50 protein-coding genes and 13 pseudogenes (1 of these 63 only partly in view) are annotated in these 56,214 nt (G+C 57.9%); 22 read left to right on the forward strand and 41 right to left on the reverse strand.

Annotated features, from left to right (window positions below):
• Together C3Y91_RS23520 and rpsU are read left to right on the forward strand one after the other, a co-directional pair.
• The coding region (locus C3Y91_RS23520) for a thiamine phosphate synthase (RefSeq protein WP_168575849.1) at nt 1–559 on the forward strand (559 nt) is incomplete at its 5' end.
• 284 nt (nt 560–843) lie between these two features.
• Nucleotides 844–1,083: a 30S ribosomal protein S21 gene (rpsU, locus tag C3Y91_RS23525; RefSeq protein ID WP_003554884.1), complete on the forward strand. Its 240-nt coding sequence runs from the start codon at nt 844–846 to the stop codon at nt 1,081–1,083.
• Between the two features lie 191 nt (nt 1,084–1,274).
• Here the strand turns inward: rpsU and C3Y91_RS23530 are convergent, their stop codons facing one another.
• From C3Y91_RS23530 to C3Y91_RS23550, 5 genes and pseudogenes are all read right to left on the reverse strand, one after another.
• Entirely contained in the window at nt 1,275–2,009 is a 735-nt protein-coding gene (locus C3Y91_RS23530) for an SDR family NAD(P)-dependent oxidoreductase (protein WP_018486496.1), read from the reverse strand.
• A 215-nt stretch (nt 2,010–2,224) separates the two neighbouring features.
• Nucleotides 2,225–3,178, reverse strand: coding sequence for a hypothetical protein (locus C3Y91_RS23535; RefSeq protein ID WP_018517623.1), 954 nt, complete (start codon nt 3,176–3,178; stop codon nt 2,225–2,227).
• Nucleotides 3,179–3,217: 39 nt separating this feature from the next.
• Nucleotides 3,218–4,078 (reverse strand): nucleotidyl transferase AbiEii/AbiGii toxin family protein, encoded by an 861-nt coding sequence (locus C3Y91_RS23540; protein ID WP_018486494.1) that lies wholly within the window; start codon nt 4,076–4,078, stop codon nt 3,218–3,220.
• Nucleotides 4,075–4,902 (reverse strand): type IV toxin-antitoxin system AbiEi family antitoxin domain-containing protein, encoded by an 828-nt coding sequence (locus C3Y91_RS23545; RefSeq protein ID WP_168575850.1) that lies wholly within the window; start codon nt 4,900–4,902, stop codon nt 4,075–4,077. The genes C3Y91_RS23540 and C3Y91_RS23545 overlap by 4 nt, the downstream gene beginning before the upstream one ends.
• Before the next feature lie 348 nt (nt 4,903–5,250).
• Nucleotides 5,251–5,618, reverse strand: a pseudogene (locus tag C3Y91_RS23550) (DDE-type integrase/transposase/recombinase); the annotation flags it as partial.
• 72 nt (nt 5,619–5,690) lie between these two features.
• Between C3Y91_RS23550 and C3Y91_RS38720 the strand changes: the two are divergent.
• A pseudogene (locus C3Y91_RS38720) lies at nt 5,691–5,805 on the forward strand (IS6 family transposase); the annotation flags it as partial.
• Nucleotides 5,806–5,942: 137 nt separating this feature from the next.
• Here C3Y91_RS38720 and C3Y91_RS23560 read toward each other — a convergent pair.
• Together C3Y91_RS23560 and C3Y91_RS23565 are read right to left on the reverse strand one after the other, a co-directional pair.
• Nucleotides 5,943–6,113 (reverse strand): annotated as a pseudogene (locus C3Y91_RS23560) (transposase); the annotation flags it as partial.
• A gap of 77 nt (nt 6,114–6,190) precedes the next feature.
• Nucleotides 6,191–6,391 (reverse strand): hypothetical protein, encoded by a 201-nt coding sequence (locus C3Y91_RS23565; RefSeq protein ID WP_028744322.1) that lies wholly within the window; start codon nt 6,389–6,391, stop codon nt 6,191–6,193.
• Nucleotides 6,392–7,092: 701 nt separating this feature from the next.
• On the opposite strand from C3Y91_RS23565, the pseudogene C3Y91_RS23570 reads away from it, so the two are divergent.
• A pseudogene (locus C3Y91_RS23570) lies at nt 7,093–7,496 on the forward strand (AraC family transcriptional regulator); the annotation flags it as partial.
• Between the two features lie 156 nt (nt 7,497–7,652).
• Here the strand turns inward: C3Y91_RS23570 and C3Y91_RS23575 are convergent.
• From C3Y91_RS23575 to C3Y91_RS23625, 11 genes are all read right to left on the reverse strand, one after another.
• Complete coding sequence (locus tag C3Y91_RS23575; RefSeq protein WP_062940376.1) at nt 7,653–8,729, reverse strand: GlxA family transcriptional regulator; 1,077 nt, start codon at nt 8,727–8,729, stop codon at nt 7,653–7,655.
• 5 nt (nt 8,730–8,734) lie between these two features.
• A complete protein-coding gene (locus C3Y91_RS23580) occupies nt 8,735–9,040 on the reverse strand; it encodes a hypothetical protein (RefSeq protein WP_131603357.1) in 306 nt (101 codons plus the stop codon).
• 13 nt (nt 9,041–9,053) lie between these two features.
• Nucleotides 9,054–9,779 (reverse strand): CbtA family protein, encoded by a 726-nt coding sequence (locus tag C3Y91_RS23585; RefSeq protein ID WP_064249224.1) that lies wholly within the window; start codon nt 9,777–9,779, stop codon nt 9,054–9,056.
• Nucleotides 9,780–9,790: 11 nt separating this feature from the next.
• Nucleotides 9,791–9,979 carry a CbtB domain-containing protein gene (locus C3Y91_RS23590; protein ID WP_018484460.1) on the reverse strand — a complete coding sequence of 63 codons (189 nt, stop codon included), beginning with the start codon at nt 9,977–9,979 and terminating at the stop codon, nt 9,791–9,793.
• Nucleotides 9,980–10,039: 60 nt separating this feature from the next.
• Nucleotides 10,040–10,366: a nitrile hydratase accessory protein gene (locus C3Y91_RS23595; protein WP_168575851.1), complete on the reverse strand. Its 327-nt coding sequence runs from the start codon at nt 10,364–10,366 to the stop codon at nt 10,040–10,042.
• 11 nt (nt 10,367–10,377) lie between these two features.
• Nucleotides 10,378–10,995, reverse strand: a complete 618-nt coding sequence (gene nthA, locus C3Y91_RS23600; RefSeq protein ID WP_018484462.1) for a nitrile hydratase subunit alpha — start codon at nt 10,993–10,995, stop codon at nt 10,378–10,380.
• Between the two features lie 28 nt (nt 10,996–11,023).
• Nucleotides 11,024–11,767: a nitrile hydratase subunit beta gene (nthB, locus tag C3Y91_RS23605; protein ID WP_018484463.1), complete on the reverse strand. Its 744-nt coding sequence runs from the start codon at nt 11,765–11,767 to the stop codon at nt 11,024–11,026.
• A gap of 26 nt (nt 11,768–11,793) precedes the next feature.
• The gene (locus tag C3Y91_RS23610) at nt 11,794–12,294 is read right to left on the reverse strand and encodes a DUF1097 domain-containing protein (RefSeq protein WP_131603355.1); all 501 of its coding nucleotides are present in this window, start codon (nt 12,292–12,294) and stop codon (nt 11,794–11,796) included.
• 45 nt (nt 12,295–12,339) lie between these two features.
• A complete protein-coding gene (locus tag C3Y91_RS23615) occupies nt 12,340–13,314 on the reverse strand; it encodes a CobW family GTP-binding protein (protein WP_131603353.1) in 975 nt (324 codons plus the stop codon).
• 646 nt (nt 13,315–13,960) lie between these two features.
• A complete protein-coding gene (locus C3Y91_RS23620) occupies nt 13,961–15,583 on the reverse strand; it encodes an MFS transporter (protein ID WP_168575852.1) in 1,623 nt (540 codons plus the stop codon).
• A 14-nt stretch (nt 15,584–15,597) separates the two neighbouring features.
• Nucleotides 15,598–16,425 (reverse strand): alpha/beta fold hydrolase, encoded by an 828-nt coding sequence (locus tag C3Y91_RS23625; protein ID WP_131603349.1) that lies wholly within the window; start codon nt 16,423–16,425, stop codon nt 15,598–15,600.
• 264 nt (nt 16,426–16,689) lie between these two features.
• Between C3Y91_RS23625 and C3Y91_RS23630 the strand changes: the two genes are divergently transcribed.
• Nucleotides 16,690–18,042, forward strand: a complete 1,353-nt coding sequence (locus C3Y91_RS23630; protein WP_131709743.1) for a sigma-54 interaction domain-containing protein — start codon at nt 16,690–16,692, stop codon at nt 18,040–18,042.
• Nucleotides 18,043–18,124: 82 nt separating this feature from the next.
• Here C3Y91_RS23630 and C3Y91_RS23635 read toward each other — a convergent pair whose 3' ends face one another.
• Complete coding sequence (locus C3Y91_RS23635; protein WP_246734995.1) at nt 18,125–18,958, reverse strand: trans-sulfuration enzyme family protein; 834 nt, start codon at nt 18,956–18,958, stop codon at nt 18,125–18,127.
• Nucleotides 18,959–19,549: 591 nt separating this feature from the next.
• Here C3Y91_RS23635 and C3Y91_RS23640 point away from each other — a divergent pair.
• From C3Y91_RS23640 to C3Y91_RS38605, 3 genes are read left to right on the forward strand one after another with little or no spacing between them, the layout of a single operon-like run.
• Complete coding sequence (locus C3Y91_RS23640) at nt 19,550–20,491, forward strand: Rossmann-fold NAD(P)-binding domain-containing protein (protein WP_131709742.1); 942 nt, start codon at nt 19,550–19,552, stop codon at nt 20,489–20,491.
• 16 nt (nt 20,492–20,507) lie between these two features.
• Nucleotides 20,508–21,542, forward strand: a complete 1,035-nt coding sequence (locus C3Y91_RS38600) for an ATP-grasp domain-containing protein (RefSeq protein ID WP_343227738.1) — start codon at nt 20,508–20,510, stop codon at nt 21,540–21,542.
• Nucleotides 21,466–21,879, forward strand: coding sequence for a hypothetical protein (locus C3Y91_RS38605; protein ID WP_343227739.1), 414 nt, complete (start codon nt 21,466–21,468; stop codon nt 21,877–21,879). The genes C3Y91_RS38600 and C3Y91_RS38605 overlap by 77 nt, the downstream gene beginning before the upstream one ends.
• Before the next feature lie 1,302 nt (nt 21,880–23,181).
• Here the strand turns inward: C3Y91_RS38605 and C3Y91_RS23650 are convergent.
• The 8 genes from C3Y91_RS23650 to C3Y91_RS23690 all read right to left on the reverse strand — a co-directional run bounded on the left by C3Y91_RS23650 (nt 23,182) and on the right by C3Y91_RS23690 (nt 33,083).
• Nucleotides 23,182–24,969 carry a hydantoinase B/oxoprolinase family protein gene (locus C3Y91_RS23650; protein WP_077987996.1) on the reverse strand — a complete coding sequence of 596 codons (1,788 nt, stop codon included), beginning with the start codon at nt 24,967–24,969 and terminating at the stop codon, nt 23,182–23,184.
• 12 nt (nt 24,970–24,981) lie between these two features.
• Nucleotides 24,982–27,060, reverse strand: coding sequence for a hydantoinase/oxoprolinase family protein (locus C3Y91_RS23655; protein WP_131603343.1), 2,079 nt, complete (start codon nt 27,058–27,060; stop codon nt 24,982–24,984).
• Between the two features lie 98 nt (nt 27,061–27,158).
• Entirely contained in the window at nt 27,159–28,241 is a 1,083-nt protein-coding gene (locus C3Y91_RS23660; protein ID WP_168262698.1) for a branched-chain amino acid ABC transporter permease, read from the reverse strand.
• A gap of 3 nt (nt 28,242–28,244) precedes the next feature.
• The gene (locus tag C3Y91_RS23665) at nt 28,245–29,159 is read right to left on the reverse strand and encodes a branched-chain amino acid ABC transporter permease (protein WP_077987999.1); all 915 of its coding nucleotides are present in this window, start codon (nt 29,157–29,159) and stop codon (nt 28,245–28,247) included.
• Nucleotides 29,156–29,905, reverse strand: coding sequence for an ABC transporter ATP-binding protein (locus tag C3Y91_RS23670; protein ID WP_168575853.1), 750 nt, complete (start codon nt 29,903–29,905; stop codon nt 29,156–29,158). The genes C3Y91_RS23665 and C3Y91_RS23670 overlap by 4 nt, the downstream gene beginning before the upstream one ends.
• 4 nt (nt 29,906–29,909) lie before the next feature.
• Nucleotides 29,910–30,680: an ABC transporter ATP-binding protein gene (locus C3Y91_RS23675; RefSeq protein WP_094231154.1), complete on the reverse strand. Its 771-nt coding sequence runs from the start codon at nt 30,678–30,680 to the stop codon at nt 29,910–29,912.
• A gap of 59 nt (nt 30,681–30,739) precedes the next feature.
• Nucleotides 30,740–31,939 carry an ABC transporter substrate-binding protein gene (locus tag C3Y91_RS23680; RefSeq protein ID WP_077988002.1) on the reverse strand — a complete coding sequence of 400 codons (1,200 nt, stop codon included), beginning with the start codon at nt 31,937–31,939 and terminating at the stop codon, nt 30,740–30,742.
• A 595-nt stretch (nt 31,940–32,534) separates the two neighbouring features.
• Nucleotides 32,535–33,083: a cupin domain-containing protein gene (locus tag C3Y91_RS23690; RefSeq protein ID WP_077988003.1), complete on the reverse strand. Its 549-nt coding sequence runs from the start codon at nt 33,081–33,083 to the stop codon at nt 32,535–32,537.
• 177 nt (nt 33,084–33,260) lie between these two features.
• Between C3Y91_RS23690 and hisD the strand changes: the two genes are divergently transcribed.
• A complete protein-coding gene (hisD, locus tag C3Y91_RS23695; protein ID WP_077988004.1) occupies nt 33,261–34,559 on the forward strand; it encodes a histidinol dehydrogenase in 1,299 nt (432 codons plus the stop codon).
• Nucleotides 34,560–34,869: 310 nt separating this feature from the next.
• On the opposite strand, the pseudogene C3Y91_RS23700 reads toward hisD, so the two are convergent.
• Nucleotides 34,870–35,133, reverse strand: a pseudogene (locus C3Y91_RS23700) (DDE-type integrase/transposase/recombinase); the annotation flags it as partial.
• Nucleotides 35,134–35,171: 38 nt separating this feature from the next.
• Between C3Y91_RS23700 and C3Y91_RS23705 the strand changes: the two are divergent.
• Nucleotides 35,172–35,621 carry a hypothetical protein gene (locus tag C3Y91_RS23705; RefSeq protein WP_168575864.1) on the forward strand — a complete coding sequence of 150 codons (450 nt, stop codon included), beginning with the start codon at nt 35,172–35,174 and terminating at the stop codon, nt 35,619–35,621.
• A 263-nt stretch (nt 35,622–35,884) separates the two neighbouring features.
• On the opposite strand, the gene C3Y91_RS23710 is transcribed toward C3Y91_RS23705, so the two are convergent.
• Entirely contained in the window at nt 35,885–36,112 is a 228-nt protein-coding gene (locus C3Y91_RS23710) for a hypothetical protein (RefSeq protein ID WP_018486537.1), read from the reverse strand.
• Between the two features lie 348 nt (nt 36,113–36,460).
• On the opposite strand from C3Y91_RS23710, the pseudogene C3Y91_RS23715 reads away from it, so the two are divergent.
• Nucleotides 36,461–37,068, forward strand: a pseudogene (locus C3Y91_RS23715) (J domain-containing protein).
• Nucleotides 37,069–37,799: 731 nt separating this feature from the next.
• Here C3Y91_RS23715 and C3Y91_RS23720 read toward each other — a convergent pair.
• From C3Y91_RS23720 to C3Y91_RS23730, 3 genes are read right to left on the reverse strand one after another with little or no spacing between them, the layout of a single operon-like run.
• On the reverse strand, nt 37,800–41,063 hold the full coding sequence (locus tag C3Y91_RS23720; RefSeq protein ID WP_168575854.1) for an error-prone DNA polymerase: 3,264 nt from the start codon (nt 41,061–41,063) through the stop codon (nt 37,800–37,802).
• Nucleotides 41,060–42,568: a Y-family DNA polymerase gene (locus tag C3Y91_RS23725; RefSeq protein ID WP_168575855.1), complete on the reverse strand. Its 1,509-nt coding sequence runs from the start codon at nt 42,566–42,568 to the stop codon at nt 41,060–41,062. Before C3Y91_RS23725 ends, C3Y91_RS23720 begins: the two co-directional genes overlap by 4 nt.
• Entirely contained in the window at nt 42,489–43,247 is a 759-nt protein-coding gene (locus C3Y91_RS23730) for an ImuA family protein (RefSeq protein ID WP_130666437.1), read from the reverse strand. The genes C3Y91_RS23725 and C3Y91_RS23730 overlap by 80 nt, the downstream gene beginning before the upstream one ends.
• Before the next feature lie 174 nt (nt 43,248–43,421).
• Between C3Y91_RS23730 and C3Y91_RS38040 the strand changes: the two genes are divergently transcribed.
• The 3 genes and pseudogenes from C3Y91_RS38040 to C3Y91_RS38725 form a co-directional block, all read left to right on the forward strand.
• Nucleotides 43,422–43,685: a hypothetical protein gene (locus tag C3Y91_RS38040; protein WP_024323918.1), complete on the forward strand. Its 264-nt coding sequence runs from the start codon at nt 43,422–43,424 to the stop codon at nt 43,683–43,685.
• A 3-nt stretch (nt 43,686–43,688) separates the two neighbouring features.
• Entirely contained in the window at nt 43,689–44,783 is a 1,095-nt protein-coding gene (gene dinB / locus C3Y91_RS23735; RefSeq protein WP_130657851.1) for a DNA polymerase IV, read from the forward strand.
• A 70-nt stretch (nt 44,784–44,853) separates the two neighbouring features.
• A pseudogene (locus C3Y91_RS38725) lies at nt 44,854–44,994 on the forward strand (BrnA antitoxin family protein); the annotation flags it as partial.
• Between the two features lie 21 nt (nt 44,995–45,015).
• On the opposite strand, the gene C3Y91_RS23740 reads toward C3Y91_RS38725, so the two are convergent.
• Nucleotides 45,016–45,501, reverse strand: a complete 486-nt coding sequence (locus C3Y91_RS23740; protein WP_168575856.1) for a hypothetical protein — start codon at nt 45,499–45,501, stop codon at nt 45,016–45,018.
• A 249-nt stretch (nt 45,502–45,750) separates the two neighbouring features.
• Here C3Y91_RS23740 and C3Y91_RS23745 point away from each other — a divergent pair, with 249 nt between their 5' ends.
• On the forward strand, nt 45,751–46,008 hold the full coding sequence (locus tag C3Y91_RS23745; RefSeq protein WP_164043100.1) for a CrpP-related protein: 258 nt from the start codon (nt 45,751–45,753) through the stop codon (nt 46,006–46,008).
• Nucleotides 46,009–46,405: 397 nt separating this feature from the next.
• Here the strand turns inward: C3Y91_RS23745 and C3Y91_RS23750 are convergent.
• A pseudogene (locus C3Y91_RS23750) lies at nt 46,406–46,842 on the reverse strand (GNAT family N-acetyltransferase).
• 189 nt (nt 46,843–47,031) lie between these two features.
• Between C3Y91_RS23750 and C3Y91_RS23755 the strand changes: the two are divergent.
• From C3Y91_RS23755 to C3Y91_RS38050, 4 genes and pseudogenes are all read left to right on the forward strand, one after another.
• Nucleotides 47,032–47,751: a DUF6088 family protein gene (locus C3Y91_RS23755; RefSeq protein WP_168575857.1), complete on the forward strand. Its 720-nt coding sequence runs from the start codon at nt 47,032–47,034 to the stop codon at nt 47,749–47,751.
• Nucleotides 47,732–48,001: pseudogene (locus C3Y91_RS23760) on the forward strand (nucleotidyl transferase AbiEii/AbiGii toxin family protein); the annotation flags it as partial. The gene C3Y91_RS23755 and the pseudogene C3Y91_RS23760, both read left to right, overlap by 20 nt.
• Before the next feature lie 291 nt (nt 48,002–48,292).
• A complete protein-coding gene (locus C3Y91_RS23765) occupies nt 48,293–48,493 on the forward strand; it encodes a type II toxin-antitoxin system VapB family antitoxin (RefSeq protein WP_027688372.1) in 201 nt (66 codons plus the stop codon).
• Complete coding sequence (locus C3Y91_RS38050) at nt 48,490–48,846, forward strand: type II toxin-antitoxin system VapC family toxin (protein ID WP_130657855.1); 357 nt, start codon at nt 48,490–48,492, stop codon at nt 48,844–48,846. The genes C3Y91_RS23765 and C3Y91_RS38050 overlap by 4 nt, the downstream gene beginning before the upstream one ends.
• A 302-nt stretch (nt 48,847–49,148) precedes the next feature.
• On the opposite strand, the pseudogene C3Y91_RS23775 reads toward C3Y91_RS38050, so the two are convergent.
• The 4 genes and pseudogenes from C3Y91_RS23775 to C3Y91_RS23790 form a co-directional block, all read right to left on the reverse strand.
• Nucleotides 49,149–49,940, reverse strand: a pseudogene (locus C3Y91_RS23775) (LysR family substrate-binding domain-containing protein); the annotation flags it as partial.
• A 485-nt stretch (nt 49,941–50,425) separates the two neighbouring features.
• Complete coding sequence (locus tag C3Y91_RS23780) at nt 50,426–50,992, reverse strand: hypothetical protein (protein WP_130657856.1); 567 nt, start codon at nt 50,990–50,992, stop codon at nt 50,426–50,428.
• A complete protein-coding gene (locus tag C3Y91_RS23785) occupies nt 50,989–52,167 on the reverse strand; it encodes an AAA family ATPase (protein WP_245483700.1) in 1,179 nt (392 codons plus the stop codon). The genes C3Y91_RS23780 and C3Y91_RS23785 overlap by 4 nt, the downstream gene beginning before the upstream one ends.
• A 336-nt stretch (nt 52,168–52,503) precedes the next feature.
• Nucleotides 52,504–52,944, reverse strand: coding sequence for a lipid-binding SYLF domain-containing protein (locus C3Y91_RS23790; protein ID WP_130657974.1), 441 nt, complete (start codon nt 52,942–52,944; stop codon nt 52,504–52,506).
• A gap of 270 nt (nt 52,945–53,214) precedes the next feature.
• On the opposite strand from C3Y91_RS23790, the pseudogene C3Y91_RS23795 reads away from it, so the two are divergent.
• Nucleotides 53,215–53,295: pseudogene (locus tag C3Y91_RS23795) on the forward strand (type II toxin-antitoxin system VapB family antitoxin); the annotation flags it as partial.
• A 305-nt stretch (nt 53,296–53,600) separates the two neighbouring features.
• On the opposite strand, the gene C3Y91_RS23800 reads toward C3Y91_RS23795, so the two are convergent.
• From C3Y91_RS23800 to C3Y91_RS23810, 3 genes and pseudogenes are all read right to left on the reverse strand, one after another.
• Nucleotides 53,601–54,005, reverse strand: a complete 405-nt coding sequence (locus C3Y91_RS23800) for a PIN domain-containing protein (RefSeq protein WP_168575858.1) — start codon at nt 54,003–54,005, stop codon at nt 53,601–53,603.
• Complete coding sequence (locus C3Y91_RS23805) at nt 54,002–54,235, reverse strand: AbrB/MazE/SpoVT family DNA-binding domain-containing protein (RefSeq protein ID WP_168575859.1); 234 nt, start codon at nt 54,233–54,235, stop codon at nt 54,002–54,004. Before C3Y91_RS23805 ends, C3Y91_RS23800 begins: the two co-directional genes overlap by 4 nt.
• A 47-nt stretch (nt 54,236–54,282) precedes the next feature.
• Nucleotides 54,283–54,438: pseudogene (locus C3Y91_RS23810) on the reverse strand (helix-turn-helix domain-containing protein); the annotation flags it as partial.
• 394 nt (nt 54,439–54,832) lie between these two features.
• Here C3Y91_RS23810 and C3Y91_RS23815 point away from each other — a divergent pair.
• A complete protein-coding gene (locus C3Y91_RS23815; protein ID WP_168575860.1) occupies nt 54,833–56,017 on the forward strand; it encodes an MFS transporter in 1,185 nt (394 codons plus the stop codon).
• Nucleotides 56,018–56,117: 100 nt separating this feature from the next.
• Nucleotides 56,118–56,214 (forward strand): annotated as a pseudogene (locus C3Y91_RS23820) (fumarylacetoacetate hydrolase family protein) (its annotated part continues 92 nt past the right edge of the window); the annotation flags it as partial.

Consider the following 56,214-nt stretch of genomic DNA (forward strand, 5'->3'; position numbering starts at 1 on the left):
GCTTGGCGTCAAGCTGGTGCAGTTGCGCATCAAGGATCGTCCGGAGACTGAACTACGCGCCGAGATCCGTCGCGCAGTAGCAGTCTGCGCTAAACATCAATCTCAGCTGGTCGTCAACGACCACTGGCGGCTTGCGATCGAGGAAGGTTGCGGCTTCGTACACCTCGGCCAGGAGGATCTTGCGACAGCGGACCTCGACGCGATCCGAGCGAGTGGCCTGAAACTCGGCCTCTCAACGCACGACGAACGCGAGCTGGAAACCGCACTGGCAGCGAGGCCTGATTATATCGCACTCGGTCCGGTCTACACGACGATCCTCAAGCAGATGAAATGGGCGCCGCAAGGGCTGACGCGGCTGAGCGAATGGAAATCGCGCATCGGCGACCTGCCTCTGGTCGCCATCGGCGGGTTGAATGTCGAACGGATCGAAGACGCCCTTGCTCACGGGGCGGATAGCGTCGCGGTCGTGACCGACATCATGCGGCATGAAAATCCGGAACTGAGAACAAAGCAATGGATCGTCGCGACAGCGCAGGCGAGAATCCACAATCTTCAATAGGTCCTCAGGAAGCCATTGGCAATGGATTGTAAATCAGCAGATCGCCACGGAAATGGCACCATCAAAAAATCGGAGTTTGAACAATATGGACACCGAAAGCTCACCGGTCTTCAAAGGATATGAACTTCTGACCCATCAACCGCTGGCAAAGCTTACCTCTAGCCCATTCGCGATCGTGCCATGAAACAGTGACGACAAAGAATTTAGGCAATCGGCCTTCCAAGCCTTGCTCGTAAAAGCACATGGATCTAATGAGGCGCGTCAGTGATCCTAGGGAGTTTAGAATGCAAGTTTTGGTACGTGATAATAACGTTGAGCAAGCGCTCCGTTTTTTGAAAAAGAAGTTGCAGCGCGAGGGCGTTTTCCGGGAGGCTCGACTTCGGGAGCGTTTTGAAAAGCCGTCCGAAAAACGTGCTCGTGAGAAGGCCGAGGGTATCAGGCGCGTCCGTAAACTCGCTCGCAAAAAGCTTGAGCGGGAAAGCGGTATTTCGGCCCCAAAGAAGGCGAGAGCTTCTGGTCGCTAGTGGGGATCGAGTGACGGATGTTTCGTCTGTCGAGGGTATGACGGCCGAGGGCGTACGTTATCGACCGTGATCCGGCCTCCACCCAATTCCCGCTCGCTTGGCGGCTCCGCGCCAATACGGCTATCTGCGCACAGCGTTAAGTTTACGGTGCCCGCCGATCGCATTCCACTACCGCCCCTCCCCTCGGCAGATCAGACATGCTGTCCGCCGTTGATGTGGATTTCGGCGCCATTGATGTACGAGGAGGCGTCACTGCATAAAAAGTATATTGTTTCTGCCACTTCGCGGGGCGTTCCAAGCCGAGCCATCGGGACTTCTTGCTCGACCAATGCGTTGGTGCCCGGCGACAGGATTGAGGTTTCGATTTCGCCTGGAGCGATCGCGTTTGCACGCACACCACGCGGGCCGAACTCATGGGCGAGTTCGCGGGTCAAGGAAGCGAGGCCCGCTTTTGACGCCGCATACGCAACGCCCGCAAAAGGATGAACGCGCGAGCCCGCGATCGAGGTCACATTGACAATGAGACCCTTGGCCGCCTCAAGCTCCGGCAGGAGTGCCCGCGCGAGCAGCGCCGTCGAGATCAGATTGACGTTCAGCACTTTCGTCCAGGTTTCAGCATCGGTTCCGCGAACGCCCAGCCTTGATCCGCCCGGGCCTTTGGGCGAAATGCCGGCATTGTTGACCAGTGCGTGAAGCTTCCCATCAGGAAGACGCTCCCTAACCGCTGCGACTAGCGGGCCGACCTGAGAGAGATCTGCAAGATCAGCCTGTATGTGACTCTCCTTTGCTGTCGGCCAGGCGCATTCCTCTGAAAATGGCTGTCGCGACACTGTGAGGATGCGCCAGCCTTTCTCCTGAAATAACTTTACAGTTGCGTGGCCAATCCCGCGGCTTGCGCCTGTCAACAGCATGTATCCGGTTGCCATAAGACCCTCATACATCTAGATGTATCATGCCTCATAAATGAGAAAGCGTTTGGCGCAAGATGTACGTTTGCCTACGCTCAAATATTATCGCATCGACGTCCACACAGACGTCATTCAGCAGCAGCTACACTCACATGCGCAAGGATGACTCGTCCACCCTGATCGATGTCGTCCATGATTGCCCGCGCCGCCCCCTCCCCCGATATCCAGTCTCATTACTTGCGTACGAGCGCTGGGTGATCAACCGGCACCCAGCGGCCATCTTGGTCGTGTGAGATGCTCGCGTAGCTTTGTTCTGGTGTCCATTCCGGCGTCTCGGCAAACTGGAAAAAAGAGCTCAGATCCGAGTGACCACCCAAGCCGATCGACGGGGTATATTGAGCTGCAAGCATAATCACACATGCGGCGACGGCGTTGAACGTGTGTTCGAGCCGCGCGTCACTGAATTGTGTTTCTCTATCGTGTTTGACCCGGTTATAAGCGTCGTACCAGGGGAGAGTCTTGGTGGGATCTTGAGAATTCCACCCGGCGAAGGGGCGAATAGGCGTTAGCCACGGATAGGGACGAAAGCCGACCGCATACTGATCGAGGCGCATGACCGGTAGCAACCGCACATAGTCGTTCGTGTTGAGTTTCTGGCCCGACCTACCGTTCGCGACCAGGACCCCCCGCCAATGCGCTTCGACCTCGGTCGCTGCAAGGATCAGCAGGTTGCGGATTTCGTGACCGTAAACACCCAGCGTTTCGGTATGGGGATGGACGGTTTGGCAGATGCGATCGAGATGATGCGTCAGAGCGCGCGCTTGACCAGCACCTACGGCAATCGTGTCGCGCTCTTCGCCGGCGCCGGGGTTTTTAGGATGGGCGAAGCTGCCATTTAGCGGCCTGGCGATGCGACGATAGTAGTGAGCTGGCGGGAGATCGAGGCGATGAAACGGCCCGGTCTCGGGTCCGCCAGGAGTAAACCAAGGAGTGTCTTCTCGAAATGCCGCCCAAATCGAGGCCCGTTTGCCCCTTTTAATATAGGTCCCCGCGCCCTGCTCGGGATTGGAAACACCCAGCCTCACTGCCTCAGAGTCTTGGATACGCCACACCTGCGTCCCGGACCCATCATTGTCCTGGCGAAGATAGTGCGTCGGCGGCTCCTCTTCTCTCGTTCCGTCGCTCATCCCAGGCCACCCTCGACGTCATCGTTCCAATTCATATCTCTACACCACGCCGAAGCGCTTGCGCATTTCAGCGGTGCGTAACCACGTGTCACCGGGCAAGCGTTCGATGAATGCCGCAAAAACGCTAGTAAATGACTGGAGGGTCGTTTGGTCGGTCAGCGCTTCGGCCTGCTGTGTCGGAAGCAATGGCTGCATGTCGGTCAGAAAGCGCGGCCGGGCAAGCTTCGCGAACATCCGTTGCTCAGCTTGTGCCCGCGTGATGACCTGGCCCGAAAGTGCGACGTAGCGGCCAAAAAAGTCAGCCACTTTCTCCACATTCAGGCCCTCAAACGTCTCTAGGCCATGCGCCAGGTCATAGAGATCGCGACCCTTCTCCCGCTGCAGCAGCGCGCGCAGCTTGGTGGCCAACATTTCCTCACGGGAGAATGTCGGGACGGACGCATTCCCGGTGAACCATGGATTGGTCACGCCGAACGGCAAGTCGATCGGCGGATCATACGCTTCGATCTCGCTGATGTTGGTTTCGACCTTGAGGCGGATGGGGACGCCGCCGCCGTCCTCGGCCTCAATCCGGAATTTCAACTTGGGTGCGACCGGACTTGACTCGTACTGACCGTGTCCAAGCCACGGCTCGAGGACGACACGCAAGGCGTCCAGGACCGGGCCGATCGGCCCGGCCTCTGTGCGCACGAGATCAATGTCTTCCGAGTAGCGCAGCGGAGCCGGGAAGTGCAGTTTGTTGAGGGCTGTGCCGCCGCGAAACCTCAAGGCTTCGCGCAAGAAGGGGTCGGTGAATATCGCGACCACCGCCCGGCTGATAATCAGATCCTGTTCGATCTGACGTTGATCGGCCCAAGGCGCGACATTGCCCCACGCGACAATATTCTGAGCTGGTATCATTCATCGGCCTCCGGATAGCGGCGGACGATGACCCGCCAACGCGGGTCGCGCTCGAGCACTTCAGTAGAAAAGTCGGGATCGCCGGCTTCTTTGCGGTCCAGCTCCGTCCAGGGCAGGTTGCCGCGGTCTTCCAAGGCGATACGCATCGACGCCAGGCGTGGGCCGTGACCCAGCCTGTCGAGAAGGTAGCCGAGGCGCTGCACGACCGGCCGTTCGGTGACGCGCGACAGGTTGGTCAGGCTTTCGAAATCAAGCTGCGGCGCGATATCCCTGAGGACAGTGAAGATGTTATCAAGACCGCCGGCGCCACGAGAATACCGCAGAATGTCGAGCGCTGTGAGAGCTGGTGACGACACTCTCATCGAACCTGTCTCGGTTTTCTTGTCGACAACGCCCGCGGCGACGGTCTCCATATCCTTTCGGTAGTAGAAGACGACGCGGTTGCGACCGGCCCTGATCTTGGGGAGCCGTTTGGCCGACACGACTTGAAACTCCATCACGGCCTGATGCGTGGCACCGTGCAGTTCGGCTGCCTTAAGCAGACCGACATAATAGGAATTCCCCTCATGGCGCATCAGCGCGTCAATGTACCAGGTTGGTGGCGGAGCGCCCAATGACATGAATTGTGGAGGGACCACGATATAGAAGTCGTGGCGCGGGTTGAGGAGTAGTTTTCGACGCTGCAAACGCTCGGCTGAGTCCAGGAACGCGCCACGATTGATGCCCAGCGCTTCGATCGCCTCTCGGCCATCAAAAACCACCCGCCCCTGGGAGAGCAAGTTTGATGTATAGGCGGAAAGCGCGGCCCGTTTATCGTGAATCATGTCCAATTATCCGCTCTATGTGCAGACATTGCAACACGTTTTGTTTGCATGGGTAATTCATGTTCAAATATCCGCGCTACATGCGGATTTTCCAACATGATTTCTCTCCATAGCTTGCAAATCCAGCCGTTGCGCGGACCTTCGCTTTGCGCGCCGGAAGGGACTCCTCGCCAAAGCGAAGGGCGACGCTGCGCATGCCGAATTTCAATTCCGTGACGCGGGCTATTTCCTGAGCCGTCAGACGCTCGTTCCCTCAAAAGGCCAGGCATGGCCCTATGGCGTGAAAAGCTCTTCGCCGGGCGTTGTCACGTTGTTTGAATGTGGCCACGTAGGCCGAGCCTGCGCTTTTCAGGCAGGCCGTGCACTCACGGCTTCCCACGCGGCCATTGCCTGGCGTCGATGGGTTCGAATTTGTGCTGCGGAGCGGTTGGTCTGGGATGGGATGGGACGAAGAGGTTTCGGACGGCGGAGAAGATCGACACGAAATGTTGCAATGAGCCAACCGACCGGAAACCCTGTCGCGTTCGCTCCCGTTTTCTCAACGGCAGGTGAGAATTCTCCGCCCGGTTGTTCAAGCCTTTATGCGAGCGGTGTTCCACGTTCGGCATGACCTGGCGTTTGGCCGCCCCGTAGGAGCGCAATTTGTCGGTGATCATACGCTTTGGCGGCATGCCCTGTTTCTTCAGAAGTCGCGTCAGCAGGCGCTTGGCCGCCTTGTCGGTGCACTCACGGTCATGGGTGCGCTGCTACCTCAATTTCCTTACCGCTCAATCAATGTGACAGTACCCTCTCATCAACCCGTCCGACGGCGGGAGAGGATCATGAAGCGCTTCAAGTCAGCGCGACACCTTCAGCGTTTCGTTTCCGTACACGACCCGATCGCCAACCTCTTTAACGTTCCCCGCCACGGTATTCCATCCACCCACCATCGAGAATTGCGAGCAACTGCCATGCAAGCATGGCGCCAAATCGCGCCACGCCGAATGAACCAAAGCCTCACTCCCAGATCTTGTCTTCGCAGCGTTAAGTTTACAGTGCCCGCCGAGCCGTTCGGGCAGGTCACGCCAACGACCGCCGGAACGGGCCACCCACAACAGCGCGTCCAGGAACAGCCGGTTGTTCGTGCGCGGGCCGCGTTTGCCCTTCGTGCCGCCCGGCACACAATCCTTGATCCGTTCCCACTGGTCATCCCGAAGCGCATCACAATCCACGGCCATATCCAAAAGTCAGCCTTGAATCTGATTTGCGCCTCCGGCGGAATCCCAAACCGTTAAATCGTCACCACGACCTAATTCGGTCGAAGCCTTTTGGTCGCAATCAGCATGACGAGATCTTCGGAGGCATCTGCGAGCGCCAGTGCCAATTCCGCAGCCGACCATCCACGTTTCTGCAAACTGACGAGCATTTCTACCATCGCGACTTCGACTTCTCGTCTGCAGCTCGAAATCGGCTTCAATTCGATATATTTCTCATCACATGCCGTGGTCATCTTAGCCTCCGCTCTGCCATATGAAAGGCAGCGTAAACAATTTCGACAATGGGTGGATATGGTAGGGGTTGCATGCAAGCCTCAAGCCATTACGCATCGACACAGATTGCCTCGGCTGCGCGCAACCCCTCGCGCGCCACTATTTGCCGATGTCCGGCATCAGGAGCGTCTCGCATGAATCTGCACAATAGGCGGTGGAATTCTTCCCGGCGCCTGAGCGGGTGCACGCAGAATGATTCCTGTTGCAAGCCAACGCTTGCGCAAAGCGCGCAAGAACAATTCTCCGATAGTTCACGACCTATCCTCCTATTTTTGCATGTTTTGTTTTGAACAAATATCGTTTTATGTTGCCGGCGCCCCGAAACTACATTGCACCGGCAGCTGCGTATTTTGGAATTTCCGAACTTCCTTCGGAATTAACCACTACTCATTTAGATATATGAACAGGACGTAATTGTCGTTATCGCCGCATCCTGAAAATTATCGGTCCGTCCATTTCTGCTCACCAGGGAATATGATAAGTAGCTTATGCACGTAAAGCTTTAGCCAATTCGGCTTTTGTACGATGGCTGCGCGGTTCAGCCGCGAAAACGATTGTTTGCTTCAGTTTCAGCAGCCCGGATCGGCTTATGCACTGGAGGAATTGGATGGTTACGGAGTCTGGAGATGACCCCGCTGCGGGACAGGAATGACCGGCGCACCTGGAGCGGCGGCGCTGGTGCCCTTGCGATTTTCGACGCATAACCTGCCACCGAAAGAACAGTTCCAGTCCTGGCGATCACATATGGCGCCGCTTGTGGATGTTCATCTGCCGGATGGAAAATCAGAGGGCGACGGTTTTCTTGCGGAACAGACCGGATGGCATCTCGGCGATATCCTCATCGTTCAGCAGCGCGCGCAGGCATGCAGCTATATTCGCGATCAGGCCATGCTGCGATCGAGCCCAATCGATCACTGGAACGTCGGCGTAATGCGCAGCGGCAGGGCGTGGACCGAGGCCAAACGGCATGTAACGGCGACCCCAGGTGAGGTATTTTTCAGGTCTCTTGGTTATCCTTACCGCGGGCGGATGACCGATTCAGTCGCTGTGCTCGTCTTCTTGCCGTAGCTGCTTGATTGTGACCCGATGCACTCGGACGTGAAGTGCGTCGGCTTAGACTTCGGCGACAGAATCGTCCCGCCGCCGAACACCCTCCAGCTTATAGAAGCCGCGGCCATCGCCAATTTCGTAGCAGAGAAATTCAATGCCACAGACGCAAACTCAAACCGCTCGCGCTCCTCGCCCGCTGACCGCGCCCGGATGGGAGGTAGCTAACGCTATCTCCATCGCGAGAGCCCTCCGCGGGTGCCCTTTAGCATCGCCAATAGGCATGGTTTGCGATGGCTTCGACGATGTCTGGAAACGGCTCCTGTAGTCATTCGGACTTACGCCGATGGTTTTGGCGAAGACCCGGCGCATAGCATTCACGTCCGCGAAGCCGCAAGTGGTAGCGATCCTCAAGAGCGGCTGCGTGGTGTCCTGCAGCAGTCGTCTCGCAGCGTCCGTGCGGGCGGCTGCAACGAATTCCGCTGGCGTGAAGCCGAGCTCCTTACGGAAGACCCGAGCGAAGTTCCGGGTGCTCATGCCGACCTCGTGGGCAAGACTCTCCACGTCGAGGTCGCGGTTCAAATTCGACAAGACGTACTCCTGGGCCTTCTGGATCAGGGTCGTTTCCGACATCTGGCCGACGAGATACGCACTGAACTGCGACTGTCCGCCAGGTCTCTTCATGAACATGACCATGTAGCGCGCAACGATCATTGCGGTGTCCTTGCCATGGTCTTCCTCGACGAGCGACAATGCGAGATCGATACCTGCCGTGACACCGGCAGCCGTTATCAGAGAACCGTCGCGCACGTAGATGGCGTCGGCATCCAGATCGATATCGGGATATTCGTCGCTGAACTTCGCGGCACATTCCCAATGCGTGGTGACCCTTTTTCCGTCGAGAAGACCGGCGGCGGCGAGCAGGAACACTCCAGTGCAGATCGATCCGAACCGTCTGGCCGTCGGTACTCGACGCTGGAGCCACGCGATGACGGCTGGGTCGATTTCGAAGAAGGCCGGGTCGCCTGCTACGAGTAGGGTGTCGATATCCTCGTCCTCATCGAAGATTGTCCGATCGGCCATGAACCGCAACTGGCCCGTTCCCGCCACGGAAGGGGCGCCAGTCGACATGATTTGGATATCGTAAGCGTCCATGTCGCCCAATCGTCTTGCCGCCTCCCAGAAGACCTCGGCGGGACCAACGATGTCGAGTGACTGCACGCCGGGTGGCGCGAGGATGACGATTCGCATGGACTTTAGTCTCCTGGTTTGTCATTCGCCAAATTGGTCATGCAAGATCGCTGCCAGTCCCCGCGCGTCAGGATGTTTCGGATCTGCCTGCTGTTGAGGTGGAAGTTACATCCCTCATGCACATCTCCATTGTCGATCTTCGCCTTGGCTGCCGCCTCAAACGCGACGCTGTTCTGTTCGTAGAACTCGATGCAGTCGTGCCGCTTTGGGGGTTTGAGCAACATTGCGCGGAATGCTCGGCGATGCACGATGCAATTGCCACCATTTCCGGCGGCAAACTGCAGCGCATCGAGGTCGTGCCTCCAGATCATATCGTTTCGTTGCTCACGTCGTGCGTTCGAAGCGGTTGAAGAGTGTCCCGCTCAACGAGCCCAGGAGCGCCCAGAACAAGAGGCTGGTCATGACCGCCGCGGCAACGAATTGATGCTCGAGAGCTTCCGGTGCCAGCGCGTGCATTCCTTGCGGGGCCGCAGGCGCGCCGATCAGATGAGGCGCGGCGATCAGCGCGATGGCAACCAGGGCCGCCCATGGCTTACGCTTGAATGAAATCAGTCCGATACCTGCAGCAGTTGCAAGGGCGGTTCCGATCCACCAGAGTTGCCGGTCACCAAGCGGAGCGGAGGGTGTCCCTGGCAGCTCCGGCGGCAGACCCAGCATGGGAGCGATCATGACACATGCGAACCCTGCCAATCCCCAAAGCAGGCCTTCGCGCCACGTCACCGGTTTTCCGCGCATCGCGATAAGGCCACAAAGCGCCAGCGCATATCCAATCGCGGTCAGCATGTTGGCGGCCACCGTGAACGCCATTCGTTCAAACCCGTCTGCGGGTTCCCAGGCGCCTTCTTCGTGATCGTGACCAGCGTCATGGACGTGGGCATCCACCATGGGGGACGTGGTGATCGCCTGGGGCTCCACTTCGCCCGCTTTTTCGTAGACCTCCGCCTTGGCGATCAACTGGCTTGTGCCGGCAAACTGAACCGCGCTTACCGACACACCAACGATGACGCCGGTAAGGGCAGCGGTAAAAACGATGGAGCGAAACAAAGACATTTTAGAGGCCCTCAGTGGCAAGGAAACGCATTGGCATGACGGGTGTCATGCGCTGCGTTGTGAACGATCTCGATATGGGAAAACCCTACAAAGCCGACGATGATCGCGCCAAAGCACAAGGCCATAGCCGCCTGAAGAATTCTGGCTGCGGAGTTCGCTATGATGGGCGTCGAGATGGTTGATGTTGCGGATACTGACATTTTTCGTACCTTTCGAGACGGGCGGCGTGCCCTTTGCGACGTATCTGTTGATGTTTTTGATCAGGCCGCGAGCACGGCCCCGATCTCTTCGGGGTCGATGATGCCAGCCTTGACGACTGCCTTCTCAAGCGCCGCCAGGAACTGGTCGTAGTAGTTCCATGTCGAGCGATCGACAGGATGGGCATCCTCCCAGGCCTTGATCGTCGAGATGAGTTCGTCGCGAAAATCATCCCATTCAAAAATGCCGTTCTTGGCGAGCGCCATGGCCATTCCGAACGAGGACCGCTCCCATTGCGAACCGAAGCAGAGAGACCCGTTGGCGCGAGGCGGATTGTCGGTCTTCCCCATCATCTCGGTGATTGCGAAGTGCTCGAACTGAGTCAGCATCGTCGACGGCCTCACGCGGCCTTGGCGATGGCGACGCCCATCATAGCCTCGGGAGTAACGAGCGCCTCAAGCTCCGCTTCCGTCATTCCTTCTGTGCCAACGGGACGTTCAGGAACGACGAACCAGCGGATCTGCGCACTGGAATCCCACACCTTGATTTCGATGGCCTCGGGGACCGGGAGTCCGAACTCGCCCAGAACAGCGCGTGGTTCGCGGGCGGCGCGGCTGCGAAAGGTGGGATCCTTGTACCAGTAGGGAGGCAGCCCCAGGACCGGCCAGGGATAGCAGGAGCAAAGTGTGCATATGATAAGGTTGTGCACATCCGGCGAGTTCGCGACGGCACGCATATGCTCACCCTCGGCGCCTGCCATGCCCTCGGGCAGATTGAGTTCGGCGATCGCCGCAGGTGTGTCTGTCACGAGCCGATCTTTGAAGGACGGGTCAACCCAGGCTCGGGCGACGATCTTTGCACCGTTGAAAGGTCCCATCTTCGTTTCGAAGAAGTCGAGGACCGTGTCGACGGTCTTGTCCGTTATAATACCCTTTTTGATCAGCAGGGCTTCGAGAGCCTTGACCCGCGCGGCGCTGTAGGCTTCGCGATCCTCGCGATATTGAAAGCGGTCGATCATGTGATGTGTGCTCCTATTGGATGGCGGGTCAAGCAGCCTGTTTGGCAGATGCTGCCGCAGGCGCTTCGACGTAGTGCGAATACAGATCGGCGTAGAGACTGAAGTTTTTCTCAGTGTTGCCGGGCCAGAGGTCTTCCGGTTCGAACCGAATGCAGTAGACGGGCATTGCAGCGCCGATTCCGTCTGTCCCCGTATCGCAAAGGTAGACGTAGGCTCCGTCATAAACCGTCTCGACGGTACCGCTCTTGTTGCGAAGAAAGCCTGGAAGTCTGGTGTGCTCGATGGAGGGAACGTTCTTGATTGAAACCAAGTCGCCGACCGCGAAATCAAAAGACACATTGGTGTCGCGCTTCGGGCTGTCGCCTTCGACGAGATATTGCACCACCCGGTTGTCGATGGCCGCGTCGCCGGCGGCCGGAACCGACTTCGACGGATCGCTATAATATTCTTCCGTCAACGCGTCGAGTTCGTCCGCGGTGATATATTCGTTGTCGATGAAGTAGCCGGAGATGCCGCCGAGCCATTTTTCGTAATAGCGGAATTTGAAATAATCGAACGGGTTCAGGGATTCGGCACCCTTTCGAAGGTCCGCCCATGTCCAAACAGTCGTGAATTTGGACGGTGTCGGGGGAAGTGGCAGTTGCGAGGAAAGCGCCATCATCGCCGTATGGATGCCGAAGATGCGGGTTTCCCAGGTTTCGACGAAAACGCGCGTCTCGGTACTCACAGGGCCTAGACCCTCAAGTCCGCCCAGATAGTGTTGCAGTTTCATGACGTTGTCCTTTCTGCGTTACGGAATTAGGCGGTGACCGGCTTCTTGGCCGCCAGGAGATTGGTGCCCATTTCGGAGAGCAAGCCGAAGACGCCTCCAAGCAGCATGGCGGCCATCGCGACGAGTGTTGGATGATTGATGCCCGAGGTCACAACGGTGGTGTTGGTGGCGGCCGTCGTGCCCACGAAAGAGGCGAAACCAAAGACGATCGCTGGTGTGAAGCTCAGGATCGGAATGGAGGAAGCGAGCACCATTGCCGACGTGCCGAGACCAACCAGGATGGCAGCGAAGATTGGATGGGCTGGTGCAAACTGGATGATCAGGAGCGTGATCGTGGCGATGATGATGCCCGTCCAGTTCGAAACAATGCTTTTGATTAGTCCGCGCTGGCCACCGCCACAAGCGAAGAAGGAAGCCCAGGCGATGAACGTCACCCAGACGGGAACGGGAAATACGGTCGCGGTAATGTAGGTATCGATCGCGCCCAGGACGCCAAGGCTGATCATTGCGGCAACGAGAGGGGGCATGTTCTGTCTCCTTGATGGACAAGTGGCATTTCCGGAATGAAGGGGTCAGGAAGCGAGTGCATGAGGCTTGGCAAGGCAGCTTCTGAAGCCCTCGCGCAAGCCACCTTCGTCGAGATTGCGACCGATAAAGACCATGTCGCTAACGCGAGCCTCGAAGGGCTGCCACATCTTGCCTGGGCGTCCTTCCAGGGTCATATGGACGCCATGGAAGACGTATCGCCGCGCCTCGCCTGCGAAGTTCAATACGCCCTTCATGCGGAAAAGATCGGTACCGATCTCCTGGACAAGTCGGGTGAGCCAACCGTTGAGAGCTACCGGGTCGAGAGCCCCGTAGTCGCGGATGGCGACGCAGCCGATGGTCTGGTCATGCTCGTGGGCATGTTCGTCCAGGATGTTCGGATCGATCGCCAGAATGTTCTTGAGGTCGAAGGCACCGATCCCCAGGACGTCCGCCAGTTCCACGTCGCAGGAACTTGTGCGGATGATCCGGGCCAGCGGGTTGCGCCTCGTCAGGTCCCGTTCGATTTCGATCAAACGATATTCATCTTCAAGATCGATCTTGTTGAGCAAGAGGACGTCGGCGAAACTGATCTGCTCGACCGCCTCCTCCTGCGAGAGTTGGCGCGATATGTGACGCGCGTCGACGACTGTCACGATCGCATCGAGCTCAAGCCTTGCCGATAGAACCTCGTCGAGAATGAACGACTGTATGACCGGGGCGGGGTCGGCGAGCCCCGACGTCTCGATTATGAAATGGTCGATTGGTCGTCCAGATGCGAGCAGGCTGCGGATGGCGGCGATAAGATCGTCACGGACCGTGCAGCAAATGCACCCATCGTTAAGTTCTACAATTTCATCCTTGGTCTGAACGACGAGCTGTCCATCTATCCCGACCTCCCCATACTCGTTGACGATGACGGCGACACGCTCAGTGCTTCCCAAAGTCAAGATCCGGTTCAGCAGGGTTGTCTTTCCCGCGCCCAAAAACCCCGTCAGGATTGTCGTTTTCAACTTCGACATTGCCGCTTGCTCCGTGTTTGCATAGCTTCGCCGTCCCGCTTAACGCGAGTTCGATCTCAGCCAATTCTCGATTTTAGAGGTACTATTACTGGCGAGCCGCTAGGCTTGCTTAAGCCGCATTACAGGTAAAACCGGCCAATTGCGCAATAGGGCCAAGGCATGCATTTCCGGCCAAAATAACAGCAGAAACCGCCAAAATTTCGTACTTTACCGCGGCTGCTGCTTAAATAAACCGCATGCTTAAAACGTGGGCAGAGTATGATTTTATTGTAGTCAATTTCAATGAGCTCCCGTTTTTATCCTGGAATGGTCCCCAGATTCGCAAAATTCCATTTACCCGCTTTAGCTGACCGTTGGCGCAACAGGCCGGGGTCCTGGTGTGGCGCGTGTGGCCAAGCCTAAACGTGTCGCCCGATCATCGGCCCGGAGATCTCGGGCGCACTTGCGATGCACGGTGTCGATCTCAGCGGTTCAGCTTGTCCTGATGATGATAATCTGCAAGCTACGATTTCTTCGGACTGTCATGCCCGTCCAGTGACAGAAAAGTCCGGACAAGTGCCCGGACTTTCGATGCGCTTTTCAAGGCAGTGGGGCGGGAGCCATATTCACCGAAGTCCCCTGCGCGGGGCGCCCCTAGGTGTAAAGATTATGTGTTCAGATCGCGCCCCCGCGTTTCCGGAAGGAGAAGTGCGCCAATCACTGCCGTCAAACCGGCAAAGGCTACCGTGTACCAGAGACCGCCGAAGATATTTCCTGTCGTGAGCACAACTGCCGTTGCCACGAAAGGCGCAAATCCACCGATCCATCCATTGCCGAGTTGCAGGGCAACCGAAACACCGCTGTACCGTATCCGAACGGGAAAGAGTTCGACCAGAAGCGCCCCGAGCGGTCCGTAGACCATTGTCGCCAGGAAGACCAAGGCAAAGAGCACGAGGACGACCATGGGACCATTCGGCTGGACCGGGGCATTTGCCGCCGGCATCCCCACTCCCGTCAGGGTGGCAACGAGTTCGCCCTCATTCAGGGTTTTAGCCTCGCCACCGTTGATCTGGATTCGGAGAGGTTCTGCGTCGACCTTCACGGTGTAAGGAACGGCACGCCCAGTCAGCAGCGCCTTCACCTTCTGGCATTCCGTCGTTGCCTGCGGCCGGAACAATTGTCCGATAAAGGACTGGTCGTGGTTGCAGTCATTGCCCACCAGTACCACTGACGTTTTGGCGCGGAACTCTGTCAGCACAGGATTGCCATAGGTCGCCAGTGCTTGGAAAAGCGGCATGATCAGCAGGGCCGACAAGGCGCATCCCGTCACGACGATCCACTTGCGTCCGATCCTGTCGGAAAGCCAACCGAAGAACAGAAAGAACGGGGTGCCGAGCGTAAGGGCAACGAGCATGTAGAAGTTTGCCTGATCCTGGGTCAGCTTTAGTATGGTCGTCATGAAATACAGGCTGTAGAAATGGCCCGTGTACCAGATGACCGCCTGCCCCGCGACGACGCCGAAGATTGCCACCAGCACAAGGCGCAGGTTCTTGCGGTCACCCAAGGTCTCGGCGATCGGGTTCTTCGAACCTTTCCCCCGCGCCTTCATTTCCTGGAAGACCGGCGACTCGTGCAGCTTCAGGCGGATATAGAGCGACAGGATCAAAAGCAGGATTGAACCAATGAAGGGTATCCGCCATCCCCAACTCGCAAAATCCTCCGCCGACAACGAGGACCGGCAAAGAACGATCACGATCAGCGACAAGAATAAACCAAGCGTTGCTGTGATCTGAATCCAGCTTGTCGTGAGCCCCCGCCGATCGCGGTCGGAATGCTCCGCAACGTAGGTCACCGCGCCCCCAAACTCGCCGCCAACCGCCAAACCCTGCAGCAGGCGCAGCCCGACCAGCAAAGCCGGTGCCGCCCAGCCGATGGAATCGTATGTCGGCAGCAGACCGATGGCCGCCGTGGCAAGACCCATGACCAGCATGGTTACAAGGAAGGTTTTCTTCCGGCCAACAAGGTCACCGAGCCTGCCAAAGACGATTGCACCAAAAGGCCGAAGGACGAAGCCCGCGCCGAAGGTCGCCAGCGCTGCGAGCAAGGCGGCCGTCTCGTTGCCCTTCGGGAAGAACAGCGTACTGAAGAAGGCGGCAAGGGAGCCGTAGATGAAGAAGTCGTACCATTCGAAAACGGTTCCGAGCGCGGCCGCAAAAACGGTCCGTTTCGTGTTGCGGTCCAGATCGTGCGCTTTTGGCTTGATCTGTGAAGTCATCTCTTGAACAGACATGTGAAGCCTCCCACTCAAACGGTTTGACGCGAGAGGCCTGTGCCGCTCGACCGAGAAAAATGACTATCGCAGTCCTTGAGAAAGCTCTCGAGGACATGGTTGAAGACCTGCGGCTGCTCGAGCATCGGGAAATGACCCGCGTCCGCTATAACCTCAAGCCGGCTTTCCGGAATACCCTCTGCGAGAACAACGGATTCTCCGGGTGGCGTGATGATGTCCTCAGTGCCGACCACGACCAGCGTGGGGACGCCGATATCGTGAAGATTGGCCCGGCTGTCCGACGCATTGAGTGAGGCGATCGCCTCCCGTGCAACAAAAGCCGGCGTTTGGGTAACCTCTTGTCTTGCAAATTCGACAAGGTCTCTGCCGGCTGTACGGCCGAACGAGCGCTCGATGACATTCTGGCTCGCCTTGACAACGCCGAGGTCATCGATGGCCTTGAGAACATTGTCGACATTGACATCCGCGCCAAGTCCGTGGGGCGTTGCCCCGACAAGCACAAGCGCGAGGACACGCTCGGGGTGGGACAGGGTAAAGGTCTGCGCCACCGTTCCTCCCATTGAGAGGCCGACGAGAATGGCTTCGTCGATTTCGAGTGCACGATAGACCGCCAGGATATCATTTGCGAAGGCCGCGATTGTGTAGCTGCGCCCCTCCGGTCGTGGCGATACACCGTGTCCTGGAAGATCGATGCGGATGACCCTGTAACGGGACGAGAACGCCTCAATTTGCTCCCGCCAGAATTGGGCTGTGGTCGTGAACCCGTGCACGAACACAAGCGGCAAACCGGCGCCCGACACGTGCACAACCGTATCGCCGATTGTCTTGGTTTCGATATGCATTATTTCTGCTCCCCTTTAGGTTTTTACACCGTAAGCATCGCAAGGGGCGGGCCAGTTGGCGGTTTTGGAGGGTCGCCATTGCTCAACGAGCTGGAAACATGAGCAAATTTCGAAGGTTCCTCGCCGCTCGACAAAAACTTGCCCGTCAGTCTCTCGCATATATCGTCACCTAATAGAGACACATATTGTCTCGCTTTAGAGACGACTAGTCGGTAGAGTGATCGTGACGTAATTTCATCGGGGTTCCAACCAGGTCAGGCTGAGATGACGCTTCCGGAATGGTTCGCAGGTTCATCGGAAGAAGCCGGGTTTCTCCGTCTCGTGCTCGATCATGTCTCAGACTGCCTCGTCGCGGTCGATACAGCCGGGACAATCGTCCTGATCAATGAGCCCTACTGCCGGCTGCTCGGCGGTGAGGCCGACGAATTCCTGGGGCGCCACATAACCGATGTGGTTGGGCCACAGACCAAGCTTCATTTCGTTGCACGCGGGATCGGCACCCATGTCGGTCATCCGCTCGAGGTTCGCGGCCATAAACTGGTAACGAAGCAAGTTCCCGTGCACCGGGACGGCAAGATCATCGGTGCGGTAGGCCTTGCCCTCTTCTCTGACTATGATGCCCTGAAGAAGACCTACAGCCGCATATCGAAAGCGGAACTCGCCATTCCGCAACGTCCCAGAGCGTGGCAATCGAAGTTCAGCCTGAATGACATCATCGGCACGGGTGAGTTGATGGATTCCTATCGTGACGCCATCAAGGTGGCCGCTGCGTATGATTTGCCTGTGATGATTTGTGGCGAGACCGGCGCGGGCAAGGAACTGGCCGCGCATGCCCTTCATGCACTGTCGGACAGGCGTAGTGGGCCCTTTGTGTGGGTCAACTGCGCGTCCATTCCCAGCGAGCTGATTGAAGCCGAGCTCTTTGGATACGAAGGCGGTGCTTTCACGGGCGCTCGCAGCCAGGGCAAACCGGGCAAGTTTGAGCTTGCCACAGGCGGCGTGCTTTTCCTGGACGAGATCGGCGACATGCCGCTCGCCCTTCAGGGCAGTTTGCTGCGCGTTCTGCAGATGAACGAAATCGTACGTGTCGGCGGTACCAATCCGGTCAGTATCGACTTGGGTATCGTCTGCGCGACCAATAAAGCTCTTCTTGACCTGGTGAAGGTGGGCCGCTTTCGTGAGGACCTGTATCACCGGCTGAATGTTTTGCCGATCACCGTCCCTCCCCTGCGGCATAGGGGCGATATCCCACACCTTGCCGAGTGCTTGCTTGCGCGCATCGCAGGTCGGCTGGGTAAGTCCACACCAAACCTGACCGATCACGATCGCAATCTGTTGATCGGATACGCGTGGCCGGGAAACGTGCGCGAGCTCGAAAACGCGCTGACGCGAATGATCATTACCGGGACACTCGCCATTTCTGTCCAGGAGGTTTCCTCAACCCCGGCTGAGCCAGACGCGACGCAGCCACTCAAAGACAGGATACGATCCCAAACGGACGCGGAGATTCGTGCCGCTCTGAAACAAACGCGCGGTAACAGGAGCCGTGCGGCTGAATTGCTCGGCATCAGCCGGGCCCACCTCTATCGCCTTCTCAAGGAGCCGGACGTAAAATAGCTTGCCTTCAAGGAAGTCGCCCCGTTTTCAGCTGCAAACAATTCCCCCCGCTTTGGCTCGCGTGGTCGGGCAGGACAAACGCTCAGCCGAAATCCAGAGCCTCCAGGATGTCTTCGATAAGATCCTCGGCATCCTCCAGGCCGACGGAGCAGCGGATGACGTCATCTCCAAGCGCGTCGCAAAGGCCGCCTCCTGAAAGGGACAGGTGGCGGGTGCTGGTGAGGCGGGCCGAATGGCATATGAGGCTGCCGACCTCTGCCAGATTGACGCCCGACTGTATAAGCAACAGTCTGCTGATCATCGCAGTGGCACCATCCCTGCCTGCACGAAGGCCGAAAGCCAAGATTCCCGAGCCACCTGACATCTGCCTGCGAGCGATGGAATGGTTCGGATGAGATGGAAGAAAGGGATATCTCACCCACGCCACCGCCGGATGGGTTTCCAATGTCAGCGCGATCGCATGGGCGGCGGAACTGTGCCGGTCCATCCTGAGAGCAAGTGTTTTCACGCCACGAAGGATGAGGAACGAAGCCTGCGGTGAGATCACGGTCGCCTCAGGAAAACGAAGGTTGGTTTCCCGCAGTTTGTGAATGATTGCGGTGTCTCCCAGCAGGGCACCGCCGAGTGTGTCGCCATGACCGTTGATGTATTTGGTAAGCGATTGCAGGACAATATCGGCGCCGTGCTCAATCGGGCGCTGCAAGGCTGGCGAAGCGAATGTGCTGTCAACGACGATCTTGAGGCCGCAGGAACGACCGCATTCTGCGATTGCAGCAATGTCGAGAATGTCGCCAAGAGGATTTGTCGGCGTATCAAAATAAATGAGACGCGTTCGAGGCGTCACCGCACGGCAGATGTTTGCAGGAAGCGACAGGTAACGCTCCGTCGCTACTCTCCGGGCGAAAGCCGGGGCCAATTACGACAGAACATGTCGGCGACCCTACAAAACCCTCCGTACAGCGACAACGAAACACGTTCAATCTCTAGAGGTTACCGGCGCAACCTGATTGGCACGAGTAGTGCTCAGAGTTAGCCGGGTCCCTAAAGCCCGAATCTGATTGGGAGCTTAAACGACTATGCACATCGTGGTCTGTATCAAACAGGTGCCGGACTCTGCGCAGATACGCGTCCACCCGGTGACAAATACGATCATAAGCCACTGCCGTCGAAGGTATTCTCAGCCGACGATTCTTCTATGCATTGGCCTTGCAACTTCGCATCGACCCGCTGCGGAGTTTAAGGTCCCTCTCTCTTCGGAATCAGTCAATTGGCACGACGATCAGAAAGACCGTTGTGACCAGCAATCGAAAATGAGGAGTGATTATAACGCAATACCTCAGCGCCGCGCTGATCCCAGCCAAAGCTTCGTCGTCAATCGCAAGGGCGATCCGGTACCTAAGATTCCAGCACGGTGGCTCTGCAAGTCGCCGCTCGGAGAGGTGCACAGGAGGCTTCCGCGAAATTCCGGACAACCCGAAAGCCACATACAAACGTCAGGAGTAGGGCTATGAACGAAGTTGTTGGCCATTACGTAGATTACGAAATGACTTCACCCCTTCAAATGGCACGGCACTCTGCGCAGATAAAGCCATTGGGTGTCGATCTCGCAAGACGTGGACTTCTTTTGCTGACGACTTGTTTACGAGTTGAAGTTTATGGCGAAAAGTTCGACGTCGAAAGCACGGACATCGAAGTATTCCGTGGTTTTCCACACAAGGTTGTTGAAGGACCAAACGCTGTCGCCCAGCGATTAGCAGAGATCTCCTCAGGTGCCAAATCCCAGATCCTTGGGGAGCCCTACATTCAAGAGCAACTTTCGAAAGCTGTGGGACTGCTTGATCCGGACCTTCGGATTTGCCGCATCGCGCGATTAGCAATTGACGTGAGTTGCGGGTCACGCGAGCGGCAGCGCTTCACGGCACCATTCAACTACGATCGAATTGTCTACGACATGATTGCGGAGCAGCTTGCGGGTTCAGTTGTACCTGATCGCCTTTACGTGATCGGCGCCGGTATGCTCGGCCGCGAACTTGTCAGTACAGGCCCGGGAAAAATGTTTCGCTCAACTGTCGTCGTTACGCGGAATCCTAAAAATCTTCGCAAACGTCTCGGTTCCAGGTCAAAAATAGGAGTCGACATGATGCGTCCAGGAGAGATCGGGTGCAAACCGGAACCGCATTCCGCCGTTGTCATCGCAACCGCTGACGTAAACGCAGAATACCAAGCTGTTCTTCAAGACGCTCTTCTACGGCTGGCACCGCGGATTGTAATAGACCTTTCGTCAATCCCGGTGTTGCAGGAAGCCGCAGTTGCGAGGCTCAACTATGTGACCATGTACGATCAAAAGTTTCTCCAGCGTATAGCGGAGAACAACAAATATCTTATGTCCAAGCTGCCGCAGCTTCAATCCGATATCCAGACCAGACTTCTGGCGGGGGGCATACCATGACTGAGACTTGCAAATCATGCCACTCAATGATCGGAGAAACTCGATCGGTACACGTGAACCTCTGCATCCGGAGAAATGGCTGCAGAAACCGGTTTTCTTTGGAAACCGTCGCGGACGCCCAGATAAAGCTCGCACGTCAAAGGTCACCACGATGAAAAGAAAAGCACTCATCCTCGTTGAAGGTTCGAGGAATAATGGTCAACTGTATGTTCACGCGGCACAACGCCAGGGACTTCATCCAATTACGCTGGCCACTGATCCAACCGACTATCACTACATTATTGCGGAAAGCAGTGAGGCGATAGCGGTTGATACCGAGGATTTCCATGCGATGTTGCATGAATGCCTCAAGCTAACTGCAACCTATGATATCGCCGGAATTACGGGTTTTACCACTCGCGGCGAATCAATCTATGTGACCGTCGGAAAACTATGCCAACACTTCAATCTGCCGGGCCCCGATCCTGAATGTGTCGAACGGTGCTCTGACAAACTCGCTCAACGTCAACTCCTCATGCAATCCGGTTTACCGGTTCCAGGTTTCCGGCGGGCAACTAGTGCAACAAGCGTGAATATGGCAGCCACCGACATAGGGCTGCCGGTTATTGTTAAGCCAGCAATGGGCAACGGCAGCAGCGGTGTCCGGTTATGCCGCGATGCGGGCGAGCTCGCCGAACATACGGCCCACCTGCTAGGAGAGACGATCCCACGGCGTTCTTCGCAAACGATTCTTGTCGAGGAATTCGCAGAAGGCCCTTTCTACGACGTCGTAACAATGGGAAATGAGGTTGTTGCAGTCGGTTCCGGCTACTTCGGTCCCCCACCGCATTTTGTCCCCTACCAGAGTATTTTCCCGGCCCAGCTGACCGAGGAACAGTATGATCATATTTCGGATATCTCATTACGATGCCTGCAAGCACTAGGTCTTGGCTGGGGCCATCGAATTGCTTTGGACGAAAAGCGGCCCCGTCATAATGGAAGTCAATCCACGTCTTCCAGGGTGGACCACTCCACGGCTGATTCAGCTTGCCCACCGTGTGGACATCATTGAGCAGCATATCAAGTGCGTGATTGGAGAAGAGTGTGATCACCCCATAAGACAATCCCGCGCTTCGGTAGCCCAATTTTTAGCGCCCGATTGCGACGGCACGCTAGCCCACATCCGCGGTATCGACCTTGCCGCCGCTGTACCAGGAATCGCTGAGGTCGCCTTCTATGTTGAGCCCGGTGTTTCCCTTGTCCGGAGAGGCGATTGCTCGGATATAATCGGACATATTATCGCCAGCTCGGCCGACCTCACTAGGGCTGAAGCGATCCTTCGGCGTTCTATCGACTTAATAGATTGGGAGGTCACACCGGTGGGTAAGGGGAAACAGCTTGGGACTTGACCTGCATACACAGCCCCTTCTGTGATGTCTGATATGCAATAGACCGTAGTTGCTCTTTTAGGCACCGATAGCACCAATGAGCCACGCGCCAGCTTTGCCTGGGGATATTGGCTCCCGGTTCATGGCTGGCGCGGCGCTCGGCGTAACGGCAACCGCCTAAATCATGCGGCGAGCGAAAGCGTTGCAATTGGCAGACAATGCAGAGGTCGGGAACGACCGCGTCTTTGGGATGACGAAAAAAGCTAGACATTGTCATATCTCTCGGTCGGGGAGGTGCATGTCCTTCACACTCATGGGCCGCGGTTTTCCGTCGGCCCTTTTTTCTTTACCAAAATACGTCGCACGGTGTTGAAGGCATTAGAGAAAAGCGGGGTCGAAGCCCCGCGGCTCGGCTACTCAAGGCTGACATCTGGGCAGTCGCGGCTTGTCTATCGAGTTGGCGGGCTGCCCGAGATCGTGCTTGAGAACCGCGATGACGACCCAGTCATTGAGATGGCGACATTCGAATTCCTGCCTGTCGCGCACATGAGACTGACGGCCGTTCAGTGTGATGCCCGTGACGCGCTCGTAGGCAGTAGGGGAATAGTCGCGAGTGTGCGATCGGCCAGCCGCCGCTCATAGCCGTTGAACAGCCGCGGGAAGGCATGGGCAACCTTCGCCCATCCACTATCCTTCCAATAAAACCCGTCGTCATCTGCCCCGTGGAGCACAGTACTGACTTCGTAGATGGCCCGCCAAAGGAATTGGTGGGCCCGATGTCCTCGATCGCCTATGCCGGCGGTTGAGCCTAAACGTCTTTGACGTGAGATTTGGAAGGACTTCTTCGTCACGCTGAACCGCCTGTTGACATGGGCGGAATGGATGGTGACACCACAGTTTTATTCCGGGATAGCTTATCCGCTTCTCGATCTCATGCCGTTCGAGAGCATCACTCCTAGCCACCCTCCTGATTGAGTTCCAGCGCCTACCTATAACCACCGGCTCTCCAACGTCACTCCTGATGATCTGCGCGATCATCAAGCGACCTCAGGTGCTGCACAGTAAGCTTTTTGGTCTCCCCGCCCGGCTTGGTGGCTTTTCTGTCCACACAGCCGGCCGCTACAAAATTCCAATTCGAGCACAATATTACCCCGCAGTCCATCAAGCGCTCTGTCTTCACTGAGGGCCGCGACTTTCCGACCTCATTTTTATCGCTTGAAGAAACGCGTTGTTACATCTCGACGAAGGAAAAAGCCGCGCCCAAGGCGCGGCAAAGTAGGCCCGCCGTTAGTGTGCGGGCCAGGGAAGTGATAAAGGTTGTTCTCAGATGGTCGCCAGAGCACGTCGTTTCTCGTCGGTGGCCCTCGCATCAACTTTGGAACCATCCCGGACGGGATAGCTGTCGAAGATAACCCCATAGACGTCAGCGGCCCTCTCCTCGGTCTCGTATCGTTCGAGGACATCGTCTAGCACGCGCTCGGGATCACGTTCCAACGGCGAACCGTACCCGCCGCCGGAGCAATCGATTCCGCGAACGGCATCACCTGGGGCCAGCTCGATGCGAGCTGCGTTAGTCAGCTTGGTGCTCTCACCGTTCTTACGGATGACGAAGCGTTCTGCACGGGCACCATCGAGACCACCCCGCACGCCCTTTGGTGGTTCTTCCTGACCATCGCCAGGGTACATTACGGTCATCGCGTCTGATTTAATCCCGAATTCGATTTCAGCGCTCGGCGCTCCACGGAAGCGCCCTGCCCCGCCCGTGCCTGGGATAAGAGCCAGACGCCGAACTTCCAGCGGATGTTTCAGTTCATCGATCTCGATAGAATCTCGATACATTAGACCCGCAACGACCGGGATGCCGTAGGTTATCCAACCATCGGCCTTTGGCGACGCCGGACCTCCGTTAATATTGAGATGGATTTGGTTGATGAACGGAGCACCATTAAAGCGCGGGTCTCGACCGGATACGACGGCCATACCGACGCCTGGGCCAACCGCCCCTTCGGCCAACCCCTGCCCATCCCCAAGCTGAGCGAATGCCGCCCCCGTGAGATTGATCATACGGTCCGACACGTTGGTTGTCGCGACCGAGCAGGAATGCGGGAACTTCGGGATGCCAGCCACCGCACCTTCGCGGAGATGGACGCGAACGCGGCGGAATGAACCCGCATTTTGCGGAACGTCGCTGTTCAAGCTGTTGAACAGACCGGCCAAGACGGCGGAGGTCGCTGTGGCTTCGCTCTGGTTGAGACCGCAATCGACGTTGTCTATATTGTCGCGAAGATCAATGTCGATGTAGGCCGAGTCCGGATCGACCATGACCTTCACCTGGAGCGGGATACCTTCAGGAAGGAATGGCATGCTGTCGTGTCGGCCATGATTTTCAAGTTTAGCCGCTGGAAGAGAACGGACGGCGTTGACCATGCGCTGCTCCGAATAATTAAGCCAGGATGTGATAAAAGTCTTGATCGTTTCCTTGCCGTACTTTGCACACATCTCTTTCAGACGACGCTCAGCGATGCGAGCAGAACTGATCCCGGCCATGAAGTCACCGTACCACTGCGATGGAACCCGGATGCGCTTTTGCATCATATTCACGACGTCGCCCACCATCTTGTAATCGCGCTGGATGCGTACGGCCGGGAAAATCAACGCCCCTTCTTCGTAAACGTCCTTAGCCATCGACATGTAGGTCGTCGGTAGGCTGTTGCCGCAATCGGCCTGGTGAGCCTTTGCAACTGCTGTAAAATGGTGCTCGCCCTCGAAGAACACAGGCACCATGAAAGCGTGGTCGGCAGCGTGAGTATTGCCGGAATATGGGTCGTTATGCAGATAGCAGTCGCCCTCGGCGATGTCCGGGTGATTGTCGCACATTACTTTGGTCTGCAAGTCTGTTCCGAAAATGTGGATCGGGAGGCCCTCAGCGCAGGCGAATAACTCGTTCGTGCCGGTGACGATAGCGCACGAGAAGTCACGGGCGGAGTTGATGACGGCGGATCGTGCCGTCTTCAGCATCGTATTGGTCATTTCTCGGACGATGCCATCGACCCGGTTGGCTAGAACTGCCGTTAGGACGGTATCGAGCTTAGAGTTATTAGTGTCGGTCATATCAGGCCTCGATCAAAACGTGAGAAGATAATGGCCATTGGCCGTTACGCGGGCGGTCATGTCAGGGAACACAACGACGGTCGTCGTGGGCTCTTCGATAATGCATGGGCCATGGAAGATCATGCCGGGCTTAATGTTGTCGCCCTGATGAATCCTGGTCCTGGCTGGATTACTGGAACCGAAAAAGCAGTTGCGGTACATTTCCGGACCGGAGAAATTCTCCGAGTATCCGACCGGCTCTTTGGCTGTCTGCGAGATGCCCGTTTCGACGCTCAAGCGGGCCTTCCAGCTGATGAATTCGATGGCGCTTCCTTCGTCACGCATTTCAAAGAGACGCTCGTGTGTGCGGTGGAAGCTCTCGATGAGTGCGTTCCTCGCCTCGTTCGACGACAAGTCGGGATCGAGCACCGGTGTCGAGATTTCCCAAACCTGGCTCGCGTAACGAGCTTCGACGAAATACTCAATGCGGTGCTTGGTGCCTGGCGGTAGGTTCTTCAGACCGGCGTAGAAGGCGTCAAGCTTGTCGGTCAGACCCTGCAATGTGTTAGCCAGACCGGCGCTGTCGAAGTTGGCGCTTGTCGTGAAGTGGGTAACAGACTCCTCCGTCAGAATGTTCGCGAAGTGCATACCGGACGCTGACAAGGCAGATGCCTGCTTCGGGAGCAGCACGTTGTTGCAGCCCAACTCCTTCGCAATCAGCATGATGTTGACGCCAGCGGCCCCGCCCCCGGCAAGAATGACACTTTCGCGCGGATTGATACCCTGCCCGATGGTGATGTCGTGGATCGCCTTGATCATTACTTCCGAAGCCAGGTTCAGGATGCCGTATGCGGCTTCTTCAATGGACCGACCAATGCTTGTCGCAACCGTTTCCACAGCTTTGCGGGCGGCTTCGTTGTCAAGCGTCATCCGACCACCCAGAAAGTAATCAGGATTGAAATATCCCAACACACAGGCGGCGTCCGATACCGTAGGCTTCTGACCCCCGCGTCCGTAGCAAGCCGGCCCCGGAACCGAGCCAGCCGAGTGAGGACCGACGCGCAGAAGGCCACCGTCATCGATCCAGGCAATGGAACCACCGCCAGCGCCTACGGAGCGGATATCGACGGAGGAGATTCCGAGGAGATGACCGGTCCATTCTCCACCCAGCCAGGTGTCACGCGAGTAGACGAGCTGATTCTCTCGGACGAGACCGACGTCGAAGGTCGTTCCGCCTGTATCGCAGACGATGATGTCGCCGCCGCAGTTCTCGATGGTGCTGAACGCACGGGAGGCTACCGGTGCCATCGAAGGACCGGACTTCGCGAGCTGGATTGGCTTGCTGATGACGTCGGAAATCTGGTTGCAGCCGCCAATTGAGGTCGAGACTAGGACGTCTCCTTCGTAACCCGCTTCGCGCAAATCGCTGTTCAGGCGACGGAGATGCTGTTGCATCAGGGGCTTCAGCGACGCGTCGATTGAAGTGGCGGAAGCGCGACGATACTCACGAACAATAGGGATCAACTGGTGCGACAATGTATATGGCAAACCCGGAAGGTGTTGCTCAATCAATTCGCCAATGCGCCGTTCGTGCGCAGAGTTCGCCACGGACCAGATCAGGCTCACAGCAATGGCCTCGTAGCCCTCCTCCTTCAACTGCAGCAACACCTTGACGGCGTGAGCTTCGTTGAGGGGACGGCTTACGGTACCTTCCGAACTCATCCGCTCGTCGATTTCAAAGGTCCGGCGACGAGGAATGTACGGTTCCGGAAAATCGACACTGAAGTCGTGGGGATTGCGCTTTCCACCTTCCTTGAACACCAAGACATCCGGGAAACCATCCGTCGTCAGGAACGCGGTCTTTGCACCCTGGCGGGTAACAATCGCGTTCGTGGCGCGCGTGGTGCCGTAGATGAACAGCGAAGTTTCCGCAAGCAGCTGGATCAGCGTCTTGCCGAGCTGCTCTGCTGCGTTGGTGATTGAGTTGCTGACGCCTTCGAACGCTCGATCCGGCGTGGTCAGCGATTTACCGATGGTCAGATTGCCTTCGGGGTCGGATACGACCACGTCAGTGAAGGTGCCGCCGGTATCGACCGAAATACGATATGTCATTGGGTTCTCCGTCAAATTCACGTGCGGCAGCGCCGCCAACAAAGGCCTTCACGAAATATCGCCCTAGAGCGATTGCCGCGTACGATAAATCCGAACTGTCAGTGTGTGGCAGTCGCCGTTTGACTGGCATCCGCTAGTAATTTTTCCGAGTGGCGCTTTCTGCCGGTCAGGGCGAAAAGTTCGCGTCCACCAGCGATGCCACCGGGTCTGAAGATCAGAATCAAGGCCATGATGATGCCAAGACCGATCTCCTGGCTGCCGGGCGGCAAAGCAATTGAAGTGCTGCCGAGCGTAAAACCCCGTTCCAGAAACCGGAGAACCTCGACGATCACCGTCACGACGACTACTCCGGATACCGCCCCGGTCAGGCTGCCTACTCCACCGACGACGAGCATCGCCAAGGCGATAAATGTCAGGTTGAGGTAAAAGGCATCGATAGCCAGAATTCCGAGGAACTGGGCATAGAGACCGCCAGAGACACCGGCTACGGCAGCGCTGAGTACGAAAGCAATTAGTCGAACCCGGACCACGCGAACGCCGGAAGCTTTGGCAGCAACCTCATCGTCCCGGCAGGCTCGCAGCATGATGCCAAATCGCGAGGTCTGAAACAGGTTGGCGACCAGAACTGCGAAAATTGCCCCACCAGTTGCTACCCAAGGACCCACGACCGTCGGAATGCCGATGATTGAGCTGACACCGGCGGTGACGCTATCCCAATTGGCAAAAACGCTGTTCACGATGATGAGGAAGGCGAAGGTCGCAATCGATGCCGCGATCCCGTTCAATCTCATAATCGCCAGGCCAAACAGTAGAGCAACGACAGCGGGGAGTAGCGCCGAACCGATCATGGCCATCCAGAATGGATACTGGTTTTCCTGCAGGAACGTCGGAAGCCCCGACAGCATAATCTGCTTGAACGTCGGTTCTGCAGTCGCCCAGCCGACCGCGTATGCGCCTAAGCAGGAGAACGCGACGTGACCGAATGAAGTGATCCCTGAGTTACCAATGAAGATGTAAAGGCCGACCACCAGCGTCATTCTAATCAGCATTTCTGTGACGGAGGTTGCAATGGCCTCATCGCCAACGAGCGTGGTGACAAGCGCGATTGCTGCGACGACCAACGACAGCACGACTGCTGAAGAATGCTGGCCGAAATGCGAAAGATTTGTGTGTCCCTTCATGGCTCAAACTCGCTCAATGATGTTTTTAGCTGGGAAGAGACCCGAGGGACGACCGAGCAGGACCAGGACAAGGATTCCGAAGGCAAAGGCATCTCGGAAGCCACGAAGATCGGCAGGTAGGTAAGCTTGCAGCATCACCAGGAGAATGCCGACCAAGAAGCCGCCCACAACTGCTCCAACCAAGCTTCCCATCCCTCCGATGACGACGGCCACAAATCCGAAGAGTGCCAACGGAACGCCCATTGTATGGCTTAGAGAGCCAGTCTGGGTGACGTAAAGAAGAGAGACTGCCGTGGCCAGGATGCCAGTTACCGCGAATGCCATGCCGATTACGAAGTTACCATTCACTCCAAGATACTGGGCCATGCGGAAATCTTCTGCGGCGGCACGCATCTGGACGCCGTATCGAGTGCCGCGCAGGAAAGCGATCAGGGCAACCATCAATACCAATGTCGTCCCGATGGTGGTAAGCTGAAGGACCGGCAGGCGAACAGCGCCCAGTTCGATCTGAGTGTTCAACGACGGCCAGAGATCGACGGCCTTGGCACGTGAGCTGTAGACCAGAAGGAGACCATTCTGGATAATGTAGCTCAAGGCGAATGATCCGATCATCAGAGTTGTCGCGTTCGCGCGCCGAAGGGGTCGGAATACCAGTGCGTCTGTGAGCAGGGCGACGATCACAACGATCAGGCAGACCGACGGAAGCAGCGTCCACCAGCTCCAGTTTCCGATGAGCATCTGGGAGGTAACATCTGCGGATGGCACGATCAGGCTATAGCCACCGATAGTGATCAGATCGCCATGTGCGAAGTTGATGAGCCGAAGAATGCCGAACAGAAGACCGATACCCAGCGCCACAAGAGCGTAGATGCTGCCCAGGCTTAGGGCATCGACCATGTTCTGAATGAAATTGATCATTGTTGTGTCTCCCGGGCGTCGGAGTGCTGGAAGCCGAAGTAGGCTTCACGGATAGCTTCGCCGTCCGCGAGATCAGCCGCCCTGCCCTCAAGTTGGATTACTCCGCCACGCAACACGTAGATGCGGTCGGCATGCTTGAGAATGCGGTTGGAACTTTGCTCGTTGATCAGGAGGGTGAGACCCTCCGTGCGGCGGATATCCAGCAGGATTTGATAGATTTGGTCGATGATTTTCGGGGCCAGACCCAGCGAAGGCTCATCGACCGTGATCAGTTTTGCGCGGGTCATGAGTGCCCGTCCGATTGCCAACATCTGCTGCTCACCACCAGAAAGGCGGCCAGCCGGAAACTTCAGGCGCTCTCGAAGACGGGGGAAATATGTCAGCACCCGTTCGACGTCCTGCTTGGCCTGACCGCTGTCCTTCTGGATGTATCCAGCGATCTGAAGGTTCTCTTCCACAGTCAACGAGCCGAAGACATGTCGTCCCTCAGGCACCAGGGAAATTCCAAGGCGAGCAATCTTTTCCGGAGCCACTCCGGTGATCGCTTTGTCATTGAACTGAATGTTGCCAGAGACAACCGGTGCGCCGCCAGCGGCGGCTGCGAGCATAGTGGACTTACCCGCTCCATTGGGGCCGATTATGCACACGACCTCGCCCTTATCGACATGGATCGAAGCATCTCGCAACGCGGTCATCTGTCCATATCGGACTGTAATGTGGGATAGCGATAGGATGGTGTTTGACATCGGGTCAGGCCTCCATGCCGAGGTAGGCGGCGAGAACGCCCTCATGTCGTTTGATCTCATCCGGCGTACCGACCGCCAGGGTTTTGCCCCCGTCGAGGACGTGCACGCGGTGACAAATGCTCATCACGACGTGCATGTTATGTTCGATCAACAGGACCCCGCATCCGAAGCGATCAGGGATTTCGGCAATGTGATGTACGAGTTCGTCAGCTTCCGCGTCAGACATGCCAGCTGCTGGTTCGTCGAGGAGAATGAATTTGGGGGCGACGGCGAGGGCGCGCACGATGCTCAATCGGCGCTGATCGGTGTAGGCTAAAGCTCCGGCTGCGATGGAGGCCTTATCTGCGATGCCAATCCATTCGAGCAGCTCATAACTTGCCGCACGCGCTGGATTTCGTGCCAGGCCAAGCCCAAGGCCAGTGACCTCTACATTTTCGAGAACGCTCAAGTCGTTGAACAACCGCCCCGCCTGGAAAGTACGCGCGATACCCTCAAGGCGAAACCGGTCGGCTCGCCAACCAGCTGTGTCCGAACCATGAAGAAAAATCGCTCCTTCTGTCGGGGTCTGAAACCCCGTGAGACAATTTACCAGCGTGGTCTTTCCGGCACCGTTCGGTCCAATCAGGCCAAAGATTTCCCGGTTACCCACGTGAAGTGAAACATCTGAAATTGCCGCAAGACCCTGGAAACGAACGGTCAGATTCCTTGCAACCAGGCCGCTAGCGGTGGGCGTAGCAGCGTCATTGCCTGAGTGAAGCGACAAAATGTCAGCCATGATATTCCCCTTTTTTTGTAGGGGCACGCCAGTTAACCGGCGTGCCCAGTTCTACGCCTTTACTTCTTCAGGCGGTAGAGAACGTCGTTTGGAATATCTTGGCTTATCTTCACTTCCTCAATGACGTTCTGTTTGCCGTCCTTGATCTCGGTAACGAACATCGGGATTTGCGTCTGGATGTGAACGAGGTCAGAGAAGGAGCGCGTACCAAGAACCGTCGGAACCTCCTTGTAGGTATTCATCTCGGCAACTACCTTTTCGGCATCAGTCGAACCGACCTTCGTTACTGCCTGCGCGTAAAGGTCCAGCCACGCATAGATCGGGTAAGCATACTGCGTCGCGGGGCGGCCACCGTATTTTGCTTCATACGCCTTCGTCAGCGCTTCGACCTCGGGGCGCGGATCGCCGGAGAATACTGCCTGTACAGGCACGTAGAAGTCCTTGAGGTCCGGAACTGCACTGTTCCAATAGAGACCATCCATGCCCGTGTTGCTGAGGATAGGGATGTTAATCCCGGCTGCACGGATCTGCTTGATGGCACTGGCACCGCCAGGCGTAACCGAGCAAAGCATTACGTTGTCGACGCCTTCGTCGCGAACCGCATTGGCGAGGCGGGTGACCTGCGAACTGATCGAAGCGTCAGCGTTCTTGAACTCGTCCTTGGCGACAATGGTGCCGCCATGAAGCGGGAACGCCCACTCGTAACCGGCGCAGGACGACTTGTTGTACTCGAGCAGGTTGTCCACAAGGACATAGCCCTTCTTGAAGCCACGCTTGTTGATGCCCCATTCGGCCATCGTTGCGCCTTCAACCTGACCGGCATTGTTGGCAGTGAACGAAAGCTTGCCGACGCCTGCTACACCTGCCTTAGGATCAGACGCGCCGAGAAAGACCGAAATGAGCCCCGCCTTCTGTGCCTGCAGAGCCGCCGGAGCGCCGTAGTCATAGTCGGCCGTCACCAGAACAACATCCGCGCCGCCCTGAACCATCGCCTGGCCCGCTTTGGCACCTTCGACGCGGTCGGACTTCGTATCTTGCTGGATTTGTTTGATCGGATGGCCGAGAAGCCCGCCCTTTGCATTTTGCTGCTCGATCCACAGCTGAGCCATCTTGGTGGCTTCACCATCGTAAGCTGCTTCCCAACCCGTGAACGCCACAGCGAAACCGAGCGTGACGCCATCTTTTGCTGCATTTGCCGGCATCGCAGAACTAGCTACAGACGACGCTACCAGCGCCGAAGCAATAAGTCTCTTAAACATTGCTATTCCCCTTTTCATCGATTGGCCCAGTACGGGCTCTCAACACCAAACTTTCCAACGGCGTTGGAGAGTACTGCTGGCCTTTGGCCGTCTTTTTGAGCTTTCCGGAGAGAAAAGACGCTCCGCCGGAAAACTATGTTCTGCTAGGCTCGCTTGGTATTCATTAGAGCCCGCGATGAGCATCGTTCCCACGATAAAAGGAAACCCTGCAGCCGCGTTCGCGGGACCGATATTTTCTCGAGTTGTCGAGAACTTTTGGCGCGCCAATGTTCTTTGGCTTGGCCCCGCAAAGAACAAGGTCAGCACGGGTCTCGTCGTCCATCGAAGTGGCGAAGGGGAAAACTGCACGAGCCGGCTCGAAGAAGATCTTGCGCCGTGCCTTTTGGAAGTTCCCGCCCCGGGATACACTTGTCAGATCACGCGGCTATGGAAACCGCTAGCCGCGAGAACAGTTGACGCGATGAAAGTAGCTTTGCAAAAAACCATAGGACGCTCCCCTTTTTGTTATCGACCTAGAAAAGCAGGTTTTCCGACTTAGGGAAGCAGGGATAACGTCCCCGGTGACTATACTCACCAGCAATAGATGACAGCCACGTTAGTATGTCGGAGGGGTAATGGCACTCAAGATTTCACTCTGTCCATCATGTAGGTTTCGAAAGCGATGTGGAAGGCGACTATCGAAGTAGTAGCCGTCACCCGGCTTCAGAACCTTTTTTTGGTTACCGACGGTGATTTCGACCACTCCGGAAAGGACCATGCCTGCCTCTTGTGCCGCATGCGTAAACTCTTCGCCGGTGTCAGCCCCGGGTGCATAGCGCTCGTGTAACATTAGTAATTGTCGATTGGGATGATCGAGGCCGATGACACGATATGAAATTGTTTCAACCTTTCCAATCTCCACCAAGTTCTCAGACGAATAGAATGGAGAATATGGCAGGCTGGATTGGAGATCGGAAAAAAATCCCGGAAGGGTCGTTCCTAGAGCGTCCAATACCGCGCCGAGCGTATCTATTGAAGGGCTCATCTTGTCTCGCTCGATAAGCGAAATCGTCGAATGTGAAATTCCTGAGCGCGCCGCCAACTCCCTCACACCGAGATCGCGGCGGCGGCGCAGTTCCCGGAGCTTACTACCAATCTTTGGCAATTATCGGTTCCCTTTATTGCACCGCCTGAGAATGCCACCTTCGCCACAATCGAGATACCTGCGTGGAGCTAGCGACTACTGAAGTGGTGATTATAATGAACACGTGGTTTGTGGGCAATTGCGAGGGTGCCAAAGTTTCACGATGCTCATCAGGATCATCCCACATAGGAGGTTTTGATGACGTCGCGTCTCGATGCGCTGAAAGGTAAGTTTATACGGGTCAAGGAACCGACCCGAGATGCTGTCTCGGATACGGCTCCTGTCGAAAAGACCGTAAAGGATATAATTGCGAATGTCCGTAAGCATGGCGACGCCGCCGTTCGCGAATACTCTGTCGCGTTCGATAAGGCCAACGTGACCAACTTCGAAGTTACTCACGAAGAGAAGCTCAAGGCTATCGCCGATCTCGACCCGCAAACTCGCGAAGACACCGAGTTTGCCATTGCAAACGTCCGTCGCTTCGCCGAAGCGCAGCTGGGCACGATACTCCCGCTGGAAATTGAGGCGCTTCCGGGGTTGCACCTTGGCCATCGCGTCATCCCGATAGAAATCGTTGGCTGCTATGTCCCGGGTGGTCGCTATCCGCTCCTCTCGGCACCCGTCATGACGGTTGTCCCTGCAAAAGTCGCCGGGTGTGACCAGGTCATCGCGTGCCTTCCACCGAATGCCCATCCGGCTATGATTGCCGGCTGCCATCTCGCCGGTGCAGACCGAATCTTCCGCGTCGGCGGAGCCCAGGCGATTGCTGCAATGGCCTACGGTACTGAAACGATTCCTGCCGTCGACAAGATCGTCGGTCCGGGCAATGCGTTTGTAAACGAAGCAAAGCGGCAGGTCTTTGGTCAGGTCGGTATCGACCAGCTTGCAGGCCCAAGCGAAATCTTCATCGTCGCTGACGAGACCGCCAACCCCGCAACCCTCGCGACCGATATGCTGGCTCAGGCTGAGCATGACGTGCGCACCCGTGTAGGGCTGGTTACGACGGACCGTAAGCTTGCTGAAGAGACGATCAAGGAAGTCGAAAAGCAGCTCGAAACCTTGACGACCGCTCAGGTTGCCAGCGTTGCGTGGAAGGACTACGGCGAAGTGACCGTCGTCGAAGACGAAGAGACGATGATCGCCTACTCCGATTACATCGCCACTGAACATCTTCAGGTTCACACCCGTGACCCTCAGGCGACCGCAAAGAAGCTCCGCAACTACGGTTCGATCTTTATCGGCGAACTGGCCAGCGTTGTGTACTCTGACAAGTGCTGCGGTACGAACCACACCCTGCCAACGATGGCAGCCGGTCGCTATACGGGTGGCCTTTGGGTTGGCTCATACGTCAAGATTGCCACGCACCAGTGGCTCGACGAGCGTGGAGTCGCTGCCGTAGCTCCGGCAGCTATTCGCCAAAGTGCCACCGAGCAACTGGAAGGCCACCGTCGCGCAGCTGCGCTGCGTCTTAGCCCTCAACAGTTCGCCGCAGAGTAATTTGACTCCCAAGCCTCTGCGATCAAAAGGGCCGCTAGAAATTCTAGCGGCTTTTCAGCTTGTCTTCCTGATCGGACCGATGTGCTGGGATGTTTCCAAAACGTAAAGCTACTCGGACTCGACGTGTTCGGCACGGTCGTCGATTGAGGCAGCGTCGCCCGCCAGTACTCGGCGGCAGAGTACAAGAGTATTCGATAGGGGACCATCTTCCGCTTTTTGCACCCTCATAATTTCAGCGGCTATCGACGGCTATGGATGGCGATCGGCGGAAATTTGAATGGCAGGCGAGTCAAGGCCCGTGCGGACAGTTTCAGACGAGCTGGCCGCTGACGGCTTTCCACTGGGCCATGGCTTGCAGTCGGTGACTGCGAATTTGGTTGGCAGAAGGTTTTGTGCGATCTGGAACGAAGAGATTGCGAACAGCGGAGAACAGCGAAACAAAATGTTGCAGGCTCCCGATTGATCGGAATCCCTGGCGCATTCGTTCCCGTTTTCGAAACGGCAGATGCGAGTTCTCCGCCCGGTTGTTCAAGCTCTTGTGTGAGCGATGCTCAACACCCGGCATAACCTGACGCGTCCAAAGAAAATATTGTGACACTTGGAGAAATGACCATGCTTTTTCGAAAATTGATTCTCGCTGCCGTCATGGCAGCGGCAATTCCTGCTATGGCTCTTGCTGCCACGGCTGAGGTGACAATCAAAAACAACAGCACATCCGGTACTGCGAATGTCGGCAGTATCAGTTGCGTCGGCTGCACGCCCAACTTCCCCTCCAGCATCTCTAATGGAGCGTCAGTTGTCTTTACGGTGCAAGGCAACACCATCGACGGCTTCATGACGTTTCGTTTCGATGTGACCAGAGGTGTCGTTCCGGCTCGGACGTGCAGAGCCTCGTTGAGCGTCAACTATGATCCTGCGACCGGCCAAGCGCTCTCACTTGCCGGAACGCCGGCTTGGGTCGCCATTTCAGGTGGAACTCGGGCCCCCACCTGCACGCAGACCTCCGCTCCGACAATCTCCCGCGGTAAAGTCCTGTGGAACCTCTCTTTCGTCGCCAACTGAGGATACCTTCCTCTGGCAGGTCCGTTTTAAACGAACCTGCTCTTCCTTTCGTTGTACTTACTATGGTCGCCCAACCATGCGTTGAGCTTGTTTCAAATGTCTGTTCTCAGAAATGGTTTGGCGCAAATGCGAGGCGCAAGGCAAGCCGCACTCGCCTGGTTCGGGATTCGGACGCCATCGATCGCCACAGCGTTGTTTGCTCGTTACCATCCATATCCTGGCTTTGGCAGAGCTATCCGCCGATGCCGCGGACCGGATGAAGCCTAGTGTTCAATGCCGCATCCTTCACATTGCATCCTATCGCGCTGATCGACCAGCAGCTCCCAACCGAGCGCGGCGACTGCGAGGGCAATGTGCTGTGGGTCCCAGCCGGCGGAGCGTGCCTTTTCGAAAAGCCTGGTAAGTGAGGGCTCGAGTGCGAATTTGCATTCGATTTGATAGGCGCTGTCATTTTTTCGGATCGGAGAAGACGGTATATTGATGTCAGCCACGAGTAGGCGCCTTTGCTCTTGTTTAATCGGCGGTGAATCTTCGAAGGACGTCCTGCTAGTAACTCACCGGTTCGTGGCACGATCATGCTCTGAACATTTCCGTCTTTTACGAATTGTTTCCGAACTAAACGCACCGGCTACGCTGGGTGCCCGCGCCGGATGATCGAAACTTCCCAATAGAAATCACAAGCCCAGGTCGACCGAGCTAGATTGTCGTTTGATATTTGTGGCTTGATGCGAGGCCGTCTGAGGATCGCCGCTCGAAAGGCAGCCGCAGTCTTGCAAGCCTGGACCGACCACTCTGCGTGGATGCTTGCCGGCCCGATGGAGACCGCCATATAACGCGCGATGACATTTGATTCGAAAATTTCGTCGGCCTGAGGCCAACGAGCAAAAAATCAGCTCCGCTACGGGAGCCTTGCCAGTCGAAATGCCAGTGGGACGGCTGCGAAAGAGACGGCACCAATCGTGCGCCCGTTGGGCGAGATGGGGATGGTTTGTATCTTATGTTCTGCCCGCAACATACGAGGGAATACAACAAGGGATATAATTTCGCGAGCAATCTGTCCGATCCGGTGACCGCCCGCTATCAGAAGGAAGCAGCAAGCGGCAGCCGTAAGACGTGGGGGACCCGCGTTGATCACGTGACAGAGATGCCGCTTCCTTCGACCGTCCGCTCCGGTACGGCAAAAACCCTTAACGCACGCAAGATTGCTGCACAACATCAAGCAACGAAAGCCGATCTCCAGCGACGCAAGCTCAAGGTATTGGAAGCAAAAGCCTTCGAAACGCTCGGCCTTTCGCAGGACGCGGCGCCTGAGGAGATTAGACGCCGCTATAAGCAGATGCTCAAATTGCACCATCCCGACGCCAACCGAGGAGATCGAAACTCAGAAGATGAGCTCCAGGCGGCAATCGACGCCCATAAGATCCTCAAGTTGAACGGGTTCTGCTAGATCTGAGAAACGGCGACTTCCCACTAGGATACCGCAATTTAGCAGGCGTCCGCCGGCGAATTCCAGCCAATTAAGTCCGGAGTGTGAGGTCAGGAACGTCTGGGCTTGCCCTCCAGTGATCGGGGGCCCTTTAGAATCCCCGCGCAACCGCAGTCGACGGATGCCTCTCCGCAACATTATTGTGACCACCAAACCGGCATCAAGGTCACAACGAACATGAGCAACACGAGAGCCATGTACACTGTCCATCCAATTGCCAGACGAAACAGTCTCGGCGGGCGGGCGATACGAACTCGCAGGCGATTTATTAAGCCTGCCTCCGGGGGAACGTGCCCCTTCCCACGATGATAGCCTCCGCTAGCCATTCGAGCGCTCTCAATCAAACTACTAAACGCTAGGGACGAGTGGCCGCCCAGCGCACAGGAGTGGTGGTTGCCTGGGTAAACAACAATCGCCGGGCGACCAAAATAAAACACCAGAAACGCTCAAAGGTTCCACTTGTATACCTCATGTCACGGAAGTGTATTCGAGGTTGCTTTTTAATTTTACTTGAATAACAGTTGTAATTTTAAATGAAATCCTATGGTCTACGCTTTTATGCAGTCATTCAAAACGAATTGATTTCCCTCCAGCACTACTCAGCGACGCTCAGCGTCTTGTTTCGACGGTGTGGACTTTGCAGCGAGGATTTTTTGCACTGCTTGCGGATCCTGCGAGGACAAGCCAGCCCCTTAGTGGAAATTTCGCGCTTTCACCTTCAGGGTGTCGATGTGCAGATCCGGAATGAAGATGTCTCTGGGCTTTGCGGCCGCCACCCTGTCCCGCGAATCCGGACTTCCGGGCGACCCATGCGCGAACTCATCTCCCCTGCCCGTCGGGAGCCGGAACTCGGCGTCACGGTCGGCCAGCCCGGAAAGATCGCCGGACAGATCGAAGACTTGCTGGGCAACCAGATGGACGACGTCGCCTTCGCGCTGAATTCTCCCATTGATCGCGATCATCGATGCCCCGAGGACGACGCGACGCCGCTGCTCGAAGAGCTTGGGCCAGACGACGACGTTGGCCGGACCGGTCTCGTCCTCGATCGTCATGAAGATGACGCCCTTGGCGCTGCCGGGTCTCTGCCGGACAAGGACAAGGCCAGCCGTCATCAACCAACGACCATCCCTTGCGTTCATAGCTTCCGCGCAGATGACGATCCGGCGTTCCGTCAAGGCTTTTCGAAGGAATGCGACCGGATGTTCGCGCAGCGTCAGCCCGATGTGACTGTAATCCTGGACAACGTTGTGGCCCTCCGTCATCTGGCGGAGAGCGACTTCGGGTTCCTGCTGCTCGGCGATCGCCCTCGCCTCTCGTTCCGAGGCGGCTGCAAAGAGCGCAAGGGGTTCGTCACGCAGGGCCTTGATCGCCCACAAGGCGCCGCGCCGCTGCAGTCCCAGCGACGGCAGGAAGGCGTCGGCCTCGGCGAGCTCGACCAGAGAAGCCGCCGGGACGCCAGACCGTCGCCACATATCGTCAACGCTTTCGAACGGGTGATCCATGCGGGCAGCCACGATGCGCGCGGCATCGGCGGCAGCGAGGCCGCGCGCCATGCGCATCCCGAGGCGGACCGCGTGACGGTCGGTATCGCCGATACGCTCAAGCGTGCAGTCCCAGCGCGAACGGTTGACACAGATGGGCCGAATCTCGACCCCGTGGTTCCGGGCACAGCCGACGATTTGGGCCGGCGCGTAAAATCCCATAGGCTGCGAGTTCAGCAGCGCCGCGCAAAAGACGTCAGGGTGGTGGCATTTCACATAGTTCGAGGCATAGGCGATCAAGGCAAACGATGCCGCATGGGATTCCGGGAATCCATAGCTACCAAATCCTTCGAGCTGGCTGAAGGTCTTCTCGGCAAACTCGGCCGTGTACCCGTTCCTGATCATGCCGGACACGAGCTTGTCCTTGAAGCGCGAGACGCCGCCGGTGAACTTAAAGGTGGCCATGCTCTTGCGAAGCTGGTCGGCCTCGCCGCCGGTAAATCCGGCGCAAACCATCGCCACCTTCATGGCAGACTCCTGGAAGAGCGGGACGCCGAGCGTCTTGCCGAGAACGGCTTCCAGTTCCGGCGTCGGATAGACGACTGGCTCCTTGCCCTCCCGGCGTCGGAGATAGGGATGCACCATGTCACCTTGTATCGGGCCAGGCCGGACGATCGCAACCTGGATCACGAGGTCATAGAAGGTCCGCGGCTTCAGGCGCGGCAACATTGCCATCTGCGCCCTCGACTCGATCTGGAAAGTGCCGAGGGTGTCGGCTTTTCGGATCATCGCATATGTCGCCTGGTCCTCCTGAGGGATCTTCGCCAGATCAAGGTGCTCGTCCTTGTGTTCTTCGATGAGCGCGAAGGCCTTCGCCATGCAGGTCAGCATGCCGAGCGCCAGGACGTCGACCTTCATGAATTTGAGCGCCTCGACGTCGTCCTTGTCCCACTCGATCACTTGCCGGTCGGCCATTGCGGCGGGTTCGATCGGGACGAGATCGTCGAGGCGGTCGTGCGTCAGAACGAAGCCGCCAGGATGCTGTCCCAGATGCCGAGGGGCGCCCATGAGCTGCTGCGCAAGCTTAAGCGTTAGCGCAAGGCGGCGGTCTTCAGGGTTCAGGCCCTGATCACGAAGACTGCGATCGCTGACCAGCTCTTCCGACCACGCCCACATGCCCGAGGACAGGGCTTTGATGACGTCCTCAGGCAAGCCGAGCGTCTTGCCGACGTCGCGGATGGCACCCTTCGCCCGGTAGCGTGTGACTGTTGAGCAGAGTGCGGCCTTGTCCTTTCCGTAGGTCTTGTAGATCCATTGAATGACCTCCTCACGCCTCTCATGTTCGAAATCGACGTCGATGTCCGGCGGCTCGTCGCGCTCCTGGGAGACGAAGCGCTCGAACAGGAGATCATTGGTCGAGGGGTCGATGCTGGTGATGCCGAGGATGTAACAGACAGCCGAGTTCGCCGCCGAGCCCCGCCCCTGGCAAAGGATGTCTTGCGACCGGGCGAAGCGGACGATCGAGAACACGGTCAGGAAGTATGGGGCGTATTTCATCGTCCGGATGAGATCGAGTTCGTGACGGACGATTCTGAGAACCTCCGGCGGCAGTCCTTCCGGATAGCGGCTGGGCACGCACTCCCAGACATAGTGCTCGAGGGATTCCTGCGGGCTCTTGTCAGGGAGGATTGCCTCCTCGGGATATTGGTAGGTCAGCTCCTCCAGCGAAAACCTGCATCGCTCGACGATCTCCGTCGTCCGCGCCAACGCTTCGGGGTAGCGTGGAAACAGTCTCTCCATTTCTTCCGGAGGCTTGAGGTATCGGTCGGCATGGCGCTCACGCTCGAAGCCAACGTCGTCGATGGTGTTTTTGTTGCGAATGCAGGTGACGACGTCCTGGAGCTGCCGTCGGCCCGGCTCGTGAAAGAGGACGTCGTTCGTGACGACTGTTCGGACGCGGTGCCTCATTGCCATGTTCGACAATTCGTGCAGCCTCAACTGGTCGTTCGGACGACGCCGGAGGCAAAGCGAGACATAGGCTCGGTCCCCGAATATCTCAGCCATCTTGCGAAGTTGGACGGCGCAGTTCTCGTCAGCAAGGTCAGGCACCAGGATTCCAAGCAGCCCCTCGGAATAGAGAGCGACGTCGTCGAGGCTCAGGACGCAGTTCGCCTTGCCGCCCCTTCCCTTGCCAAGCGTGAGGAGCCGGGTGAGCCGCGAATAGGCGCCGCGATCTGTGGGATAAACGAGGATCGACATGCCATCCTGCAGATCCAGCCGACAACCAACGACGAGGCTGACGCCTGTCGCGCGCGACGCCTCGAGCGCCCGAACAATTCCGGCCAGGCTGTTGCGATCGACAACGCCGAGAGCGTCGATGCCGAGCTCCCTGGCGGTAACGAAGAGCTCGTCGGCGGAGGATGCGCCGCGAAGGAAGCTGAAATGCGTCGTGACCTGGAGCTCGGCATATCTCATCCGAATATCCCGTGCATGAACCACCTATGGGGGCCTGTTTCGGGATCGATGCCGTCGCCGGAGCGAAAGATCCAGTATCGCTCGCCGCTTTCGTTTTCGATAACGAAATAGTCGCGCACCGCCTCGAGTTCGCTGTCGCGTTTCCACCATTCGCCGAAGACGCGTTCCGGTCCGTCCGCGTGTTTCACGCGATGACGCTTGCCGCGCCAGGTGATGCTGGCCGGCGGATGATCCGGCAGCAGGGCTATTGCCTCGATCGGATCGGGACGGGCAAACAGCCTCACCGGCCGCCGCCAATGGTGGACCCAATCTTCCGTCACGTCCTTGCCGACCGCGGCGATACGCTGGACGCTACGCTCCGGAACATCGGACGCGACTGGCGCGACCCGGTAGACGCGCTGGCCTCGATTGCCGAGGACGTCGATCAGAGGCGTGATGTCGGCGTCCTCGTCGTCGACAAGCGAGGAAGCCTTCTGCTGCTCTACGAGCGGTTCCGACAACACGGCGACGAGGGTCAGCTTTTCGATCCCGAAACCTGGCTCGATCGTCTGCGTCCGGTCGCGGAACAGTTTCGCCAGCCAGGCGACGTCTCGCGCCGGCTTGGCGGTGCCCGCCCGGATCGCCTGTCTGGTCCCATCGACCTTCTCGACGATGAGATCGGTCCGGCGGACGCCAAGACCCTTCCGTTGAAGTTCGGCGACGAGCTGAACAATCAGCCGGCCGACATACTTGTCGATGGTTTCCGCTGCACCGATTGGTTCAGCGAACGATCGAACGACCTCGACGAACTCCGGGCTACGGATTGGATCTATCGGTTCGGAGACGCGACCAAACATCTGGTCGAGACGCCGTCCGATCTCCGGGCCGAAGCGAAGCGCCAAGGGAGCGCGCGGCGTCGCCGACAGCTCGCCGATCGTCCGGAAGCCGAGCATGCGCAGATCAACCACGATCTTCTCGGGTAGCCGCAGTAGCGAGATCGGAAGGCGTTCGACGGCCCGGATGGTCTCGCCACTCGGTATGATGACGGTTTCGCGGCCAATGGCACGGGCACATGCATGAGCCGCGCCCCATGTGTCCGCGATGGCGACCCGTGCTGTCAGGCCCTTGGCGTGGAACCGATTGGCGATGCTCGTCAACATGGGCTCCTCGCCGCCCTGAAGATGGTCAGCACCCTCCGTGTCCATGACGATGCCGTCCGGCGCGTCGACGGCGACGATCGGCGAATACTGCGTCAGCGCCCACATGGTGATGCGCTCAAGCGCCGCCGCATCGGCGGCCGGATCGGCGTCGATCATCCGCAGGCCCTGGAAGAGTGCCTGCGCCTTGGCGGCCGGCATGCCGACGTGGATTCCGGCCTTTCTGGCCGCGGCGTCGGCGGCCGAGACCCAGCGCTTGGAGCCGCTCTTCGAAATGACGGCAATCGGCTCAACGGGAATAGTGGGATCGGCCCGCCTGATCCTGTCCGTCGGCAGAACGGGAAAATATATCGACACGACCCTTGGCATCGCAGGCTCCTACTTCGAATTCGGCGCACTCACCCGCTTTCACCCTCATCAGTTCCAGAAGCCACCTCGCCCGGCCGACGCCTGGAACCGGCAGTTCCTCGCTTGGAATGACGCTCACCCTCCAGCGTGTGGTCGCGGCCGTCGGCTGCCCGAAGTCGCTGGCCTCGGTCTGCCGTCGCCACCGCCGCACCGCGAGCGCCATCGTGCCGGTCTTCTCGGCAGCAAGCTGCAGCCGCCGGGACGCCGCCATCGGCAACCGGACGATCTCGCCGATCACCGCACCGAGACCGCCATACGAGAGGCCCTCCTCCATGTTGGCAAGGACGTCCTCCTCCTTGTCGGACTCGACGAAGACGACCCGGTTCGGATGCAGGCCCGCCTGCGCCAGGGCCGGGAAGAACAGGTCGGGACGTGTCAGGCACCAGACGACCTTGCCTTTGGTACGCGCGGCAATGCCAGCCACGAACAGGGCGGCCGCCGCGCCATCGACGGTGCCGGCCCCGCCGCCGGCGCATTCGTGCAGCGCCCCGTAGGCCAATCCACCGCCCGGAAGCCGCTCATCGATCTGTGCCACGCCGAACGGCAAAACGCCTCGCTTGCGCTGGCTGGCGCTTTCCAGATGCGCTATCTGCTCGCGCAGGCCGTCGAGGACAGCGTTTGGGCCGACGGCTGAGTTCATGATTTCCCTTCGACGGCAACCCGTTTTCAGCTTGAGTAACAGCAATATGTTCTGTATCTGTTCTCAAGGCGTAAATGAGTCAATGCGCATATGACCCGCTGAAGTTGAGCACGGGTGCAGGGCAGAAAAATCGCCAGCGGATTCAATCGGATGGCGAAGAAGGATTATTTTCGAATGCGCCGAACGCGGCCTGTGGACGATGCGGTGCCGAGACTGAAGGATCACAAGGTCCAGGTAGTCGAACTCATCTGTCGTGTCTGCGATCGCCATTCAGCCCACGAGCGCAATCTCTTGGTGAAAGCGTTTGGAGCAAGCGTCAGCTTCGCGGAAATCCGCCGACGCATGGCCATGGGCTGCGAACGGATGCAGACGCCCCAAGGTGACAAGTGCGGAGCACACTTTCCATGTTTGGGGAATGGTCTCGCTGATGGAAACTAGAGGATGACAGGCGAAGAAAGCAGCAGGCGGCCGCGCAAGATCGTGCATGTCGACATGGATGCCTTCTACGCCTCGGTCGAGCAGCGTGACAATCCGGAGCTGCGTGGCTTGCCGGTTGCCGTCGGCAGTCCTGCTGCCCGCGGCGTGGTGGCGGCCGCCAGCTATGAAGCCAGAAGGTTCGGCGTTCATTCCGCCATGCCGTCGGTGACTGCGCAGCGCAAATGCCCCGACCTGATCTTCGTCAAGCCGCGCTTCGATGTCTACAAGGCCGTGTCGTTGCAGATCCGGGCGATCTTTGCCGAGTACACCCCGATGATCGAACCGTTGTCGCTTGACGAAGCCTATCTCGACGTCACCGAAAATCTCAAAGGCATGGAGATCGCTACCGAGATCGCCGCGGAAATCCGCGCCCGGATCAAAGCGACCACTGGGCTCACCGCCTCGGCCGGCATTTCCTACAACAAGTTCCTCGCCAAGATGGCATCCGACCAGAACAAGCCGGACGGCCAGTTCGTCATCACGCCGAAGAACGGTCCGGCCTTCGTCGAACGCCTGCCCATCAAGAAGTTTCATGGTGTCGGACCGGCGACGGCCGAGAAGATGCATCGGCTCGGGATCGAGACTGGAGCTGACCTCAAGGAGAGAACGCTCGACTTCCTCGTCGAACATTTCGGGAAGTCAGGACCGTATTTTTATGGGATCGCCCGCGGGATCGACAATCGTCTGGTCAAACCGGACCGCGTGCGGAAATCCGTCGGTGCTGAAGACACGTTTTCGCAGGACATCCATTCCTTTGAGCCCGCCCGCGAAGGCCTTCAGCCACTGATCGAGAAGGTCTGGGGATACTGCGAGGCCAATGAGATCGGTGCCAAGACGGTGACCCTCAAGGTCAAATATGCCGATTTCAGCCAGATCACCCGCAGCAAGACCGTTCCCGCACCTCTGCCGACGATCACTGATCTGGAGGAGGTGGTCGACCTTCTCCTTGCGCCAATCTTCCCGCCGCGAAAAGGGATACGCCTGCTCGGCGTCACGCTGTCCTCACTGGAAGAACGGCGGGCCTCTCGTACAGCACCGCAGTTGCGGCTTGCGCTTTAGGCCGCCAGCATCGACTGGGCCAGAGCGTTTGAATGGCGCCCGACCCGGGCTGTCCCTTATGGCAGCAACTATGGGAAACCGACCCCGCAGACCTATCAATCCGATGGACCCAGCCGAAGCATCGTTCAAGCCGGCGAAGTAGACTGCGGAACCGGCTGTCGGGCCACCGGCGCTGCCAAATATGAAGGAACTCGTTTCGATCAAAATAGACCGGCTATGACGAGGCAGGATTTCAAGCGCTCGCCCCGAAGCCCTTGTCATCGCGGGGAATGATATTTGGATTGTCCCCTTCGATCTTCGGATAGAACTGAGATTCATGTGCCCAATCAGCCTCAGCCTCTTCCAGTTCCTCAGGAGAAAGGTAGCGGATTACGAGCTTGTCGAGAACGTCTTCCACGTCCTGGGCCATTCTGAGCAGGTCCGTGGACTTGCCGAGATGTCCGCGCTCGCCGAAATAGTCGAAGCACATGCCCCAGACTGTATTGCGAAGGTCGAGAACCTTTTTCGTCGTCTCCGGTGAAAGGTATGGGTTGTCTCCAAACTCAAGTGAATCAGACACGTCCTGCGCCCGACGGGACAGGCTTTCTGACCGAGACCTCGAACCATCCGTTTCGAAAACGTCATAGCACTGTCTGCCGACATGCTCGGCGTAGACCGCGATCTTCATGACGTCCTGGGGCGAGATGTCCGGATCATTTCTATATAAGATCGTAGGCATGCAGCATCCTCCATTCTCGGGACGGGGTATCGGGTCGCTGTAAGGATGTTCTTATTTTGTTCTTTTTCTAGGGAGAGTCAAGGGCGCATTTTCCAGTGCCATAGGGGGAGCTTCAACTTCATGGCGCGGGCGGAGCCACCGGAGCAGGGGCGCTTTGCACTCACAACTGTGCCAAATTAACCCATTAATTAGCATTCGCTTGCATGCACGGACGGCAATGTTACCGTTGCTCACCGTGGGGGATCGCGCATGACAATTGAAGAGCTGATCGATTTACAGGAAGCAGGCTCGAGGGCGCGGGTACTCGGACTAAAGGCCCACGAGAATCCATACCTCGCGGCCCATAGGGTGCCGACTGGTGATACCAGTGCTCTCGGAGACTGGCTTGCGCGTCACGACGCGTGGAAGTTCGGTTGGGAAGCGGAGGATGCTTGTCGCGAAGGTAGGATTGTTGCTCACTTCAAGGAACCGATCTCGATTGCCACACAACGCCCGCTCGATGCGTAGCGATGAGCGGACGGTTGTTCCGGAGCAATTTCGGGATGCTCTTTTGCGCGTGGCCGACAAGGCGGGTATCGCTTCTCCAACTGTCGTTCACCGACGACAAACAAGGAGGCGGCTGGCAGCGATCAGCAGGCCCAATTCGCATACGCCGTGACGACGGCCGGCTCCGCTTTGCAGCCCCCGACTTACGCCGTGTTGGCCAGGTAAAATCTGAGCCTCCGGCGCAGATCATGATAGGACTGCATCTTGCCTCCGATGCTATGGCTAATTCGAATTGGCTGGTTAATGAGCCCGTTGCGTAGGCGATGCCCCAGTCAGCGACGTCAGTGCGCATCCGACATTTCGCAGCGCTCGACTTTGGGCAGAACAGCCTTCAGTTCCGCGAACAAACTGCCCAAGATCATTTCGATTTGGAGTAGAGTCCAAGGTTGTTGCTCAACGCGAATCCGCAACGCCGATAAAATTCTGACAACTCACCATCTCTCTTCGAGATCAACCAAACGCTGTTACACCCTTCTCCGCTTGCGGTTTCAAAAACCGCCGAAAGGAGTGCGGTCCCTATTCCCGCACGCTGTGCTTCGGGCAGCACCGAAAGCTCGTCGAGGTAAATGACCGGGCCGGCATGGCGCCGCTGTCGTATGCCCAATGCGATCCCGAGCACCTTGCCTCTATCAATTGCCGCAAGCGCAATCGATTTGGGTGTGTCGAGCACATAGGTTATAGCTTCAACCGCCGCTTCAAGCGACCAATTCTCGTTCCATGGAGGGCGAGCGTAGGCAATACATCGGCCGCGCCTTTGAGATGTTCTGAAACAAGCCGTTCAATCTGAAATGACATAAACCAGCCTCACGTCGCGTGAGGTGACATTTGCCCCAGCGCGACGGAAATTTCAAAGGAAAGGGTTCCCAGTGCGCGTCCACACCTCATGCTGACCAATAATTTGATACAAATTTTGGTTAGTAATCGAGCCAGCTCTTGTTACTGACCAAAATTTGTATATATTTTTCGGTCAGAGGTGGCGCTGTAATGCCTGATCCCACATCCGATACACTGGAGCGAATTCACGACCGTATCGCCAAGGCCGCACCTGCCGGCGTCTGGTCGCGTGCCGATTTTCTGGATATCGGAACCCCCAACGCCGTCGAAAAGGCAGTGCAGCGGCTTGCCAACCGAGGCGCCATTCGTCGCCCTCACCGAGGCCTATACGACAAGCCAGCCACAAGCCAGTTGACCGGCAAGATGGTCTTTCCGCCGCGGGCCTCATTCATCGATGCGATTGCCCGGCGCGACAAGCTGCGAGTCCTTGTGGAGGGCATGACCGCCGCCAACGACCTCGGTCTGACGACAGCCGTCCCGGCACGCTCGACGATCTACGCCGATACCTATCCAAGGACGATCGAGATCGAAGCCAACGCCGGCGATCCGAACGCGACGAAACCGGTTATCTACACGCTGGATTTCAAGCGCATCTCGGCAAAGACCGCCTTCTGGGCGGGACGGCCGGCCATGCGTGTAGTCCAGGCGCTCAATTGGTTCCGGGACGAACGATCCAACTTGGACGTCGTCGTCGAGGGCATCGCGCGCCACCTAGCGCAAAACCCGCACCGGGAGGCGATCATCGAGGATCTGCGCGAAAACATCCACGCCATCCCCGCCTGGATGTATTCGGCCGTGGACGCGATGATCCGTGCTCCCCGCCCCTCAACCCACGAAACACTGGAAAAGCATGAAACAGGCGTTCATTGAAATCCTCCGTTCGACTGTCGATGAGCGCAGGGCGCTCTTTTCCGCCGTAGCTTCCGATCTGGAAACACGGGCTGAGAATATTGAAAAGGACCTCTATGTCTGCTGGGTGCTCGACTTTCTGTTCAATCGGCGCCCGGCTGATCCCGTACGTCTTTACTTCAAGGGCGGCACCAGCCTCAGCAAGGCGTACGGTCTGATCCGACGCTTTTCCGAGGATATCGACATCGGCATCTACAAGGCGGATCTGAACCCCGGCCTGATGAAGCCGAGATTGATCCGGCCGCTTTCCAGCCCGCCGCTCTGGTGATCTCGGCCCGAAGATCGATCTCGCCTAAGATCCCGACGCAGCACTCGTAGAAGGTCTCCCCTGCCCTCACCATTTCCACTGTCTCGTCGGGCCGATGAGCGGCGGACAGCCCGAGCTCCCGCCGCAGCGCCTGCACATCGTTGGAAAGCGCCAGCTGGCGACGCGCACCTTGGCTGCTCCGCGTAGATTTATCATCAAATGGTGCTATTTTGTGCTTAATCACGGACGCGGATGATGCGATCAACGATCAATCTCGACGACACACTCTTGGATAAAGCAAGGTCCTTGACCGGCACCAAGGAAACCGCAGCGCTTGTCCGCCAGGCGTTGGAGACGCTTGTTCGCGTGGAATCGGGAAAACGCCTCATTGCGCTTGGAGGAACCATGCCCGATGCGGAGGCAGCTCCGCGCCGCCGGAGCACTGCGTCTAAGTGATACTCGCAGACACCTCGATTTGGAGTGATCATTTCCGCCATATGAATGCCGAGCTGCGTTGGGTCATCGAAGGTGATCGGCTACTTTGTCACCCGAGCGTCATCGGCGAACTGGCTCTTGGCAGTCTGCGGGATCGCCGCAGCGTCCTGCTTTCCTTACGGCTCAGCGCAAAGCGATCGTCGATCGATCGACATGGCATTTTCAGCATGGGCATTGGCTACACGGATGCCCACTTGTTGGCGTCGGTCCTCCTCGAGCGGCGAGCAGCTTTGTGGACGAGAGACAAGCGCTTGCGAGCAGCGGCCGAAAAGGCAGGAGCTGCCCTGCACATACCGGTCGACAGATCCCATTGAGTGTTCGAGCCGACCCTCTCTCCTCGAAACGAGGCGTTTCAGCCATGGCGGCGATGGACATGCGCTGGCCGGTCGCATTCTTGCGATACCGTCGCGACTTCCACGGCAAGGGCGTCCCTCCAAACAATGAGCATACCAGGCGAAGGCGCTTCCGCGCCGGCGCCAGTTCGCGCACGGCTTGACCGGTTAAAGGGGTAGCCGCAGGAGGGTTAGCATCGCGCCGCTCGCAACGAGCGGAACCCGGGACCGACTGCCCCCGGCAAGCCGTTCCGCTTTGGGTGTACCCGTGGGCGCCCCTCGCCTCACTTGCCCGGCCGTCCCAATGACCGCGCGATATCGACGATGTCATCGCGCGAGGCGGTTGGATCCTCCTTGTTCCAGGCGACACCGAGCCCGATCCGGAAGTCGATGCCTCTCACCGCCTTCAGCTCGAAGGCCCGGTTCGGCAGGCCCTCGGTCCATTCCGGCGCAAAGCCGATGCCAAGGCCGGCCGAGACCAGCGACACCAGCGAATAGGTGTCGTCGCAGCTATAAGCGATGTTGCGGGTCAGGTCGTATTCTTCGAACTTCTCGTTGAAGTACCGCTCTGTGTAGGAGAGGTTCTTGCGATTGAAGGCGATGATCCTTTCCGAGCGTAGATCGTCGATGGCAATCTCCGCCTGCTCCGCCAGCCGGTTGCTGCGGGCCACCGCCAGGAGATATCGCTCATGAGCGATCGAGGCGAAGCGCAGCGAGCCGATGTTTTCCACCGGTCTGATGAAGCCGAGATTGATCTGGCCGTTTTCCAGGCCGCGGATGATGTCGCCGGTATTGCCGCTTGATATATGGATGCGGATATCCGGGTACTTGCGGGCGATCTTTGCCAGAAACGCCGGCAGCACGCCGGTGGTGGCCGGATAGACGGTGCCGATCCTGATCTGCCGGATCGTCTTGCCGGCCACCGCCCTGGTGATCTCGGCGGAAAGATCGACCTCGCTCAGGATCCCGACGCAGCGTTCGTGGAAGATCTCCCCTGCCCTGGTCAGTTCCACCCGCCTGGTCGAGCGGATGAACAGCGGACAACCGAGCTCCCGCTCCAGCGCCTGCACATGATGGCCGGCCGAAGAGAACCCGACCTAGCGATACTGGTAAGAATAGCGTCCTCGCTGGGCACAACACCAAATTGGCTGCTGGGCGTCGCAGGACACGCAGACGCCGTTGCTGAAACGACAGATCTCCTGGAACGCTTTGCAAATGCCGCGAACGGCATGACGCTCGAAGAACTACAGCTATGTATCATACTTGCGGGAGCGATCGTCGCAGCAAAAACACGGCGTTAATATCTCAGATGAACATGCCCTTGGTCGTCGGCGAAACCCAACCTAGCCGCCTTGAAGGGGATCTGAACCGCCGCCCCTGTTGGAAAATGCGCACTCATATAAATTCGCAACCCGCACAACAGCTTGAGGATGAATGACCTATTAGGGGCCGATTCCGGAACGTCCGGTTCGGGAACTGCATTTGGTGAAGCTGCCATTGACAACCGTTGACCGCTGCCGGCGACCATACAGCGTGCGGCAGTCGCGCGTAACCCCGATCGCTAGAGCACCCCGATACAGCGGAGCAGGGCCTGCAGTTCGGCCTCGACACCTGCCGCCCGCAGGACGGCATCCCGATCAATCCGGCGCGCCAGATTGGCGCGCGTCATGGGTTTTTTGTATTCCGGCCATTCCTTTTCGAGCGCTTTAATCGCCCCCGGTGTATCGGGCGGGCGGTTGGCCGCCTTGCCCTCCAGATGGCGCAGCAATACCGCCTCGAAACAGGGCCGTTGCCAGAGGATCGTGATCCCGTTGTCGGCCGCGAGCTTGCGCGTTCGGTCGGCGCGCCGCGGATCGCGCTCGGCCTGGTCAAAATCTAAAAGCGCGAAACGTTCCGCGGGCGCACTGCGTTTCCTCTGGAGCAGCTTCAGGCGATGCACCGCCATTTCGATACGCGACAGCGGATCGCCGGTCCCTGGTCCCAATTCATCAACGTGCAGGTGCACTGGCAAATTGGCATCGCGGATCAGGTCTTGCAGAAAACCGGCATAACCAACTTCTGATGCGCCCTCGCAGCCGATATATACCGGACGACGAAGCTCGATATGTGGCGGGCGACGACGGCTCATCCGAGGTGTGGAACCCCGCCGTAGGCACCGCTCAGATACTTGCGGTAGTGGTTCTCGTCGCGGCGCACCTTCACGTCCATGAGGCTGTAAAGATGGCTGCGGCCCTGCCGGTCCTTCTCGCAGATCACGATTTCCTCCTTGTTGAGGTCATCGAGCAGCGAGGCCGAATGGCTGGAAAGCCAGAGCTGTGCGTTGAACTTATTGCGCCCCGAAGCCGCATAGAACCAGCGCACCAGTTCAGGCAGCATGTTCGGGTGAATGGCCGCGTCCATTTCGTCGATCGCGGCGATACCACCCATATCAAGCGCGCTCATGATGAACGGGAACATCTTGATAAAGGCCCGCGTTCCGTGACTTTCCATCAGCCAAGGCATCTCGACCGCAAGCCCCGCGTGCTTGAACAGCAGCAGCGGCCCGTTGTCTGTGTGCTGAAAGCGCATGCCTTCCACGCCCACGTCGATACGGCTTAGCTCATCCCTCAGTCGCGAGACGACGTTGGGCTGGTTCTTGAGATAGTCGATCACGTCGCGATCGACGAAGGAGTGCACAGGCTCAATCTGGAAGAAGGCCTTGCGCGCCGTATCCACGAGAAGCTGCGCGGTCGGGTGCTGGAATTTCGCGAACGACGATAGCACCGTATGATTGCCGGCGAGCGTCTTCACGAGGTGCTGGAAGCCCGAGAGGCTGAAGGTCTTAGAGTCCTTCACCTTGCCTTCGGCATTGCGCTCATAGACGCGCTGCCATTTCCCTTGGCCGTTCGGCTTCTGGCGCAGCGCCTCGGAGCCGATCCGCACCGCGAGCCCTTCCTTGAGTTCGATTTCCAGTTCGTAGCGGTAAGTGCCTTGCTCGACCTTTTCGCCGCTCATGGCGCGCTGAAAGACTTCCGGCGTCAGGTTCATGATGCCGCCCAGCTCGATCGCGAAGCGGATCGGCCGATAGGCGGATTCCACGTCGTTGAAACGCTCGATGCCAGCGAAGCCTGGCACCGTCCGCGCTACGCTGTCGCGGATCATCGTCGCGACGAATTCGAGCGCGCGCAGCACCGTGGTTTTGCCGGAGGCGTTCGCGCCATAGAGCGCAACGACCTTCGGCGCGCGCACGTCCGCGCCCTCGAAGATAGGGGCATAACGGCCTTCCGGATCAGGCACTTTTCCATCCACGGTGAGGTCGAGCACCTGTGGATCGCGAATGGAGAAGAAGTTTTCGACCTCTAGCTTATAGAGCATGGCGTACCTCGCTTAGGTCTGAAATAGCATATTTAACGAGATTCCGTCAATAACTCGATTACAGGATGCCCCGTGATCGCCGAGGGATTCGCATCGGCTGGCCACGTAAAAATCGGAGGTTGGTTCTCGAAATGACCAAAAGGAACCGCGAAGCCGCCTTTGAGCGCAAACGGCATTTGGCATGGTCCTATGTGCCGGAACGCTTCCTATGTGGTACCGCTGAAAGCCGACCTTTGTATCAGCGTAGTGGGCCGACTGAAGGGACGACGAACGCAGCGACGGCCCTTACTTCACCGTGATGGCAATGCCGCTGAGATCGGCGTTGACTTGCAGGCCTACCTGCTTGCCTGAGAGCTCGAGTTGAGCGCCCTTATCATTGGTCATGACGATCACCTGGGCCCCTTTGCCGACCGCGCCGCCACCGCCCGCCGCACCGTAGACCCCCGTCACATCTCGGGCGCGGCGAATGTGGCGAACGGCACCATGGAAATAGGTCTTAGAAGCCCCGAAAGCGAGGCCGCCCGAGATGCCGCCGACAGAGATGGGATAGTGGCGACCATGGAAGGTCAGCGTGCCCTCGCCTCCAGAACCACCTACAAAGAAAGCGGCCTTGTAGACTGAGAAGCTGATCGTACCGCTGTCGGCATGCGCGGAGCCGGCGAAGCTGATTCCTGCTGCAGCGACAACCGCAACCGCGACTGAACGAAATCCCGATGAAATCTTCATGAAGCGAGTCTCCTCAAAATCGAGGCTTACCCAGCCAGGAGGGAACATAAGCGTCATGCCAAAGTCACTGCTGAAACAGTCTCGCCCGTCATTAGTTCCAAACACGCGGCCAGAATCCGGCTGCGAGAAGGCCGTCACAAAACGAGGCGGATGAGCAGGGCCGGTGGCAGCCAACGCCCGGCTGACTCGGGATTGCCGCACGAAATTTAGAGCCACGAAAGTGAGGGATGCGCAAAGGTACAAACATTTGACAACCGACAACCTTTGACGGTACGCGTCGAGTCGGGAAAACGCCTCCTTGCGCTAGGAGGAACCATGCCCGATGCGGAGGCAGCTCCGCGCCGCCGGAGCACTGATGGTTATCGCGGAGAAAACGATCAATGTGTACATCATTCCTCGGCAGGAAGGCGCCCTCAATTAAATAGTAATACGGCCGGAGCCGGGATTGACAAGATGTTGCAGAGGTAATCACGAGGCTCAATAAAGTTGAGGAGTTGGTTTCGGAACGGCCGCCGTCGCTGCAAACGCAAAACGAGGAGTCGTTTTCGACCACTATTGCCCGCCTTTGATGATATTCGAACCATCAATCCGTTCTTGAAAGTTCAGGGCCGGCCAAGATGCCAAGGCTGTGATCTTGCCCCTCCCCTGCGGTGAAATCACTGAGCCGGTGAGATCAGCACGACAGTTGGGAAGTATGACCGGTATCGACCAACGTCTCGCGTTAACAGCGGAAGTTGCTGAACCGCGGCATGCGCGCCGATGAAGAAATCCGGCAAGACACCCGTTCGAGACCCACCGGCCCGGCGGTACCGCGTGAAGGCCTTTCCGGCAAGAAACAGCGCCGCCCGCGGAAACGGCGCGACGACCAGTCCCGCCTCGTCGATGAACGCGTCCAGTTCCTCGATGCGCTCATAGCGGACCGCAAGTTCGGCATAAACGACATCGTTAATCAGCAGCGGGCCGGCCAGATTGGCCGCTTCGGGTTGCTCAATCGACCAGTCAGCCCAAGTTCCGTCATTGGTCACGAGATCGAGCAGGACATTCGTCTCGATGAGCGTCACACGTCACCACGGGTGAGCGCCATGATCGCGTCGGTGTTGAGACCCTGTCCGGCGTGTCCCCGAAGCTTTTGAAAGCGGCTGGCGGGCTGCTTCCTGTCGGCTCTTGTCAGTATCACACTACCATCTGCAGTCCGATGAAAATCGACCTCGCTTCCGGGAACGATCCCGAGCAATTCTCGAACCGCTTTAGGGATGGTGACCTGCCCTTTCGCTGTGACTGTCGTGGTCATGCCAAAACCTCGTAATACCGCTTTGATATTAGGTATTACTACCGGGGCTTGATCTCACGAAAGATCGACGAGCGATGCCGCCCGAGTTTCTCGGCGATAATTTCGACGCTGATGCCGGCCGGCCGCCAGCGAGGGATATTGCAGCGGTCATCCGGGTCGATATGAGAGTAGGTGTGTCTCGTTGCGCTTTCCTTGCGAGCAATAACCCATTGGCATCTTTCGCAAGTCCACTTCAAACCCGAACCCATCCGGCTACATGATTGTGTGGCATATATCTTATGTTCCCCCGTGCGAGGATACCGAAAGCTCTCGGACACGCACCATGTCATGATGTCAGCGTGAAGCGATCCGTCGTCAAGCTAGACGGAACTGTATCTGGCGGAGAAGGGAAGCTCGCGTTCCAATCGCGGTGGCGAGCTTGCAAGCTTGATCAAACGGCACGCGCACGTCACCGCGGCTAGGCCAATCGCGCCGGCCCCCAAGATCACCTTCTTCGACGCATTACCTCAGAAACAAGTTTCGATCTTTGGCCTCGTGAGATAGACATTACAGGTCCATACGCGCGTGCTTCGACGCGTCAATCCCCGGAGTTGCCTCATGAAAATCGCGCCGCAGCAGCGGATCTATGTCTGCTTCTTCCTCTTCGCTGTGTCGCTCGGGGCGCTGCTGTCGAGGATGCCGGATTTGCAGGTTGCGCTTGGCGTCAACAAGTCCGAGCTTGGGTTGACACTGATAGGGGCTGCGATCGGCGCCTTGATTTCATTGACTTTATCTTCGCCCTTAATCGCCCGGCTCGGCGCGCGTACGACGGCATTCATTACTGTTCTCGGCACGTCTGCGCTGCTGTCGCTGGTGCCGTGGATCGGTGCGGCGCCGGTCGTGTTCTGTGTGCTCTTCGTCGAGGGGCTGCTCGCCGGGGCGCTGGAGATCAATCTCAATGTTGAGATCGACCGCATCGAAGCGCAGCTAGGACGCGGCGTGATGAATAGGGCACATGGTTTCTGGAGCCTCGGCTTCTTCGCCACAGCACTTGTCTCATCGGTTGTCCGCCAAGCGGGCATTTCGATGCAACTCCATCTCGCCGTGACCTTTGTCGCGGTTCTTGTCATCGGCATCTGGGCGATTTCCGGCATGCGGAATGCTCCGGCGCGGATCGCGTTGCATGAAGGCAAGGCACCGCTGGTAGCGCTTCCCACCTGGGGCCTAATGCCGCTCTGCGTGATCGGCATCGCGGCCTTTCTGGTCGAAGGTGCCGGGATCGACTGGTCGGCGATCTATATGCGCGATGTGTTTTCGGTCGAGCCCTTCCTTGGCGGAATGGGATTGACGCTCTTTACCTTCTGCATGGCGCTGGCGCGCCTGTTCGTCGATCCGCTGGTCGATCGGTTTGGCGCGCGGGCCGTCGCCACGATGTTGCTTGTTCTTTCGGCGATCGGCATCTGCGCCGTGTCGGGGGCGCCGCATCCCTTTGTCGCGCTGGCAGGCTTTGCCTTGATGGGCGCCGGCTGCAGCGCGGTCTATCCTCTCGCTGTCTCGGCGGCGGCCCAACGCACAGATCGCGCGGCGTATCTCAACGTCGCTGCCCTCGGTCAGATGAGCTTTGTCGTCTTTTTCCTGGCGCCGCCCCTGCTCGGTTTCATTGCCGAACATGCTGGCATCCGGACATCCTATCTCGTCTGTCTTCCGCTGATCATTTACGCGCTCTTTTCGACCAAGGCGCTTGCTACGCGCCGGGCTGCCGGCGGAAGTTGCGCTGCGACTGCTCGGAGCGTCAACGGCTAACGGATTGCGCAGCCAGTTTCCGGGCGCGCGATTGGTTCAGCGAAAAGCCCGAACGAGCACTTGGTAGCGGCGTGCTCTCTCTCCCTAAGCAACACGGCTGGCGGGCTTGCAGCCCGATTTCCCGGCCTCGGAGATCTGCTGCGAAATGCCTGTGCCCGCTCCGGAAAAGATCATCTGCGTCGGCGTGAACTTCCCCG

Source organism: Rhizobium ruizarguesonis, from assembly GCF_012349115.1.
Lineage (GTDB): Bacteria > Pseudomonadota > Alphaproteobacteria > Rhizobiales > Rhizobiaceae > Rhizobium > Rhizobium ruizarguesonis.

Excerpts from the sequence above, each read along its gene's own strand:
- C3Y91_RS23665 (WP_077987999.1), bottom strand. The coding sequence starts at position 29,159 with ATGATCAATTTCATTCAGAACATGGTCGATGCCCTAAGCCTGGGCAGC.
- C3Y91_RS23725 (WP_168575855.1), bottom strand. The coding sequence starts at position 42,568 with ATGCCAAGGGTCGTGTCGATATATTTTCCCGTTCTGCCGACGGACAGG.
- nthB (WP_018484463.1), bottom strand. The coding sequence starts at position 11,767 with ATGAAACTGCAACACTATCTGGGCGGACTTGAGGGTCTAGGCCCTGTG.
- C3Y91_RS23655 (WP_131603343.1), bottom strand. The coding sequence starts at position 27,060 with ATGACATATCGTATTTCGGTCGATACCGGCGGCACCTTCACTGACGTG.
- C3Y91_RS23650 (WP_077987996.1), bottom strand. The coding sequence starts at position 24,969 with ATGACCGACACTAATAACTCTAAGCTCGATACCGTCCTAACGGCAGTT.
- C3Y91_RS23625 (WP_131603349.1), bottom strand. The coding sequence starts at position 16,425 with ATGCATATCGAAACCAAGACAATCGGCGATACGGTTGTGCACGTGTCG.
- C3Y91_RS23780 (WP_130657856.1), bottom strand. The coding sequence starts at position 50,992 with ATGAGCCGTCGTCGCCCGCCACATATCGAGCTTCGTCGTCCGGTATAT.
- C3Y91_RS23720 (WP_168575854.1), bottom strand. The coding sequence starts at position 41,063 with ATGAGATATGCCGAGCTCCAGGTCACGACGCATTTCAGCTTCCTTCGC.
- C3Y91_RS23585 (WP_064249224.1), bottom strand. The coding sequence starts at position 9,779 with ATGTCTTTGTTTCGCTCCATCGTTTTTACCGCTGCCCTTACCGGCGTC.
- C3Y91_RS23590 (WP_018484460.1), bottom strand. The coding sequence starts at position 9,979 with ATGTCAGTATCCGCAACATCAACCATCTCGACGCCCATCATAGCGAAC.
- C3Y91_RS23595 (WP_168575851.1), bottom strand. The coding sequence starts at position 10,366 with ATGCTGACTCAGTTCGAGCACTTCGCAATCACCGAGATGATGGGGAAG.
- C3Y91_RS23660 (WP_168262698.1), bottom strand. The coding sequence starts at position 28,241 with ATGAAGGGACACACAAATCTTTCGCATTTCGGCCAGCATTCTTCAGCA.
- C3Y91_RS38040 (WP_024323918.1), top strand. The coding sequence starts at position 43,422 with ATGCGCCGAACGCGGCCTGTGGACGATGCGGTGCCGAGACTGAAGGAT.
- C3Y91_RS23610 (WP_131603355.1), bottom strand. The coding sequence starts at position 12,294 with ATGCCCCCTCTCGTTGCCGCAATGATCAGCCTTGGCGTCCTGGGCGCG.
- C3Y91_RS23640 (WP_131709742.1), top strand. The coding sequence starts at position 19,550 with ATGAACGAAGTTGTTGGCCATTACGTAGATTACGAAATGACTTCACCC.
- C3Y91_RS23540 (WP_018486494.1), bottom strand. The coding sequence starts at position 4,078 with ATGATACCAGCTCAGAATATTGTCGCGTGGGGCAATGTCGCGCCTTGG.
- C3Y91_RS23805 (WP_168575859.1), bottom strand. The coding sequence starts at position 54,235 with ATGACCACGACAGTCACAGCGAAAGGGCAGGTCACCATCCCTAAAGCG.
- C3Y91_RS23730 (WP_130666437.1), bottom strand. The coding sequence starts at position 43,247 with ATGAACTCAGCCGTCGGCCCAAACGCTGTCCTCGACGGCCTGCGCGAG.
- C3Y91_RS23535 (WP_018517623.1), bottom strand. The coding sequence starts at position 3,178 with ATGAGCGACGGAACGAGAGAAGAGGAGCCGCCGACGCACTATCTTCGC.
- C3Y91_RS23675 (WP_094231154.1), bottom strand. The coding sequence starts at position 30,680 with ATGGCTGACATTTTGTCGCTTCACTCAGGCAATGACGCTGCTACGCCC.
- nthA (WP_018484462.1), bottom strand. The coding sequence starts at position 10,995 with ATGATCGACCGCTTTCAATATCGCGAGGATCGCGAAGCCTACAGCGCC.
- C3Y91_RS23565 (WP_028744322.1), bottom strand. The coding sequence starts at position 6,391 with ATGACCACGGCATGTGATGAGAAATATATCGAATTGAAGCCGATTTCG.
- C3Y91_RS23575 (WP_062940376.1), bottom strand. The coding sequence starts at position 8,729 with ATGCGAATCGTCATCCTCGCGCCACCCGGCGTGCAGTCACTCGACATC.
- rpsU (WP_003554884.1), top strand. The coding sequence starts at position 844 with ATGCAAGTTTTGGTACGTGATAATAACGTTGAGCAAGCGCTCCGTTTT.
- C3Y91_RS23745 (WP_164043100.1), top strand. The coding sequence starts at position 45,751 with ATGACAATTGAAGAGCTGATCGATTTACAGGAAGCAGGCTCGAGGGCG.
- C3Y91_RS23545 (WP_168575850.1), bottom strand. The coding sequence starts at position 4,902 with ATGATTCACGATAAACGGGCCGCGCTTTCCGCCTATACATCAAACTTG.
- C3Y91_RS23615 (WP_131603353.1), bottom strand. The coding sequence starts at position 13,314 with ATGTCGAAGTTGAAAACGACAATCCTGACGGGGTTTTTGGGCGCGGGA.
- C3Y91_RS23630 (WP_131709743.1), top strand. The coding sequence starts at position 16,690 with ATGACGCTTCCGGAATGGTTCGCAGGTTCATCGGAAGAAGCCGGGTTT.
- C3Y91_RS23670 (WP_168575853.1), bottom strand. The coding sequence starts at position 29,905 with ATGTCAAACACCATCCTATCGCTATCCCACATTACAGTCCGATATGGA.
- C3Y91_RS23740 (WP_168575856.1), bottom strand. The coding sequence starts at position 45,501 with ATGCCTACGATCTTATATAGAAATGATCCGGACATCTCGCCCCAGGAC.
- C3Y91_RS23580 (WP_131603357.1), bottom strand. The coding sequence starts at position 9,040 with ATGATCTGGAGGCACGACCTCGATGCGCTGCAGTTTGCCGCCGGAAAT.
- C3Y91_RS23705 (WP_168575864.1), top strand. The coding sequence starts at position 35,172 with ATGCTTTTTCGAAAATTGATTCTCGCTGCCGTCATGGCAGCGGCAATT.
- C3Y91_RS23755 (WP_168575857.1), top strand. The coding sequence starts at position 47,032 with ATGCCTGATCCCACATCCGATACACTGGAGCGAATTCACGACCGTATC.
- dinB (WP_130657851.1), top strand. The coding sequence starts at position 43,689 with ATGACAGGCGAAGAAAGCAGCAGGCGGCCGCGCAAGATCGTGCATGTC.
- C3Y91_RS23620 (WP_168575852.1), bottom strand. The coding sequence starts at position 15,583 with ATGTCTGTTCAAGAGATGACTTCACAGATCAAGCCAAAAGCGCACGAT.
- C3Y91_RS23680 (WP_077988002.1), bottom strand. The coding sequence starts at position 31,939 with ATGTTTAAGAGACTTATTGCTTCGGCGCTGGTAGCGTCGTCTGTAGCT.
- C3Y91_RS23765 (WP_027688372.1), top strand. The coding sequence starts at position 48,293 with ATGCGATCAACGATCAATCTCGACGACACACTCTTGGATAAAGCAAGG.
- C3Y91_RS38600 (WP_343227738.1), top strand. The coding sequence starts at position 20,508 with ATGCCACTCAATGATCGGAGAAACTCGATCGGTACACGTGAACCTCTG.
- C3Y91_RS23790 (WP_130657974.1), bottom strand. The coding sequence starts at position 52,944 with ATGAAGATTTCATCGGGATTTCGTTCAGTCGCGGTTGCGGTTGTCGCT.
- C3Y91_RS38605 (WP_343227739.1), top strand. The coding sequence starts at position 21,466 with ATGGAAGTCAATCCACGTCTTCCAGGGTGGACCACTCCACGGCTGATT.
- hisD (WP_077988004.1), top strand. The coding sequence starts at position 33,261 with ATGACGTCGCGTCTCGATGCGCTGAAAGGTAAGTTTATACGGGTCAAG.
- C3Y91_RS23530 (WP_018486496.1), bottom strand. The coding sequence starts at position 2,009 with ATGGCAACCGGATACATGCTGTTGACAGGCGCAAGCCGCGGGATTGGC.
- C3Y91_RS23815 (WP_168575860.1), top strand. The coding sequence starts at position 54,833 with ATGAAAATCGCGCCGCAGCAGCGGATCTATGTCTGCTTCTTCCTCTTC.